General features: G+C 56.1%; 55 protein-coding genes (2 of these 55 only partly in view). 36 read left to right on the top strand and 19 right to left on the bottom strand.

Features of this window, described 5'->3' with window-relative positions; genetic code table 11:
• The 13 genes from rsmG to LH86_RS05080 all read left to right on the top strand — a co-directional run.
• A protein-coding gene (rsmG, locus tag LH86_RS05140; RefSeq protein ID WP_039289099.1) for a 16S rRNA (guanine(527)-N(7))-methyltransferase RsmG crosses the window boundary here: on the top strand, positions 1–64 show its 3' portion. 560 nt of this gene lie to the left of the window's left edge; the window shows 64 of its 624 coding nt (coding positions 561–624); the start codon falls outside the window, past its left edge; it ends in the stop codon at positions 62–64.
• Between the two features lie 619 nt (positions 65–683).
• A complete protein-coding gene (gene atpI / locus LH86_RS05135) occupies positions 684–1,064 on the top strand; it encodes a F0F1 ATP synthase subunit I (protein ID WP_039299013.1) in 381 nt (126 codons plus the stop codon).
• 8 nt (positions 1,065–1,072) lie between these two features.
• Positions 1,073–1,891 carry a F0F1 ATP synthase subunit A gene (gene atpB / locus LH86_RS05130; protein ID WP_039299003.1) on the top strand — a complete coding sequence of 273 codons (819 nt, stop codon included), beginning with the start codon at positions 1,073–1,075 and terminating at the stop codon, positions 1,889–1,891.
• 47 nt (positions 1,892–1,938) lie between these two features.
• A complete protein-coding gene (gene atpE / locus LH86_RS05125) occupies positions 1,939–2,178 on the top strand; it encodes a F0F1 ATP synthase subunit C (protein ID WP_000429386.1) in 240 nt (79 codons plus the stop codon).
• Positions 2,179–2,239: 61 nt separating this feature from the next.
• Positions 2,240–2,710, top strand: a complete 471-nt coding sequence (gene atpF / locus LH86_RS05120) for a F0F1 ATP synthase subunit B (protein ID WP_008457751.1) — start codon at positions 2,240–2,242, stop codon at positions 2,708–2,710.
• A gap of 14 nt (positions 2,711–2,724) precedes the next feature.
• Positions 2,725–3,258 (top strand): F0F1 ATP synthase subunit delta, encoded by a 534-nt coding sequence (gene atpH, locus LH86_RS05115; RefSeq protein ID WP_039299001.1) that lies wholly within the window; start codon positions 2,725–2,727, stop codon positions 3,256–3,258.
• 12 nt (positions 3,259–3,270) lie between these two features.
• Entirely contained in the window at positions 3,271–4,812 is a 1,542-nt protein-coding gene (gene atpA, locus LH86_RS05110; protein WP_008457747.1) for a F0F1 ATP synthase subunit alpha, read from the top strand.
• Positions 4,813–4,862: 50 nt separating this feature from the next.
• Complete coding sequence (atpG, locus tag LH86_RS05105; RefSeq protein ID WP_008457744.1) at positions 4,863–5,726, top strand: F0F1 ATP synthase subunit gamma; 864 nt, start codon at positions 4,863–4,865, stop codon at positions 5,724–5,726.
• 158 nt (positions 5,727–5,884) lie between these two features.
• The gene (gene atpD, locus LH86_RS05100) at positions 5,885–7,267 is read left to right on the top strand and encodes a F0F1 ATP synthase subunit beta (RefSeq protein ID WP_008457741.1); all 1,383 of its coding nucleotides are present in this window, start codon (positions 5,885–5,887) and stop codon (positions 7,265–7,267) included.
• Between the two features lie 19 nt (positions 7,268–7,286).
• The gene (locus tag LH86_RS05095) at positions 7,287–7,706 is read left to right on the top strand and encodes a F0F1 ATP synthase subunit epsilon (RefSeq protein ID WP_008457739.1); all 420 of its coding nucleotides are present in this window, start codon (positions 7,287–7,289) and stop codon (positions 7,704–7,706) included.
• A gap of 296 nt (positions 7,707–8,002) precedes the next feature.
• Positions 8,003–9,373: a bifunctional UDP-N-acetylglucosamine diphosphorylase/glucosamine-1-phosphate N-acetyltransferase GlmU gene (gene glmU, locus LH86_RS05090; RefSeq protein WP_039298998.1), complete on the top strand. Its 1,371-nt coding sequence runs from the start codon at positions 8,003–8,005 to the stop codon at positions 9,371–9,373.
• 280 nt (positions 9,374–9,653) lie between these two features.
• Complete coding sequence (gene glmS, locus LH86_RS05085) at positions 9,654–11,483, top strand: glutamine--fructose-6-phosphate transaminase (isomerizing) (RefSeq protein ID WP_039298995.1); 1,830 nt, start codon at positions 9,654–9,656, stop codon at positions 11,481–11,483.
• Between the two features lie 165 nt (positions 11,484–11,648).
• Complete coding sequence (locus LH86_RS05080) at positions 11,649–12,056, top strand: cupin domain-containing protein (RefSeq protein ID WP_039289087.1); 408 nt, start codon at positions 11,649–11,651, stop codon at positions 12,054–12,056.
• A gap of 66 nt (positions 12,057–12,122) precedes the next feature.
• Here LH86_RS05080 and LH86_RS05075 read toward each other — a convergent pair whose 3' ends face one another.
• On the bottom strand, positions 12,123–12,506 hold the full coding sequence (locus tag LH86_RS05075) for a hypothetical protein (protein WP_039298991.1): 384 nt from the start codon (positions 12,504–12,506) through the stop codon (positions 12,123–12,125).
• A 194-nt stretch (positions 12,507–12,700) separates the two neighbouring features.
• Here LH86_RS05075 and pstS point away from each other — a divergent pair, with 194 nt between their 5' ends.
• From pstS to phoU, 5 genes are all read left to right on the top strand, one after another.
• Positions 12,701–13,741: a phosphate ABC transporter substrate-binding protein PstS gene (gene pstS / locus LH86_RS05070; protein ID WP_008457728.1), complete on the top strand. Its 1,041-nt coding sequence runs from the start codon at positions 12,701–12,703 to the stop codon at positions 13,739–13,741.
• A 64-nt stretch (positions 13,742–13,805) separates the two neighbouring features.
• Positions 13,806–14,768, top strand: coding sequence for a phosphate ABC transporter permease PstC (gene pstC, locus LH86_RS05065; RefSeq protein ID WP_008457726.1), 963 nt, complete (start codon positions 13,806–13,808; stop codon positions 14,766–14,768).
• Complete coding sequence (pstA, locus tag LH86_RS05060) at positions 14,765–15,655, top strand: phosphate ABC transporter permease PstA (RefSeq protein ID WP_008457724.1); 891 nt, start codon at positions 14,765–14,767, stop codon at positions 15,653–15,655. Before pstC ends, pstA begins: the two co-directional genes overlap by 4 nt.
• A gap of 47 nt (positions 15,656–15,702) precedes the next feature.
• Positions 15,703–16,476: a phosphate ABC transporter ATP-binding protein PstB gene (pstB, locus tag LH86_RS05055; RefSeq protein WP_008457722.1), complete on the top strand. Its 774-nt coding sequence runs from the start codon at positions 15,703–15,705 to the stop codon at positions 16,474–16,476.
• A gap of 13 nt (positions 16,477–16,489) precedes the next feature.
• Positions 16,490–17,215, top strand: a complete 726-nt coding sequence (gene phoU / locus LH86_RS05050) for a phosphate signaling complex protein PhoU (protein ID WP_008457720.1) — start codon at positions 16,490–16,492, stop codon at positions 17,213–17,215.
• Between the two features lie 53 nt (positions 17,216–17,268).
• On the opposite strand, the gene yiiM is transcribed toward phoU, so the two are convergent.
• The 10 genes from yiiM to hypA form a co-directional block, all read right to left on the bottom strand.
• Positions 17,269–17,946 (bottom strand): 6-hydroxyaminopurine reductase, encoded by a 678-nt coding sequence (gene yiiM, locus LH86_RS05045; protein WP_039298988.1) that lies wholly within the window; start codon positions 17,944–17,946, stop codon positions 17,269–17,271.
• Positions 17,947–18,019: 73 nt separating this feature from the next.
• Positions 18,020–18,640, bottom strand: a complete 621-nt coding sequence (gene sodA, locus LH86_RS05040) for a superoxide dismutase [Mn] (protein WP_008457716.1) — start codon at positions 18,638–18,640, stop codon at positions 18,020–18,022.
• A gap of 332 nt (positions 18,641–18,972) precedes the next feature.
• The gene (locus LH86_RS05035) at positions 18,973–19,941 is read right to left on the bottom strand and encodes a chemotaxis protein (protein WP_039298985.1); all 969 of its coding nucleotides are present in this window, start codon (positions 19,939–19,941) and stop codon (positions 18,973–18,975) included.
• 148 nt (positions 19,942–20,089) lie between these two features.
• Positions 20,090–20,437: an HNH nuclease YajD gene (gene yajD, locus LH86_RS05030; protein WP_008457693.1), complete on the bottom strand. Its 348-nt coding sequence runs from the start codon at positions 20,435–20,437 to the stop codon at positions 20,090–20,092.
• A gap of 46 nt (positions 20,438–20,483) precedes the next feature.
• Complete coding sequence (gene flhA, locus LH86_RS05025) at positions 20,484–22,568, bottom strand: formate hydrogenlyase transcriptional activator FlhA (protein ID WP_039298982.1); 2,085 nt, start codon at positions 22,566–22,568, stop codon at positions 20,484–20,486.
• Between the two features lie 109 nt (positions 22,569–22,677).
• A complete protein-coding gene (gene hypE, locus LH86_RS05020; protein ID WP_039298979.1) occupies positions 22,678–23,688 on the bottom strand; it encodes a hydrogenase expression/formation protein HypE in 1,011 nt (336 codons plus the stop codon).
• The gene (hypD, locus tag LH86_RS05015) at positions 23,685–24,806 is read right to left on the bottom strand and encodes a hydrogenase formation protein HypD (protein ID WP_039298975.1); all 1,122 of its coding nucleotides are present in this window, start codon (positions 24,804–24,806) and stop codon (positions 23,685–23,687) included. Before hypD ends, hypE begins: the two co-directional genes overlap by 4 nt.
• Positions 24,806–25,066, bottom strand: a complete 261-nt coding sequence (locus LH86_RS05010; RefSeq protein WP_039298972.1) for a HypC/HybG/HupF family hydrogenase formation chaperone — start codon at positions 25,064–25,066, stop codon at positions 24,806–24,808. The genes hypD and LH86_RS05010 overlap by 1 nt, the downstream gene beginning before the upstream one ends.
• A complete protein-coding gene (gene hypB / locus LH86_RS05005; RefSeq protein WP_039298969.1) occupies positions 25,057–25,920 on the bottom strand; it encodes a hydrogenase nickel incorporation protein HypB in 864 nt (287 codons plus the stop codon). The genes LH86_RS05010 and hypB overlap by 10 nt, the downstream gene beginning before the upstream one ends.
• On the bottom strand, positions 25,913–26,275 hold the full coding sequence (gene hypA, locus LH86_RS05000) for a hydrogenase maturation nickel metallochaperone HypA (protein WP_039298966.1): 363 nt from the start codon (positions 26,273–26,275) through the stop codon (positions 25,913–25,915). Before hypA ends, hypB begins: the two co-directional genes overlap by 8 nt.
• Positions 26,276–26,613: 338 nt before the next feature.
• On the opposite strand from hypA, the gene hycA reads away from it, so the two are divergent.
• The 13 genes from hycA to LH86_RS04935 all read left to right on the top strand — a co-directional run bounded on the left by hycA (position 26,614) and on the right by LH86_RS04935 (position 40,966).
• Entirely contained in the window at positions 26,614–27,069 is a 456-nt protein-coding gene (gene hycA / locus LH86_RS04995) for a formate hydrogenlyase regulator HycA (protein WP_039298962.1), read from the top strand.
• A gap of 88 nt (positions 27,070–27,157) precedes the next feature.
• Positions 27,158–27,763, top strand: coding sequence for a 4Fe-4S dicluster domain-containing protein (locus LH86_RS04990; protein ID WP_039298959.1), 606 nt, complete (start codon positions 27,158–27,160; stop codon positions 27,761–27,763).
• Positions 27,760–29,568 carry a formate hydrogenlyase subunit 3 gene (hycC, locus tag LH86_RS04985; RefSeq protein ID WP_039298956.1) on the top strand — a complete coding sequence of 603 codons (1,809 nt, stop codon included), beginning with the start codon at positions 27,760–27,762 and terminating at the stop codon, positions 29,566–29,568. Before LH86_RS04990 ends, hycC begins: the two co-directional genes overlap by 4 nt.
• A gap of 9 nt (positions 29,569–29,577) precedes the next feature.
• Positions 29,578–30,504: a respiratory chain complex I subunit 1 family protein gene (locus tag LH86_RS04980; protein WP_039298953.1), complete on the top strand. Its 927-nt coding sequence runs from the start codon at positions 29,578–29,580 to the stop codon at positions 30,502–30,504.
• A gap of 17 nt (positions 30,505–30,521) precedes the next feature.
• Positions 30,522–32,231, top strand: a complete 1,710-nt coding sequence (locus tag LH86_RS04975; RefSeq protein ID WP_039298950.1) for an NADH-quinone oxidoreductase subunit C — start codon at positions 30,522–30,524, stop codon at positions 32,229–32,231.
• Between the two features lie 192 nt (positions 32,232–32,423).
• Positions 32,424–32,966, top strand: coding sequence for a formate hydrogenlyase complex iron-sulfur subunit (locus LH86_RS04970; RefSeq protein ID WP_039298946.1), 543 nt, complete (start codon positions 32,424–32,426; stop codon positions 32,964–32,966).
• Positions 32,966–33,730, top strand: a complete 765-nt coding sequence (locus LH86_RS04965; RefSeq protein ID WP_008457680.1) for an NADH-quinone oxidoreductase subunit B family protein — start codon at positions 32,966–32,968, stop codon at positions 33,728–33,730. The genes LH86_RS04970 and LH86_RS04965 overlap by 1 nt, the downstream gene beginning before the upstream one ends.
• Entirely contained in the window at positions 33,730–34,140 is a 411-nt protein-coding gene (locus LH86_RS04960) for a formate hydrogenlyase maturation HycH family protein (RefSeq protein ID WP_039298943.1), read from the top strand. The genes LH86_RS04965 and LH86_RS04960 overlap by 1 nt, the downstream gene beginning before the upstream one ends.
• On the top strand, positions 34,133–34,615 hold the full coding sequence (hycI, locus tag LH86_RS04955; protein WP_039298940.1) for a hydrogenase maturation peptidase HycI: 483 nt from the start codon (positions 34,133–34,135) through the stop codon (positions 34,613–34,615). Before LH86_RS04960 ends, hycI begins: the two co-directional genes overlap by 8 nt.
• A 278-nt stretch (positions 34,616–34,893) precedes the next feature.
• On the top strand, positions 34,894–35,439 hold the full coding sequence (gene hydN, locus LH86_RS04950) for an electron transport protein HydN (RefSeq protein ID WP_008457677.1): 546 nt from the start codon (positions 34,894–34,896) through the stop codon (positions 35,437–35,439).
• 37 nt (positions 35,440–35,476) lie between these two features.
• On the top strand, positions 35,477–37,627 hold the full coding sequence (gene fdhF / locus LH86_RS04945) for a formate dehydrogenase subunit alpha (protein ID WP_039298936.1): 2,151 nt from the start codon (positions 35,477–35,479) through the stop codon (positions 37,625–37,627).
• A gap of 80 nt (positions 37,628–37,707) precedes the next feature.
• Positions 37,708–39,966, top strand: coding sequence for a carbamoyltransferase HypF (gene hypF / locus LH86_RS04940; protein WP_039298933.1), 2,259 nt, complete (start codon positions 37,708–37,710; stop codon positions 39,964–39,966).
• A complete protein-coding gene (locus LH86_RS04935; protein ID WP_039298930.1) occupies positions 39,944–40,966 on the top strand; it encodes a HoxN/HupN/NixA family nickel/cobalt transporter in 1,023 nt (340 codons plus the stop codon). The genes hypF and LH86_RS04935 overlap by 23 nt, the downstream gene beginning before the upstream one ends.
• A gap of 32 nt (positions 40,967–40,998) precedes the next feature.
• Here LH86_RS04935 and avtA read toward each other — a convergent pair whose 3' ends face one another.
• The 3 genes from avtA to LH86_RS04920 form a co-directional block, all read right to left on the bottom strand.
• Positions 40,999–42,252: a valine--pyruvate transaminase gene (avtA, locus tag LH86_RS04930; RefSeq protein ID WP_039298928.1), complete on the bottom strand. Its 1,254-nt coding sequence runs from the start codon at positions 42,250–42,252 to the stop codon at positions 40,999–41,001.
• A 278-nt stretch (positions 42,253–42,530) separates the two neighbouring features.
• Positions 42,531–44,561 (bottom strand): alpha-amylase, encoded by a 2,031-nt coding sequence (locus LH86_RS04925; RefSeq protein WP_039305934.1) that lies wholly within the window; start codon positions 44,559–44,561, stop codon positions 42,531–42,533.
• A gap of 118 nt (positions 44,562–44,679) precedes the next feature.
• Positions 44,680–45,435: a hypothetical protein gene (locus tag LH86_RS04920; RefSeq protein WP_039298925.1), complete on the bottom strand. Its 756-nt coding sequence runs from the start codon at positions 45,433–45,435 to the stop codon at positions 44,680–44,682.
• A 347-nt stretch (positions 45,436–45,782) separates the two neighbouring features.
• Here LH86_RS04920 and LH86_RS04915 point away from each other — a divergent pair, with 347 nt between their 5' ends.
• On the top strand, positions 45,783–46,619 hold the full coding sequence (locus LH86_RS04915; protein WP_008457665.1) for a protein bax: 837 nt from the start codon (positions 45,783–45,785) through the stop codon (positions 46,617–46,619).
• A 254-nt stretch (positions 46,620–46,873) separates the two neighbouring features.
• On the opposite strand, the gene xylR is transcribed toward LH86_RS04915, so the two are convergent.
• From xylR to xylF, 4 genes are all read right to left on the bottom strand, one after another.
• Positions 46,874–48,052: a D-xylose utilization transcriptional activator XylR gene (gene xylR / locus LH86_RS04910; RefSeq protein ID WP_039298923.1), complete on the bottom strand. Its 1,179-nt coding sequence runs from the start codon at positions 48,050–48,052 to the stop codon at positions 46,874–46,876.
• A gap of 108 nt (positions 48,053–48,160) precedes the next feature.
• A complete protein-coding gene (gene xylH, locus LH86_RS04905) occupies positions 48,161–49,342 on the bottom strand; it encodes a xylose ABC transporter permease XylH (protein WP_039298919.1) in 1,182 nt (393 codons plus the stop codon).
• A complete protein-coding gene (locus LH86_RS04900) occupies positions 49,320–50,861 on the bottom strand; it encodes a xylose ABC transporter ATP-binding protein (protein ID WP_039298916.1) in 1,542 nt (513 codons plus the stop codon). The genes xylH and LH86_RS04900 overlap by 23 nt, the downstream gene beginning before the upstream one ends.
• A gap of 50 nt (positions 50,862–50,911) precedes the next feature.
• On the bottom strand, positions 50,912–51,904 hold the full coding sequence (xylF, locus tag LH86_RS04895) for a D-xylose ABC transporter substrate-binding protein (RefSeq protein ID WP_039298913.1): 993 nt from the start codon (positions 51,902–51,904) through the stop codon (positions 50,912–50,914).
• 370 nt (positions 51,905–52,274) lie between these two features.
• On the opposite strand from xylF, the gene xylA reads away from it, so the two are divergent.
• The 4 genes from xylA to LH86_RS04875 all read left to right on the top strand — a co-directional run bounded on the left by xylA (position 52,275) and on the right by LH86_RS04875 (position 56,810).
• On the top strand, positions 52,275–53,597 hold the full coding sequence (gene xylA / locus LH86_RS04890) for a xylose isomerase (protein ID WP_039298910.1): 1,323 nt from the start codon (positions 52,275–52,277) through the stop codon (positions 53,595–53,597).
• Between the two features lie 45 nt (positions 53,598–53,642).
• Positions 53,643–55,097, top strand: a complete 1,455-nt coding sequence (gene xylB / locus LH86_RS04885) for a xylulokinase (protein ID WP_039298907.1) — start codon at positions 53,643–53,645, stop codon at positions 55,095–55,097.
• Between the two features lie 250 nt (positions 55,098–55,347).
• On the top strand, positions 55,348–55,890 hold the full coding sequence (locus tag LH86_RS04880; protein WP_039298904.1) for an isochorismatase family protein: 543 nt from the start codon (positions 55,348–55,350) through the stop codon (positions 55,888–55,890).
• On the top strand, positions 55,887–56,810 hold the full coding sequence (locus tag LH86_RS04875; protein ID WP_039298901.1) for a GlxA family transcriptional regulator: 924 nt from the start codon (positions 55,887–55,889) through the stop codon (positions 56,808–56,810). The genes LH86_RS04880 and LH86_RS04875 overlap by 4 nt, the downstream gene beginning before the upstream one ends.
• On the opposite strand, the gene LH86_RS04870 is transcribed toward LH86_RS04875, so the two are convergent.
• On the bottom strand, positions 56,807–57,011 hold the 3' portion of the coding sequence (locus tag LH86_RS04870; RefSeq protein ID WP_039298898.1) for an acyltransferase. 791 nt of this gene lie beyond the right edge of the window; 205 of the gene's 996 nt are visible here — the last part of the coding sequence; its start codon lies beyond the right edge, outside the window — the gene reads right to left on this strand; its stop codon occupies positions 56,807–56,809. The genes LH86_RS04875 and LH86_RS04870 overlap by 4 nt on opposite strands.

Below are 57,011 nucleotides of genomic sequence, written 5' to 3'. Positions count from 1 at the left end.
ACTCAACGTGCCTAGCCTGGAAGGGGAGAGACATTTGGTGCTGATTAAGGCAAACAAAACTTAATCTTTATCAAAAAACGGCGCGATTGAAATGTTTCGCTGAGGTTAAAAAGCGAGGGGGTTACCGATGAAATGCTTGGTTACATTTAACCAATCTTTAACTCGGATTTATCCTGCTTTTAACCTCGGACTGATTGGTTACCAGAGTAATAATTTTATTTGAAAATATCATCCGGCTAAAATTACGCCGAAGAATGGCCGTTTTCGAATGTTAAAAGTTTAACTGGAATGTCAATGAAAGGTTTTTATGGTGTTTCAGGTTGTTTTAAACAGAGTGCGCATTAATCAGCTTAATTATCAATCATATGTAATTAGAGCTTTCTTAGGCTGCAAAATAACACCTGGCGATTAGATGTTTAATTTGTGATCGTGTGCACGCTTTGCTGTCGGGGATTTCGGCTTATTTGCACTTTTTGACGAAGCCGATGCGATTCATCAAAAGTCAGAAAATGGCTCTGCGGAAAATTAATTAAACATTTGTTCACCTTTTCGCTACTTATTGTTTGAAATCACTGGGCCGCACCGTATAATTTGCTCGCTTTTTGAGGCTTGACTCAGCGTCGCAAAGACAGTTTTATACGACACGCGACATACCTCATAGGTAGCAGGAGTTAGGAAACGTCATGTCTGTGTCGCTCTTGAGTAAGAACGTAGCCCGCAAGCTTCTGTTCATCCAACTTCTGGCTGTAGTAGCAATTGGACTGCTGTTTTGCCTTAAAGCGCCTTCTTGGGGCGTTTCCGCTCTCGGCGGAGGCCTGGCGGTTTGGCTGCCAAACGTGCTGTTTATGATTTTTGCCTGGCGCCATCAGGCGCATACACCCTCAAAAGGCCGCGTGGCCTGGACATTCGCCTTCGGCGAAGTACTGAAGGTGATTGCGACCTTCATCATTTTAGTGGTGGCGCTGGCGTACTTTAAGGCGGTGGTATTGCCGCTAATAGTGACGTGGGTTTCGGTGCTGGTTGTGCAGATACTCGCACCAGCTGTAATTAACAACAAAGGGTAAGAGGCATCATGTCTGCAGGAGAAATCTCTACACCGCAGGAGTATATAGGTCACCACCTGAATAACCTTCAGTTGGACCTGCGTACTTTCTCGCTGGTGGATCCGCATAACCCCCCGGCTACCTTCTGGACGCTCAACATCGACTCCATGTTCTTCTCAGTATTTCTGGGGCTGGTGTTCCTGGTGTTGTTCCGTAAAGTGGCAAAAACCGCAACCAGCGGCGTCCCGGGTAAATTCCAGACTTTTGTAGAGCTGATCATCGGCTTTGTGCATGGCAGTGTGAAAGACATGTACCATGGCAAAAGCAAGGTTATCGCTCCACTCGCCCTGACGATTTTCGTCTGGGTCTTCCTGATGAACTTGATGGATCTTCTGCCTATCGATCTGCTGCCATATATTGGTGAGCACATCTTTGGCCTGCCAGCCCTGCGCGTGGTGCCGTCTGCGGACGTGAATATCACCCTGTCTATGGCGCTGGGCGTGTTTATCCTCATTCTGTTCTACAGCATCAAAATGAAAGGCATTGGCGGCTTCACGAAAGAGCTGACGCTGCAGCCGTTCAATCACTGGGCATTTATTCCTGTCAACTTAATCCTTGAAGGGGTAAGCCTGCTGTCCAAACCTGTATCACTGGGTCTGCGACTGTTCGGCAACATGTATGCCGGTGAGCTGATTTTCATTCTGATTGCAGGTCTGTTGCCGTGGTGGTCACAGTGGATTCTGAATGTGCCGTGGGCCATTTTCCACATCCTGATTATTACGCTGCAAGCCTTCATCTTCATGGTTCTGACGATCGTCTATCTGTCGATGGCGTCTGAAGAACATTAATTTACTTACCACTACTGCGTTTAACTGAAACAAACTTGGAGACTGTCATGGAAAACCTGAATATGGATCTGCTGTACATGGCTGCCGCTGTGATGATGGGTCTGGCGGCAATCGGTGCTGCGATCGGTATCGGCATCCTCGGGGGCAAATTCCTGGAAGGCGCTGCACGCCAACCAGATCTGATTCCACTGCTGCGTACTCAGTTCTTTATCGTTATGGGTCTGGTGGATGCAATCCCAATGATCGCTGTTGGTCTGGGTCTGTACGTGATGTTCGCCGTCGCCTAGTGAGCGATGTTTGAGTCATCTAGTAATATCAGAACGTTAACTAACAAAGAGGCATTGTGCTGTGAACATTAACGCAACAATCCTCGGCCAGGCCATCGCGTTTGTCCTGTTTGTTCTGTTCTGCATGAAGTACGTATGGCCGCCGTTAATGGCAGCCATCGAGAAGCGTCAGAAAGAAATTGCTGACGGTCTTGCTTCTGCAGAACGTGCTCAAAAGGACCTTGACCTTGCACAGGCCAACGCGACCGACCAGCTGAAAAAAGCCAAAGCGGAAGCTCAGGTGATCATTGAGCAGGCGAACAAACGCCGTGCCCAGATCCTTGATGAAGCGAAAACTGAGGCAGAGCAGGAACGTAATAAAATCGTTGGACAGGCTCAGGCAGAAATCGACGCTGAGCGTAAACGCGCTCGTGAAGAGCTGCGTAAGCAGGTCGCTCTGCTGGCAATTGCCGGTGCCGAGAAGATAATCGAACGTTCCGTAGATGAAGCTGCTAACAGCGACATCGTCGATAAACTGGTCGCTGAACTGTAAGGAGGGAGGGGCTGATGTCTGAATTTGTTACTGTAGCTCGCCCCTACGCCAAAGCAGCTTTTGACTTTGCCGTCGAACACCAGAGCGTAGACCGCTGGCAGAACATGCTGGCGTTTGCTGCCGAGGTGACGAAAAACGAACAAATGGAAGAGCTTCTTTCCGGTGCACTGGCACCAGAAACGCTCGCAGATTCGTTCATCGCCATTTGCGGCGAGCAGCTGGACGCCAACGGCCAGAACCTGATTAAGGTGATGGCTGATAACGGTCGTTTAAAAGCGCTCCCGGATGTTCTTGAGCAGTTCGCGCATTTACGCGCGCTGAGTGAAGCGATTGCAGAGGTTCAGGTAACCTCCGCGGCTGAACTTAGCCATGAACAGCTTGCAAACATTACGTCCGCAATGGAAAAACGTCTGTCACGCAAAGTTAAGCTGAATTGCAAAATCGATAAGTCTGTTATGGCGGGCGTTATCATCCAGTCGGGTGATATGGTCATTGACGGTAGCGTACGCGGCCGTCTTGAACGCCTTGCAGACGTCTTGCAGTCTTAAGGGGACTGGAGCATGCAACTGAATTCCACCGAAATCAGCGAACTGATCAAGCAGCGCATTGCTCAGTTCAATGTTGTGAGCGAAGCTCATAACGAAGGTACAATTGTTTCTGTAAGTGACGGTATTATCCGCGTTCACGGCCTGGCCGATTGTATGCAGGGTGAGATGATTTCCCTGCCGGGTAACCGTTACGCTATCGCACTGAACCTGGAGCGCGACTCCGTAGGTGCTGTAGTGATGGGTCCATACGCTGACCTTGCCGAAGGCATGAAGGTTAAGTGTACTGGCCGTATTCTGGAAGTACCGGTTGGCCGTGGCCTGCTGGGTCGCGTGGTGAACACCCTGGGTGCACCAATCGACGGTAAAGGTCCGGTTGATAACGATGGCTTCTCGCCAATCGAAGTTATCGCGCCAGGCGTAATCGAGCGTCAGTCCGTCGACCAGCCGGTTCAGACCGGTTATAAATCCGTCGATGCGATGATTCCAATCGGCCGTGGCCAGCGTGAGCTGATCATCGGTGACCGTCAGACCGGTAAAACCGCGATGGCAATCGATGCCATCATCAACCAGCGTGACTCCGGTATTAAATGTGTGTACGTGGCTATCGGCCAGAAAGCGTCCACCATTTCTAACGTGGTTCGTAAACTGGAAGAGCACGGTGCACTGTCCAACACCATCGTTGTTGTGGCAACTGCTTCTGAATCCGCTGCACTGCAATACCTGGCACCATATGCTGGTTGCGCAATGGGCGAATACTTCCGTGACCGCGGTGAAGATGCGCTGATCGTATACGATGACCTGTCTAAACAGGCTGTTGCTTATCGTCAGGTTTCCCTGCTGCTTCGTCGTCCACCAGGTCGTGAAGCGTTCCCGGGCGACGTGTTCTACCTCCACTCCCGTCTGCTGGAGCGCGCATCCCGTGTTAACGCGGAATACGTGGAAGCTTTCACCAAAGGTGAAGTTAAAGGTAAAACCGGCTCCCTGACCGCTCTGCCGATCATCGAAACCCAGGCGGGTGACGTTTCTGCGTTCGTTCCAACCAACGTAATTTCGATTACTGATGGTCAGATCTTCCTGGAGACCAACCTGTTTAACTCCGGTATTCGTCCGGCGGTTAACCCAGGTATTTCGGTATCTCGTGTTGGTGGTGCTGCTCAGACCAAGATCATCAAGAAACTGTCCGGTGGTATCCGTACCGCTCTGGCACAGTATCGTGAACTGGCTGCGTTCTCTCAGTTCGCATCCGATCTGGATGAAGCCACCCGTAAACAGCTGAGCCACGGTCAGAAAGTGACCGAGCTGCTGAAACAGAAACAGTATGCCCCAATGTCTGTTGCACAACAGGGCCTGGTGCTGTTCGCGGCTGAACGCGGTTACCTCGAAGATGTGGAACTGGCGAAAATCGGTAGCTTCGAAGCCGCTCTGCTGGCCTACGCTGACCGTGATCACGCTCCGCTGATGCAAGAAATTAACCAGACCGGTGGCTATAACGACGAGATCGAAGGCAAGCTGAAAGGCATCCTCGACTCCTTTAAAGCAACCCAGTCCTGGTAACGTCTGGCGGCTTGCTCTAGGGCAAGCCGCAAGGCATTGAGGAGAAGCTCATGGCCGGCGCAAAAGAGATACGTAGTAAGATCGCAAGCGTCCAGAACACGCAGAAGATCACCAAAGCGATGGAGATGGTCGCCGCTTCCAAAATGCGTAAATCGCAGGATCGCATGGCGGCCAGCCGTCCTTATGCAGATACCATGCGCAAAGTGATTGGTCACCTTGCTAACGGTAATCTGGAATATAAGCACCCATACCTGGAAGAACGCGACGTTAAGCGCGTGGGCTACCTGGTGGTGTCGACCGATCGTGGTTTGTGCGGCGGTTTGAACATTAACCTGTTCAAAAAAGTGCTGGCGGATATGAAAGAGTGGTCCGATAAGGGCGTTCAGAGCGAACTCGCGATGATCGGCTCCAAAGGCGTTTCTTTCTTCAACTCCGTTGGCGGCAACGTGGTTGCTCAGGTTACCGGCATGGGAGATACCCCTTCCCTGTCTGAACTGATCGGCCCGGTGAAAGTGATGCTGCAGGCCTACGACGAAGGTCGTCTGGACAAGCTGTACGTTGTAAGCAACAAATTTGTTAACACCATGTCTCAGGTTCCGACCATCACTCAGCTGCTGCCGTTACCGGCATCAGAAGATGAGGATCTGAAGCGTAAATCCTGGGACTACCTGTACGAACCGGACCCGAAAGCGCTGCTGGACACCCTGCTGCGTCGTTATGTTGAGTCTCAGGTTTATCAGGGCGTCGTAGAAAACCTGGCCAGCGAGCAGGCCGCACGTATGGTGGCGATGAAAGCCGCAACCGATAACGGCGGCAGCCTGATTAAAGAGCTGCGGTTGGTATACAACAAAGCTCGTCAGGCCAGCATTACTCAGGAACTTACCGAAATCGTCGGTGGTGCGTCCGCGGTTTAAACCAGGTTTATTACCCTAAATAGTTCGGTTTGCAGAAAGGCGGCAACTGAGCAAATCCTCAAGAGCTTACTTCAGTAAGTGACTGAGGTGAGGGAAGGCAGTCAACGCATCTGCAAATTGAAATATGACGGGTAAACGAATTACGTAGAGGATTCAAGATGGCTACTGGAAAGATTGTCCAGGTAATCGGCGCCGTGGTGGACGTCGAGTTCCCTCAGGACGGCGTACCGCGCGTTTATGACGCGCTTGAGGTACAGAACAACAATGAGAAGCTGGTGCTGGAAGTTCAGCAGCAGCTCGGCGGCGGTATCGTGCGTACCATCGCAATGGGTTCCTCCGACGGTCTGCGTCGCGGTCTGCAAGTCAATGACCTCGAGCACCCGATCGAAGTCCCGGTAGGTAAAGCGACCCTGGGCCGTATCATGAACGTGCTGGGTCAGCCAATCGACATGAAAGGCGACATCGGCGAAGAAGACCGTTGGGCAATTCACCGTGCAGCACCTTCCTACGAAGAGCTGTCCAGCTCTCAGGAACTGCTGGAAACCGGCATCAAAGTTATCGACCTGATTTGTCCGTTCGCTAAGGGCGGTAAAGTTGGTCTGTTCGGTGGTGCGGGCGTAGGTAAAACCGTAAACATGATGGAGCTGATCCGTAACATCGCGATCGAGCACTCCGGTTATTCCGTGTTTGCGGGCGTGGGTGAGCGTACTCGTGAGGGTAACGACTTCTACCACGAAATGACCGACTCCAACGTTCTGGATAAAGTAGCACTGGTTTACGGCCAGATGAACGAGCCACCAGGTAACCGTCTGCGCGTAGCGCTGACCGGTCTGACCATCGCGGAAAAATTCCGTGACGAAGGCCGCGACGTTCTGCTGTTCGTAGATAACATCTACCGTTATACCCTGGCCGGTACAGAAGTATCTGCACTGCTGGGTCGTATGCCTTCTGCGGTAGGTTATCAGCCTACGCTGGCAGAAGAGATGGGTGTTCTTCAGGAGCGTATTACCTCCACCAAGACCGGTTCTATCACCTCCGTACAGGCCGTTTACGTTCCTGCGGATGACTTGACTGACCCGTCTCCGGCGACCACCTTTGCGCACCTGGACTCAACCGTTACGCTGAGCCGCCAGATCGCATCTCTGGGTATTTACCCGGCAGTTGACCCGCTGGACTCCACCAGCCGTCAGCTGGATCCACTGGTTGTTGGTCAGGAGCACTACGACACCGCGCGTGGCGTTCAGTCTATCCTGCAGCGTTACCAGGAACTGAAAGACATCATCGCGATTCTGGGTATGGACGAACTGTCCGAAGAAGACAAACTGGTTGTAGCACGTGCGCGTAAGATCCAGCGCTTCCTGTCTCAGCCATTCTTCGTAGCAGAAGTCTTTACCGGTTCTCCAGGCAAATACGTTTCGCTGAAAGATACCATCCGTGGCTTTAAAGGCATCATGGACGGCGAATACGACCATCTGCCAGAGCAGGCGTTCTACATGGTTGGCTCCATCGACGAAGCCGTTGAGAAAGCGAAAAAACTTTAACGCCTAATCGGAGGGTGACATGGCTATGACTTACCACCTGGACGTCGTCAGCGCGGAGCAGCAAATGTTCTCCGGTCTGGTCGAGAAGATCCAGGTAACGGGTAGCGAAGGTGAGCTGGGTATCTACCCTGGTCACGCCCCGCTGCTCACCGCCATTAAGCCTGGTATGATTCGCATCGTTAAACAGCACGGACATGAAGAGTTTATCTACCTGTCCGGTGGTGTTCTGGAAGTTCAGCCGGGTAACGTAACCGTCCTGGCGGACACCGCGATTCGCGGTCAGGATCTCGACGAAGCGCGTGCCCTGGAAGCGAAACGCAAAGCTGAAGAGCACATGCACAGCTCCCATGGTGACGTGGATTACGCTCAGGCTTCTGCTGAACTGGCTAAAGCGATCGCCAAACTGCGCGTTATCGAGTTAACCAAAAAAGCGATGTAACTACCTGCTTGAAAAGACAAATGCCAGTCCGGGAAACCTGACTGGCATTTTTTTATTCCACAGCTTTATTCCATGCTCAAAATAACCATAAAACCAGCTAGATAGCGGTTTTCTCGAGGTGTTTAGCTCCTATTTCGGCCTTAATTCTCATGGATTCTGCCGTGATTACTGCTATAAAAGACGCAGGCAATGTCAAGGTGGTTAAATTAGCAGCAACGTATTTTTTGGTGCAAAATATGTAGAATTTTCAAGGCTAAATCGCTTTACTTCACACACTAAATAAATTCAGGACACGTATGTCAAACAGCGCAATGAGCGTGGTTATCCTTGCCGCCGGCAAAGGAACCCGCATGTACTCAGATCTTCCGAAGGTGCTGCACACGCTGGCTGGAAAGCCAATGGTTCAGCATGTCATTGACGCCGCCAATAAATTAGGCGCCCAGCGGGTGAACCTGGTTTATGGCCACGGCGGCGATCTGTTAAAGCAAACCCTGAATGACGGCTCGCTTAACTGGGTGCTACAGGCGGAGCAACTGGGAACCGGACATGCAATGCAGATGGCGGCCCCGTTTTTTGCCGATGACGAAGACATTTTGATGCTGTACGGCGATGTGCCGCTGATCTCCGTTGAGACGTTACAGCGCCTGCGTGAAGCTAAACCGCAGGGCGGTATTGGTTTACTCACCGTTAAGCTCGATGACCCTACCGGCTATGGCCGCATTGCGCGAGAAAATGGCAAGGTTGTTGGCATCGTTGAGCATAAAGACGCCAGCGAAGAGCAGCGCAAAATCAACGAAATCAACACCGGTATCCTGGTGGCTAACGGCGCAGATCTGAAGCGCTGGCTCGGTAAGCTGGATAACAACAACGCTCAGGGCGAGTTCTACATTACGGACATTATTGCCCTGGCTCATGGTGAAGGCCGCGAAATCGCCGCCGTTCATCCCGATCGCCTGAGTGAAGTCGAAGGCGTGAATAACCGCCTGCAGCTTTCTCGTCTGGAACGCGTATACCAAACTGAGCAGGCCGATAAGCTGCTGCTGGCGGGCGTCATGCTGCGCGATCCGGCCCGGTTCGATCTGCGCGGTGAATTAACGCACGGGCGCGATATTGAAATCGATACTAATGTCATTGTGGAAGGTCGCGTTACGCTGGGCAACCGCGTGAAGATCGGGACCGGCTGTGTGATTAAAAACGCGATTATCGGCGATGACTGCGAAATCAGCCCGTATACGGTGGTTGAAGATGCGACGCTTGAAGCCGCCTGTACCATCGGGCCATTTGCCCGGCTGCGCCCTGGCGCGGAACTGGCGGAAGGCGCTCACGTCGGTAATTTCGTGGAAATGAAAAAAGCGCGTCTGGGCAAAGGTTCTAAAGCCGGACACCTGAGCTATCTGGGTGATGCCGAAATTGGCGACAACGTGAACATTGGTGCGGGCACGATTACCTGTAACTACGATGGCGCGAACAAACATAAAACTATTATTGGTGATGACGTATTTGTTGGCTCTGATTCTCAGCTTGTGGCACCGGTCACCGTGGCCAGCGGTGTCACAATTGGTGCCGGGACGACAGTGACGCGCGACATTGCTGAAAATGAACTGGTGATCAGCCGCGTAAAACAGAAACACATTCAGGGCTGGCAGCGTCCGGTGAAGAAAAAGTAATTTCCCCTCACCCTAACCCTCTCCCCAAAGAGAGAGGGCAGTGGACTGAGATGGCTTTCCCTTCCTCTCAAAGGAGCAGGGAGCTGAACCAAACACAGATTTCCTCCCTCTCCCTTCCAGGGAGAGGGCTGGGGTGAGGGTCGTTCTTGAAAACGCTCCACCCAAAGGCAGTAACCATAAAAATAACCCCACTCTCTACAAGGCTCGGGGCTCCGGAAAAACCGGAATAAACAGGTCAGCGACAACACATGGCTAACGCCATTCTTAGGACTTAAAAATTATGTGTGGAATTGTTGGCGCAGTGGCGCAACGTGATATCGCTGAAATCCTTCTCGAAGGACTACGTCGTCTGGAATACCGTGGGTACGACTCGGCGGGTCTGGCGGTTGTTGACGAGAAAGGTCAGATGACCCGTCTGCGTCGTCTGGGTAAAGTACAGAAGCTCGCAGAAGCGGCAGAAGAAACCGCTCTGCATGGCGGCACCGGGATTGCCCATACCCGTTGGGCAACGCACGGCGAACCTTCAGAAATTAATGCTCACCCACATGTCTCCGACCACATTGTGGTGGTACACAACGGCATTATCGAAAACCACGAGCCGCTGCGTGAAGCACTGCAGTCTCGCGGCTACACGTTTGTTTCCCAGACGGATACCGAAGTTATTGCTCACCTGGTGCACTGGGAGCTGGAGCAGGGCGGAACACTGCGCGAAGCGGTCCTTCGCACCATTCCTCAGCTTCGCGGCGCTTACGGGACAGTAATCATGGATACCCGTAACCCGGAAGTGCTGCTGGCCGCGCGCTCCGGTAGCCCGATGGTTATCGGTCTGGGCATGGGTGAAAACTTTATCGCTTCTGACCAACTGGCATTGCTGCCGGTGACCCGCCGCTTCATCTTCCTTGAAGAGGGCGATATCGCCGAAGTGACGCGCCGCGCGGTGATTGTTTTTGATACCAAAGGCGAACAGGTTCAGCGCCCGGACATCGAATCTAACCTGCAGTATGACGCTGGCGACAAAGGCATTTACCGCCATTACATGCAGAAAGAAATCTACGAGCAGCCGAACGCCATCAAAAACACCCTGGCCGGGCGTATCAGCCACGGTGAAGTGGATTTGACGGAGCTGGGGCCAAAAGCCAACGAAATGCTTTCTCAGGTTGAGCATATTCAAATCGTAGCCTGCGGTACGTCCTATAACTCGGGCATGGTTTCCCGCTACTGGTTCGAAGCGCTGGCCGGCGTGCCTTGTGATGTCGAAATCGCCTCTGAATTCCGCTACCGTAAATCTGCCGTGCGCCGCAACAGCCTGATGATCACCCTTTCCCAGTCTGGCGAAACGGCGGACACCCTGGCGGCGCTGCGCCTTTCCAAAGAGCTGGGCTATCTCGGTTCACTGGCTATTTGTAACGTGGCAGGCTCTTCTCTGGTGCGTGAGTCTGACCTGGCGCTGATGACCAACGCCGGAACGGAAATCGGCGTGGCCTCAACCAAAGCGTTTACCACCCAACTGACCGTTCTGCTGATGCTGGTGGCTAAGCTGAGCCGCCTGAAAGGCGCTGACGCACAGCTTGAGCATGATATCGTGCACGGCCTGCAGGCGCTGCCAAGCCGTATCGAACAGATGCTGTCCCAGGACAAACGCATTGAGCAGCTGGCGGAAGATTTCTCTGACAAACATCATGCGCTGTTCCTTGGCCGTGGCGATCAGTACCCGATCGCCATGGAAGGTGCGCTGAAGCTGAAAGAGATCTCCTATATTCACGCCGAAGCCTATGCGGCCGGTGAGCTGAAGCACGGCCCGCTGGCGCTGATCGACGCCGATATGCCGGTCATCGTTGTGGCACCGAATAACGAGCTGTTGGAAAAACTGAAATCCAACATCGAAGAAGTTCGTGCCCGCGGCGGCCAGTTGTATGTATTCGCCGACCGTGACGCCGGCTTTACCAGCAGCGACAACATGCACATCATCGAGATGCCGCATGTGGAAGAGGTTATTGCGCCTATCTTCTACACCGTGCCGCTGCAGCTGCTGTCCTACCACGTGGCGCTGATCAAAGGCACCGACGTGGACCAGCCGCGTAACCTGGCGAAATCGGTCACTGTTGAGTAATTTTTTGTCACTAATCAGTTGTGATTAGCGTATGGAAAAGCCGCTTCTCGCCAGATCAATAATGCTATAAACGAGGCTAATCCGGTTAACTGGATTAGCCATCGTGTCAGACCCTGCGAATGGCGAGTTTGCAGGGTCTTTTTATTTCTAAGCGGGAAACATCAAATGTCGGCAAACAAACCACACTGTCGGCTGGTCAAGCCGCAGCCAGTCTACGTAGGCAAGCAGGGGCTTTCTTATCAAGTCGGCGTTTCCAGGGAAGCCGTCGATTCGCAGCATATCCATATGCAGCTGGCGACCATTCCCCCGCATTCGCAGGCCAAAGCGCACAAGCATGAGCATCATGAAACGGCGATTTATGCTCTGAGCGGTACCTCATCGGTGCTTTACGGCGACGAATTAGAGCATTTCCTTGAGCTTCCCGCCGGAAGTTTCCTCTACATCCCGATGGACACGCCACACTTACCCTACAACAACACGGATGAACCCGCCGTGGTTGTTATTTCACGTACCGATCCTAATGAACAGGAAAGTGTGGTGATGATGCCCGAGCTGGACAGAGATGTGCTGTAGTCTTTCCGGATAGGCTGTCGTGGCGAAAGAGAGAAGCCCCTCAGCTCGGCTGGAGGGCTTTTTTCGTTATTTGATTTTTTGACTCAGGTCGCTCACTTGCCGCGCAAGTTGTTCGTTATCCCGCTTCAGGCTGTCCATTTTTGACTGTTGCTCGCTGGCTTTTGCTTCCATCTGGGACATTTTGTTTTTCATCTCATCCAGCTTGCGTTCCTGTTCATCCATTTTCCTGACGCTACCGTCGTAATTTGACTGTAGCTTTTCCAGGCGATTCTTCATCTCGATAAGCGTGCTTTCATTGATGGATGTTGGGACGAGGGTACTTGCCCCGGAAAAGGCGGCGAGCGAGGAGGTGAAAGAGTCCGTATTTCTAGCCTCAACGGCACTGGCATGGACGGAAGAGGCTGTCATAATGAGTGATATCGTACATAATACAGACAGATAAACTTTCATTGTTCATATCCTTTTTTAAACAAACCTATTTTAACGATGCTTTTAAAAAACATAGGGTTATATGTTTTTTTATGATCCAAAACGCATTGTCATAAAACCGTCATAATTCGTACATTTAACTGTCACCAAACTGTCCTATTTTCTACCCTGTATTTAATTAAACAACAATTTACGAACATCTGGCAGGAGACATTATGAACGTTATGCGTACCACTGTCGCAACTGTTGTCGCCGCGACCTTATCTCTGAGCGCTTCTACTGCGTTTGCAGCTGCAAGCCTGACTGGTGCTGGTGCAACTTTCCCTGCGCCGGTGTATGCCAAGTGGGCAGATACCTACCAGAAAGAAACTGGTAACAAGGTTAACTATCAGGGTATCGGTTCCTCCGGCGGCGTGAAGCAAATCATTGCTAACACCGTTGACTTCGGCGCTTCTGACGCCCCTCTGGCGGATGACAAATTACAGCAAGAAGGCCTGTTCCAGTTCCCTACCGTAATCGGTGGCGTGGTGCTGGCTGTTAACCTGCCTGGCTTCAAGTCTGGCGAGCTGGTTCTGGACGGCAAAACCCTGGGCGATATCTACCTGGGCACCATCAAAAAATGGAACGACCCGGCGATTGCTAAGCTGAACCCAGGCCACAAACTGCCGGATCAGAACATCGCTGTTGTTCGTCGTGCTGACGGCTCCGGTACTTCCTTCGTGTTCACCAGCTACCTGTCTAAAGTGAACGAAGAGTGGAAATCTAAAATTGGCGCAGGCTCTACCGTTAACTGGCCAACCGGTCTGGGCGGTAAAGGTAACGACGGCATCGCGGCCTTCGTACAGCGTCTGCCTGGCTCTATCGGCTACGTGGAATACGCTTACGCTAAGCAGAACAACCTGACTTACACCAAGCTGCTGTCCGCTGACGGTAAGCCAGTAAGCCCGACCGAAGCAAACTTTGCTAACGCGGCTAAAGGCGCTGACTGGAGCAAATCCTTCGCACAGGATCTGACCAACCAGAAAGGTGACGAAGCATGGCCAATCACCTCCACCACTTTCATCCTGGTTCACAAAGAGCAGAAAAACCCAGAGCAGGGCGCAGAAGTGCTGAAGTTCTTTGACTGGGCATACAAATCTGGCGCGAAAGAAGCTAACGCCCTGGATTACGCAACGCTGCCGGCCTCTGTGGTTGAGCAAGTTCGCGCTGCATGGAAGACCAATGTAAAAGACAGCTCCGGTAAGGCGCTGTACTAAGTGCAAAAATCTGGGGTAACAGGTATGTTACCCCGGTTTATTCAGCAACCACAAAGAGTACGCTATGGCTGTGACTAAGCCGACGTTTAAAGCCCCTGGCAAACAAGGCGATGTAATTTTCAGTGCGCTGGTAAGACTGGCTGCGCTGATTGTGCTATTTCTGCTGGGTGGGATTATCATCTCGCTGTTTATCTCCTCGCTGCCGAGCATTGAGAAGTTTGGCTTCTCTTTCCTCTGGTCCAAAGAGTGGGATGCCCCTAATGAAGTCTTCGGCGCACTGGTGCCGATTTACGGAACCCTCGTAACCTCGTTTATCGCACTGCTGATTGCGGTCCCGGTGAGCTTTGGTATCGCTCTGTTCCTGACAGAACTTGCGCCTGGCTGGCTGAAGCGCCCGCTGGGTATCGCCATTGAACTGCTGGCGGCCATTCCAAGTATCGTGTACGGCATGTGGGGCCTGTTTATCTTTGCTCCCCTGTTCGCGACTTACTTCCAGGAACCTGTAGGCAACGTGCTTTCTGCCGTGCCTATCGTTGGCGCGCTGTTCTCTGGCCCTGCGTTTGGGATCGGTATTCTTGCCGCTGGTGTGATCCTTGCCATCATGATCATCCCGTACATCGCCTCCGTGATGCGCGATGTTTTCGAACAAACGCCGGTAATGATGAAAGAATCCGCCTACGGCATCGGCTGCACCACCTGGGAAGTGATCTGGCGCATCGTGCTGCCGTTCACCAAAAATGGCGTGATTGGCGGCGTGATGCTTGGCCTCGGGCGTGCGCTGGGTGAAACCATGGCGGTGACCTTTATCATCGGTAACACCTACCAGCTCGACAGCGCTTCGCTGTATATGCCGGGCAACAGTATTACCTCTGCGCTGGCGAACGAATTTGCCGAAGCAGAATCTGGCCTGCATACCGCCGCGCTGATGGAGCTTGGCTTAATTCTGTTTGTGATTACCTTTATCGTACTGGCTATCTCTAAGTTCATGATTATGCGCCTGGCGAAAAACGAAGGGGCTCGCTCATGACCACGATGGAAATGCAAAGCAGCGCGGCGCTGGCCGAATCACGCCGCAAAATGCAGGCGCGTCGCCGCATGAAAAACCGCATCGCCCTGACGCTCTCTATGGCGACCATGGTGTTCGGTCTGTTCTGGCTGGTGTGGATCCTGTTTTCCACGGTGACCCGCGGCATCGACGGCATGTCGCTGGCGCTGTTTACCGAAATGACACCTCCGCCAAATACCGCGGGCGGCGGTCTGGCGAACGCCCTGGCGGGCAGCGGCCTGCTGATCCTGTGGGCGACTGTTATCGGTACGCCGCTGGGCATCATGGCCGGGATTTATCTGGCCGAATATGGCCGTAAATCCGCCCTGGCCGAAGTGATTCGTTTTATTAACGACATTCTTCTGTCCGCGCCGTCGATTGTGGTTGGCCTGTTCGTTTACACCATTGTGGTAGCGAAAATGGAACACTTCTCCGGCTGGGCGGGCGTGATTGCGCTGGCGCTGCTGCAGGTGCCTATCGTTATTCGTACCACCGAAAACATGCTGAAACTGGTGCCGGACAGCCTGCGCGAAGCGGCTTACGCACTGGGAACACCAAAATGGAAGATGATCTCCGCGATTACGCTGAAAGCGTCCGTCTCCGGGATTATCACCGGCGTGCTGCTGGCGATTGCCCGTATCGCTGGCGAAACCGCACCGCTGCTCTTCACCTCCCTCTCCAACCAGTTCTGGAGCACGGACATGATGCAGCCTATCGCCAACCTGCCGGTGACCATTTTCAAATTTGCTATGAGCCCGTTTGCCGAATGGCAACAGCTGGCCTGGGCAGGGGTGCTGATCATTACCCTCTGCGTGCTGCTGTTGAACATTCTGGCGCGCGTGATTTTCTCGAAGAGTAAACACGGTTAAATTTTACGGCGCGGCCCTCGCGGCGCCGGACGGAGATTAAGACACAGATGAGTAAGGTTGATTTAGCCCCAGGCAAAATCCAGGTTCGCGATCTGAACTTCTACTACGGTAAGTTCCACGCGCTGAAGAACATCAATCTGGATATTGCGAAAAACCAGGTTACCGCCTTCATTGGGCCGTCAGGCTGTGGTAAATCCACCCTGCTGCGTACCTTTAACAAAATGTACTCGCTCTACCCTGAGCAGCGTGCAGAAGGTGAAATCCTGCTGGATGGGGAAAATATTCTCACCCAGAGCCAGGACATCGCCCTGCTGCGTGCCAAAGTTGGCATGGTTTTCCAGAAGCCGACGCCGTTCCCGATGTCCATCTACGACAACATCGCTTTTGGCGTGCGTCTGTTTGAAAAGCTGTCCCGCAGCGACATGGATGAACGCGTGCAGTGGGCATTGACCAAAGCCGCGCTGTGGAACGAAACTAAAGATAAACTGCACCAGAGTGGCTACAGCCTCTCCGGTGGTCAGCAGCAGCGTCTGTGCATCGCTCGCGGCATCGCGATCCGCCCGGAAGTTCTGCTGCTGGATGAGCCGTGTTCCGCGCTTGACCCGATCTCCACCGGGCGTATCGAAGAGCTGATCACCGAGCTGAAAGAAGACTATACCGTAGTGATCGTGACCCACAACATGCAGCAGGCGGCGCGTTGTTCTGACCACACGGCGTTTATGTACCTCGGCGAGCTGATCGAATTCAGCGAAACCGATACGCTGTTTACTACGCCAGCGAAGAAACAAACCGAAGATTACATTACTGGCCGCTACGGTTGATTTGGAGAGCGCGATGGACAACCTCAACTTAAACAAACACATTTCTGGCCAGTTCAACGCCGAGCTGGAGTACATCCGTACTCAGGTGATGACGATGGGCGGGCTGGTGGAACAGCAGCTCTCCGACGCGATCACCGCGATGCACAACCAGGACAGCGAGCTGGCGAAGCGCGTCATCGCCGGTGACCAGAAGGTCAACATGATGGAAGTGGCGATCGATGAAGCCTGCGTGCGCATCATTGCCAAACGCCAGCCGACCGCCAGCGACCTGCGTCTGGTGATGGCGATCATCAAAACCATTGCTGAGCTGGAACGTATTGGTGACGTAGCGGATAAAATCTGCCGTACTGCGCTGGAAAAATTCTCCCAGCAGCACCAGCCGCTGCTGGTCAGCCTGGAATCGCTGGGGCGCCACACCGTGCAGATGCTGCACGACGTGCTGGACGCTTTCGCGCGTATGGATCTGGACGAAGCGGTGCGTATCTACCGCGAAGACAAGAAAGTTGACCAGGAATATGAAGGTATCGTGCGCCAGCTGATGACCTACATGATGGAAGACTCCCGTACCATTCCAAGCGTGCTGACCGCGCTGTTCTGCGCCCGCTCTATCGAGCGTATCGGTGACCGCTGCCAGAACATCTGCGAATACATCTTCTACTTCGTGAAGGGGCAGGATTTCCGTCACGTGGGCGGCGATGAACTGGACAAGCTGCTGGCGGGTAAAGATCCGAAAGAGTAAATGATCTCTTTCCCCCCTCTCCCCTTTGGGGAGAGGGCCGGGGTGAGGGGCCGTTACTTCCCGAACAAACGCCGCGAATTATCCTCGATCTTCCCTGAAATCCGCCGTTTCTGCATCGTTCTACTCCAGCTTACCGACAGTCCTGCTGCAGACAAAAGCCGATGATATTGCGAATCATCAAACGGCATATGCCAGGCAATGGCGATAGCTTCTGCCACCGTCACGTCGCTAACGCGGGAGACCAGTTCCAGCGGTGCATCGGCGGAAACATTCCCCGCCAGAATCACGCGATAAAGCCAGCCGCAGTAGCCCGCTTCCTGCATCCGCGTGGCCATATCCTCTACGCCAAAATGGTAGTTCAGCTTAAAGCAGGGCGATCGAGGCTGAGTCACCTGAATCAGCGCTTCACCCCAACGGTAAATATCGCCCATACAGACGTTCTTTTCCGTCATCCCTTCCGTGGACAGGTTTTCGCCGAAGGCCGGGGCGTTAAACAGCTCCGCTTTCTCCGGGAAGAGTTGCGCCCAGTGCTGATAATGCTCACGTGGATAGTGGCACAGCGCCCTGTCCGGCCCGCCGTGAATCACCTTCTCCGCCTGCTCGTCGCCCTCCAGCCCAAGCTCAGTCAGGCGAAGTTCACCGTCCACCTGAACCTTGGCGATGGCGCTGGGCCGACTCCCTTCGTAATCACGGGTCTGGCCAACGTAAACCTGAAGCGGATAGCGATGCATAAGCGACTCCCTGCGAAATAGACATAAAAAAAGCGAGCCATCAGGCTCGCTTCTCTAAGGTCGTATTGCAACCTTATTTTTTAGCGGCGAAACGTGCTGCTGCTTCGTCCCAGTTAACCACGTTCCAGAACTCTTTCGCGTAGTCCGGGCGACGGTTCTGGAATTTCAGGTAGTAAGCGTGTTCCCAAACGTCCAGGCCCACAATCGGGAAGCCGGAAGCGCCGGAGATAGCTTCGCCCATCAGCGGGCTGTCCTGGTTTGCAGTAGAGACTACAGCCAGTTTGTCGCCTTTCAGTACCAGCCACGCCCAGCCGGAGCCGAAACGAGTAGCAGCTGCTTTTTCGAACTCAGCTTTGAACGCGTCAACGCTGCCGAAATCGCGCTCGATAGCGGCTTTCAGGTCACCTTTCAGCTCGGTGCCTTTTTTCAGGCCTTTCCAGAAGAAGCTGTGGTTAGCGTGGCCGCCGGCGTTGTTACGCAGCACGGTTTTCTTATCCGCAGGCAGCTGATCCAGTTTAGCGATCAGTTCTTCAGCAGACAGGCTGGCAAACTCAGGCAGGGATTCCAGCGCGGCGTTCGCGTTGTTGACATAAGCCTGGTGGTGTTTGCTGTGGTGGATTTCCATGGTTTCTTTGTCGAAATGCGGTTCCAGCGCGTCGTAAGCGTAAGGCAGGGATGGCAGTGTATAGCTCATATTCATCGTCTCCATTAACGTAGAGCGGCTGTAATGCTGTTAACGCCGCGTAATCAGTCGGTTCATTATAGTTAATTAAATGATATTGAAAATGTTTATCAATGCCGTACTTAGCGTGTGGTTATAACTTTTCTTCATGAAACCACGGCTTACGGCTATAACGCAGCGGGTAAAAAGCCTTTTTTCAGAGTAACGGCGAATTGTTACCCGGTCGTGACGCGAAGATACGAAGAGGGGATAACTGGCGGTGATGGCTATCGTGAGTATTAGCTTAAAGAAGCGTTCTGGCTCAAATAGAAAACAAGGCCCGGCTTCGGGCCTTTTCTAATCTCTTAGCGCGTAGCGGCGTCTTCCAGTGCTTTGTGGATAACGGAGGAAAGTTCGGCGACGTCAAACTTGGCGACATAACCGTTGGCACCGACTTTACGGACGTGATCTTCGTTGGCGCTGCCGGACAGCGAGGAGTGGATCACCACCGGAATGTGCTTCAGCGAAGGCTCGGTCTTAATGTTGCGGGTCAGGGTAAAACCGTCCATCTCCGGCATCTCGATGTCGGTCAGCACCAGGCCGATTTTGTCGGTGATCGGCGTGCCGGACGCTTTGGCATCGGCGGCGATAAGCTTGATTTTTTCCCAGGCTTCCAGGCCGGTCGCGTGCATGATGGCCGGAATGCCCATCCCCTTCAGGCCCTGCTCCAGCATTGAGCGCGCAACTTTGGAGTCCTCGGCGACGATAGCCACCGCGCCCGGCTTCAGGGTATAGGTCTTCTCTTCGATCGCCGCAATATTCACATCTCTCCCGGACGGGATAATGTCATAGAGGATCTGCTCCACGTCCAGCACCAGCGCCAGGTCTTTGCCGGTTAGCGGGTCGTCAATATTGGCGATGCTGGTGATATTGCGGCTGCTGACCCCGGCTTCGGCGGCGTGCACCTGGCTCCAGTCGAGGCGAATAATGTTCTCCACGGACTCCACGGCAAACGCCTGGGTGCTGCGGGCATATTCGGTGATCAGTAATAAATTCAGGCCGGTGGTCGGCGTGCAGCCGGTGACTGCAGGCAGATCGATAACGGGGATAATCTGGTCGCGAATGTTAGCCATGCCCAGCAGCGGCGATTCCATGCCTGCGGCACGGTTAATCTTCGGCATTGGCACAATTTCACGCAGTTTAAAAACGTTGATGCCGTACAGCTCGGACTTGCTGTCGTGCTGGCTGGTCCCTAAGCGAAACAGCAGCAGCTCGAACTTGTTGGATAACGCCAGGTTGGCCCTTTCATCGATATCTTTCTGAAAACTATCCATTTTAACCTCAAGTGATAACCCGGCCTGAGAATCCAACCGTACGGAGTGAATGCTTGTCTAAGTTATCGGCAGCGTCTGGAAAAAATGAAGGGGAAAGGCGAAATGATTTCGCTTAGAGGGACGTGATATCCCTCTAAGCGGATGACGCTTACTTTTTCTTGTTCAGCATCGCTTTGAGGTCGGCAAACGGATTGTAGGTGGCTTCACCCACGTCCTTTTGCGCGTCTTCCCCGGCAATCACCGTGGAGCCGTACTGGTCGGCCTCGGTGTATTTCGAATGCTCATGATCGTGGCAATAAAGGCATAAAAGCTCCCAGTTGCTGCCATCTTCCGGGTTATTGGTGTGATCGTGGTCCATATGGTGAACGGTCAGTTCACGCAGGTTGGAATAGACAAACTCGCGGGAGCAGCGCCCGCACACCCACGGGAAAAGCTTCAGCGCCTTTTCGCGGTAGCCGCTTTCCAGCCGCGTATAGTTCTTGGGGATAATCGCCATGATTCAGGTTCCAGACAAAAAATGTAGGGTTATGCCCAGTTTCCGGCTAAAGCGCGTCTTTATCAATCCCCAGGCGCTTCATCCGCGAAAGTAACGTGGTGCGCTTCAGCCCCAGGCGCTGGGCAGCGCCTCGAGGCCCTGCCACCACGCCGTTAGCCTCTTTCAGCACGCGCAGGATGCGCTGGTACTCGTCCTCATCTTCACGCCTCTCCTCTTCCACAGCCGGAGAAAGATGGCGTTCCAGGGGAGGGCGGTGATCCATTTCCGGCAGGGAAAGATGCAGCACGCTGCCCCGGGTGAGTAACACCGCCCGCTCAATCACGTTTTCCAGCTCGCGCACGTTGCCCGGCCACTCCATGCGGCTTAGCGCGCGCAGTGTTTCTGCCGGAATACTGTCGATGTTGCGGTTCAGGTGGCGGGCGATTTTAAAGGTGAAGGATTTCACCAGCAGCGGGATATCCTCCGGGCGTTCGCGCAGCGGCGGCAGCGTGATAGGAAACACGTTCAGCCGGTAATACAGATCGCTGCGGAATTCCCGGTCGGCGACCATCTCTTTCAGGTTGCGGTTAGTGGCGGCGATCAGGCGCACGTCCACTTCCTGAACCTTATTGCTGCCGAGGCGCTCGAACTCTTGCTCCTGCAGCACGCGCAGCAGCTTGGGCTGCAGCTCAAGCGGCATATCGCCCACTTCGTCGAGGAACAGCGAGCTTTTATCCGCCAGCTCAAAGCGGCCGATGCGCTGATTGTTCGCCCCGGTAAACGCCCCGCGCTCGTGGCCGAACAGGTCGCTCTCCAGCAGCCCGGCAGGCATCGCAGCACAGTTGATCTTCACCATCCGGCGGCTGTTGCGCTCGCTCAGGTTATGGATCGCCCGGGCAATCAGCTCTTTACCGGTGCCGGTCTCGCCGAGGATCAGCACGGTGCTGTCGCTGCTGGCCACCATCTCCACCTGCTTAAGCACAATTGACATCGCTTCGCCGCGCCCGATAATTTCGCCAAAATCGCTGTCGACGTTATTAATCTGCTCGGTGAGGTAGAGGTTTTCATCCACCAGATTCTCTTTCAGGCGGTTGATTTCCTGATAGGCGAGGGCGTTATCCACCGCGATGGCAATACGTTCGGCAATCTGGCGCAGCAGCTTGAGGTTGGCTGGCGTAAAGCCCTGCTCGCTGCATTTGGCGAGCTTCAGGACGCCCAGCATATTGGGGCCGAACTTCAGCGGCAGCAGGCAAAGCGTCTGCGGTTTGTTGTCCCACATCTCCAGCAACATCCGCTCATACGGTGCCAGTTTGTCGCCAGGGCAAAGGTTGAGCAGCAGCATTTCGCCGCTTTTAAAGACGCGTTCTGACAGGGTGCCTTCTTCAAGCACATCGCTTTGATCGTGAATCGGCGAGGCTTCATCGACAAAATGAGTGGAGTAGAGCGTGAGTCGCGACTTGCGGCTGCTTTTCAGCACGATGCTGATGGAATCAATGGCGAAGTGATAGTGAATTTCCCGGGCAATCTCGCTTATCAGTTCGTCCAGGTCCAGCTTCGACAATACCGCGTTGGTGACGGCCACCAGAATGCGAAAATCGTCGCGTTCCCGGCACAATAACTGGTGATCGTGGCTCGAATTGAGCCGGGTCTGGATTTGCTCGGTCACCAGGCCGACAATTTGCGCCAGGGTATAAAGCCGGTTCAGCTCTTTTTCCGTCCAGGCATCCGCCTGATTGCGGATAAATTCGCAGCCGCCAAAGATTTTTCCTTCGGAGGCCAGCGGTAAAAGGCAGTAGCGACCAAAAGGGGCGTACAGGTCGAGGTCCGCCATTTGCGGCCAGGTTTCATCGAACTCTTGCTGGCTGCAAATCAGCGCCTCCGGGCGCGACAATATGCGGCGCACCGGGCCGTTGGCGAGCGCCATTTCATCTTCGTAGTGCAGTTCCTTGCCGTGTTTATCCTTGCCATAAAAGCTCACCCGCTGATGCAGGGGATGGTAAAGCAGAATGTTAACGCGATCGGCCAGCGCGCCCTGTTTCACCAGCTGCGTCAGGCTGCTGGCGAGTTCGTTGAGATCGGGCTGCTGGAGCAGCGTGCGGGTGATATCAAACACCCCCTGCTGCCCGAGATCGCTCATCGGCGTGTATGACATTTTTGCTTTCCATTGAAATGCCCTGCGGCGGGCGCAGGGCTAAAAAATATAATTAATATAAATATTGTTTAAGTTTAGTCAGCGTTGCGTGAATGCATACTGGTGCAGGTCAACAAATGCGCGGTAAGGGTTCAAAATGCGGCAGATCGAGCGTGCGTTTTACGCCATAAAGCCCCGTTACGCGCACCCCTTTTCGCTCCACCACCTCGCCTATGATTGCGGACTGTTTGCCGCATGGATGCTGCTGTAACGCCTGAATAACGGCCGGGGCGGACTCGGGAGATGCGGCGATAACCAGCTTGCCTTCATTAGCAAAATTTAACGCATCCAGCCCAAGCAGCTCGCAGACGCCGCGCACCGCCGGGTTCAGGGGCAATTTATTTTCGCTGATTTCCATCCCGCAGCCGCTGGTGTCGGCAAACTCATGCAGAACGGCGTTTACCCCGCCACGCGTGGCGTCCCGCAGCGCTTTTACGCCGGGGATTTGCAGCAGCGGGGCGATCATCGGTGCCAGCACCGCGCAATCGCTTTGCAGATCGCCGTCCAGACCCAGCTTCTCGCGCAGGTTGAGGATGGTTGCGCCGTGATCGCCGAGCGTACCGCTCACAATCAGCAGATCCCCTGTTTTGATCTGAGCTGAGCCCCAGTTAACGCCCGCTGGAATAGCGCCTATCCCGGCGGTATTGATAAACAGCTTGTCTGCCGCGCCGCGCGGCACGACTTTGGTGTCGCCGGTCACAATGGCGATATTGGCCGAGCGCGCGGCATTCGCCATGCTGGTGACCACGCGCTCCAGCGTTTCAAACGGCAGGCCTTCTTCAAGGATAAAACCGCACGACAGCCAGCGCGGTGTAGCCCCGCTTACCGCGACGTCGTTCGCCGTGCCGCACACGGCCAGCTTGCCGATGTCTCCGCCGGGGAAAAACAGCGGATCGATAACGTAGCTGTCGGTGGAAAACGCCAGGCGGTCGCCGCTGGCGGTAAGTTCTGCCAGCGAAAGCCGCGCCTGATCTTCCTGCTCGGCCAGCCACGGATTATCAAAAGCCCGCATAAACAGGCTGGCGATCAGCTGTTGCATCGCCTGGCCGCCGCTGCCGTGGGCCAGCTCAACGGTTTTCATACTTCACACTCCTGAGAACGGTACTGATACCACGCCGCGCAGGCTCCTTCGGAGGAGACCATCAGCGCGCCGAAGGCGTTTTGCGGATTACAGTCGCGGCCGAACAGTGGGCATTGCTGCGGCTTGCAGCGCCCGGTCAGCACGTCGCCGCAGCGGGCTTTCGGGTCGTCGTAAACCTGCTGAGGTTTGGGCTGGAAATGATCTTCGGCATCAAACTGGCGGTAGGCTTCGGTGAGCTGAACGCCGGAATCGCCGATCACGCCCAGGCCGCGCCATTCCGCTTCGCCGCGCACGGTAAACACGTCGCCTATCGCGTTTTGCGCTAGCAGGTTGCCTTCTTCCGGCACGACGCGTCGGTACTGGTTTTCGACCAGGCTGCGCTGCCGAATTTTTTGCTCGACCAGCATCAGCACGCCCTGCAGTAGATCGAGTGGCTCAAAACCGGCGACCACCAGCGGGCGCTGGTGCTCAGTGGCAATAAAGTCATAGGCTTCGGTCCCAATCACCATGCTGACGTGCCCCGGAGCGAGGAAAGCGCCGATGCCGTTATCGGGCTGGGAAAGCAGGCTGCGCAGCGTTGGGATCAGCGTGATGTGCTGGCAGAAGAAATAGAAGTTATCGATGCCCTGCGCTTTCGCTTGTTGAAGCGTGATTGCGGTGGCGGGCATGGTGGTTTCAAAGCCGAGGCCAAAGAACACCACTTTTCGCTCCGGATTTTGGCGCGCCAGCGTTAACGCGTCGATTGGCGAGTAAATCACCCTGACGTCCGCGCCTCGCGCTTTCGCCTGCATCAGCGAGCCGTTTTTACCCGGCACGCGCATCGCATCCCCAAAAGTGCAGAAAATCACTTCCGGATGGCTGGCTATCTCAATGCAGCTGTCGATTCTCCCCATTGGCAACACGCAAACCGGGCAGCCTGGACCGTGAATAAACTCGATATTTTCCGGCAGCAGCTGATCGAGACCGAATTTAAAAATGGCGTGGGTATGGCCGCCGCAAACTTCCATGATGCGCAGCGGGTGGCTGGCCGTGTAGTTCAGCAGCGGGGCGCGGGATTTCAGCGTTTCAATCAGCTGCATCACGCGGTCGGGATCGCGGTATTCATCGACGTAGCGCATCAGCGACTCTCCTCGCCGTAAAGCAGCGCGCCGACGTCCGGCTCGACCTCAAACATGTTTTGCAGGGCATCCAGCGTGTCCCGCGCCTCGGCTTGGTCAATAATGCTCATGGCAAACCCGACGTGAACCAAAACCCATTGCCCCACGGCGGCGTCACCTACCAGCGTTAAATTCACGTCACGCTGCACGCCGCAGACGTCCACTTTCGCGCTGCCATCGGCCAGGCGCTCAACAATTTGCCCCGGAATGCCTATGCACATCGCTCCGCCTCCAGCCAGCTAAGCCACTCGTCCATCCCTTCGCCGCTGGTCGCGGAAACCAGAATAATTTTGATGTCCGGATTGACCTCGCGGGCAAAAGCCAGGCACTTGCTGACGTCGAACTGCAGGTACGGCAGCAGGTCGATTTTGTTCAGCAGCATCAGCGACGCTGCGGCGAACATATGCGGGTATTTCAGCGGCTTATCTTCGCCTTCCGTTACCGACAGCACTGCGACCTTATGGCGTTCGCCTAAATCAAAGCTTGCCGGGCAAACCAGGTTGCCGACGTTTTCGATAAACAGTACGCCGTCGCGCTCAAGCGGCAGGCGCAGCATGGCATCGCGAATCATCCGGGCATCAAGATGGCAGCCTTTCCCGGTATTCACCTGAATGGCCGGTGTGCCGGTTTCGCGGATGCGCGCGGCGTCGTTCACCGTTTGCTGATCGCCTTCGATAACCGCGCACGGCACTTTGGCATTCAGGCGCTTCAGCGTTTCGGTGAGCAGGGTGGTTTTGCCGGAACCGGGGCTGGAGACGAGATTCAGCACCAGTTGATTCTGGCTGGCGAAACGGTCGCGGTTATGGGCGGCGAGCTGGTTATTTTTGTCGAGTACGTTCAGCTCGATCTCCAGCATCTTACGCTGGGTCATTCCCGGTGCGTGGGTGCCTGCCGCGCCGTGGCCGTAATGCAGGTCGCCCTGTTCGTCGGCCGTTGGGGCAAACTTGACGCCGGTTATCTGCTGCAGCGGGCGTGCCGCCGGGGCAAACGGGGCGCTGCGAAAGCCTGAGTGGGGATTGCGCTCGTCCCCTTCAATGTACAGGTTGCCTTCACCGCAACCGCAAGTGCTACACATGAGCTATCTCCTGATCGATTTCCAGACGCTTAATTTGCATGCCGTCATTCGCCACGATGCGCAGGTTGCTGCCGCTACAGTTGGGGCAGCACTTCACGCGCTGGGTCAGTAAGGTGACGAACTGCTGGCAGTCATGGCACCAGCATTCGGCTTCCTGCTGGTGGATATGCAGTTCGCAGCCTTCCGCCAGGGTGCCGCGGCAAACCAGATCAAAGCAAAACTCCAGGGCGCTGGTTTCCACGCACGAGAAGGCGCCGACCTCCAGCCAGACGCCGGTCACGCGACGGGCATTGTTCTGGCGGGCATGGTTTTCGATAAGTTCGACTGCGCGCTGGCAAAGGGTGATTTCGTGCATGGGGCCTCCGGGGTTAACTGGGACTGGTAATGCAAGGACGGTGCCAGACTTTTTCTTTGCCCCTCACCCCGGCCCTCTCCCCAGAGGGGCGAGGGGGAATTCTTTAAAAAATATAAGGGTTAGCCAGCCCTGTTGTTTTTATCCCCTCTCCCTTCCGGGGAGAGGGTTAGGGTGAGGGTAAAAAGTGCCGTCGCCCAAAGTCAAAGATGACGAAATGACATGTCACTCGGCTCACTCAAGACACTTTTATCGTTTAAATTCATTTAAAAACAATTAATTAAAAACATGGCACGAAACGTGCCTTACGGAGGGACAAGCACTAACAGAGTGAACAAAACATGAACATTTGGGAACTGAGCGAAAAAGCCGAGTACATCGCCGACAGGCACCAGCGGCTGCTTTCGCAGTGGCATCTTTACGGCAACACCCTGATTCAGGGGATCACCTTATCCAAAGCGAAGCTGCATCACGCCGTGGGCTGCAACCCGGACGAAAGCCTGCGCTTCTTCTTATTTGACCACTTCGTCATTCAAATCAACCTCGCCGAAGGCTTTAACAGCCACACCATCGAGTACAGCATCGAACTGCGCGACGGCAGCGATAACGTGCTGATTGCCAAGGCGACTATCGACGATGACGGGCTGATTGATAACACCGTCAGCAACCGCGATCGCGAGAAAGTGCTGGAACACTACCTTGAGCTTATCCGCCCGGTGTACGACAGCCTTTATCTGGCCGTGCAGCAAAACACCCCGCTATCCATGGCGCTGCTGCAAAAGTCCGCCGTGGCATGAAGAGATCTGGGGTGTCGAGAACTGTCGAACCGGCAGCTTTTCGGCATGTTTTCGTCAAAAATGACGATTGTCACCTGAGGAAGAACTGGTGAACCGTTTTGTAATCGCTGACTCAAAATTGTGTATGGGCTGCCATACCTGTGAAGCGGCCTGCGCCGAGACGCACCGCCTGCACGGCCTGCAGTCCATGCCGCGCCTGAAAGTCATGCGCAACCTGAATGAATCTGCGCCGCAGATGTGCCACCACTGTGAAGACGCCCCCTGCGCCGGGGTTTGCCCGGTCAATGCGATAACCCGCGTGGACGGCGCCGTGCAGCTGAATGAAAGCCTGTGCGTAAGCTGCAAACTTTGCGGCATCGCCTGCCCGTTCGGCGCCATTGAATTTTCCGGTAGCCGCCCGCTGCATATTCCCGCCAACGTGAACAGCCCGAAAGCGCCACCTGCGCCTCCGGCTCCGGCTCGCGTCAGCCCGCTGCTGGACTGGGTTCCCGGCGTTCGCGCCATCGCCGTGAAATGCGACCTGTGCAGCTTCGACGAAAGCGGCCCGGCCTGCGTTCGCACCTGCCCGACCAAGGCGCTGCGGCTGATCGACACCAAAGACATCGCCCAGGCCAGCAAGCGCAAACGTGAACTGACGCTTGGCGCGACGCTCGGCGACCTGACCCTGTTTACCCAGCCAGAGGCGAGAAAATGAATGCATTTTTACTGATTCACTGGGCGCTTTTGGGATTTGTCATCAGCGCGGTGTTAGCCGGCGTTCTGGCATTTTCAAAGCCCGTTAGCGGCTTTATCGGCGGCATTGGCGGCGCAATTAGCGCCGTGATCTTGTTGATTGCGGGCGTGCAGGCGCTGCTGGGCTTCAGCGGCGATGCGCAAATCTGGCACTGGCACCTGCAGCTCAACGCCTTTAACGGTGTCTGGCTGGTGACGGTGGCGTTAAGCGGCCTGTTTATCTCAGTTTATAACTGCGCCTGGCATCGCCATCCGGCGGTAAAAGCCAACGGCCTGCTGATTAACTTAATCCTGGCGGCAAGCGTTGCGGCGCTGGTGGCCGACAACTTTGTCACGCTGGTGGCGATGGCAGAAATTATCTCCCTGGCGGGTTATTTCCTCACCGGCTGTCAGAAGTCCGGGCAGCTGTGGTTTGCCCTTGGTCGTCTGGGCACAGTGCTTTTAGCGATTGCCTGCTGGCTGCTGTGGCAGCGCTACGGCACGCTGGGCTATGGCGATCTGCGTCATCTCCTCGACGGTGCGCCGCTGCCAGCCCCGGTACTGATCCTTGCGCTACTCGGCTTTGGATTGCTGGCCGGGATTATCCCGCTGCACGGCTGGGTGCCGCAGGCGCATGCGAATGCCTCCGCACCAGCCGCCGCCTTGTTCTCCGCCGTGGTGTTGAAGATTGGCCTCTACGGCATCATGAGCTTCTCGCTCATCAGTAATACGCTGCCGCTGTGGTGGGGCGTGCTGGTGGTGGTGGTCGGCATGATCACCGCGTTTATCGGCGGGCTTTACGCGCTGATGGAGCACAACATCAACCGGCTGCTGGCTTATCACTCCCTTGAGAACATCGGTATTATTTTGCTGGGCCTGGGCTGCGGCCTGCTCGGTATCGCACTGCATGAGCCGGTGCTGGTGGCGCTGGGCATGACCGGCGGCCTTTATCACCTGTTCAACCACAGCCTGTTTAAAACCACGCTGTTCCTCGGCGCAGGTGCGGTGTGGTTCCGCACCGGTCATCGGGATATCGAGAAGCTGGGCGGGATCGGCAAACGCATGCCGGTTATCTCGCTGGCGATGCTGGTCGGGCTGATGGCGATGGCCGCGCTGCCGCCGCTGAACGGCTTTGCCGGGGAGTGGGTCATCTATCAGTCCTTCTTCCGCCTCGGCAGCCTGCCGCTGTTTGTGGGCCGCTTTATTGGGCCGCTGCTGGCCGTGGGGCTGGCAATCACCGGTGCGCTGGCGGTGATGTGCATGGCGAAAGTCTATGGCGTCACTTTCCTGGGTGCTCCACGTACTCAGGAAGCGGAAAACGCGACCCCTGCGCCGTGGCTAATGAATGCCTCAGTCGCTCTGCTTGCTGCGTGCTGTGTGGCGGCGGGTGTGGCTGCCCCGTGGCTTCTGCCTTTGCTTCAGCACGCCGTGCCGTTGCCTCTGCAACCGGCGCATACCGCTGTGTCTCAGCCGATGATCACGCTGCTGCTGATCGCCTCTCCGCTGCTGCCGTTAATTTTGATGATCGTTTTCCGCGGCGACCGTTTACCAAACCGCTCTCGCGGCTCGGCCTGGGTCTGCGGCTACGACCACGAACAGGCGATGGTGATCACCGCCACGGGCTTTGCCCAGCCGGTCAAAGCGGCGTTTGCGCCTTTGCTTAAGCTGCGCCAAACCCTGAACCCGGTGAAGTGGATCCCAGGCTGGCAGTGCGAGTGCCTGTCCGGCACGTTCCGCCGTCTGGCGATGGTTGAGCTGGCGGTCTTACTGGTGGCGATGGTTGCCTGAGGAACTCATATGACTACGTTTTTATTTGCTCTTATCCAGGCGCTGGCGCTGTTTTTTGCCGCGCCGCTGCTGGCCGGGATTACCCGCGTGACGCGCGCCCGACTGCATAACCGCCGTGGCCCCGGCGTGCTGCAGGAATACCGGGATTTGTTCAAGTTGCTGGGTCGCCAGAGCGTGGCCCCCGCCGCCTCTGGCTGGGTTTTCCGCCTGATGCCGTTCGTGATGGTGGGCGTGATGCTCACCATCGCCACCGCGCTGCCGGTGGTGACGATTGCCTCGCCGCTGCCGTCATTAGGCGACCTGATCACCTTAATTTACCTGTTCGCCATCGCCCGCTTCTTCTTTGCCATCGCCGGGCTGGACACCGGCAGCCCGTTCACCGGGATTGGTGCCAGCCGTGAAGCGATGTTGGGTGTGCTGGTTGAGCCGATTCTACTGCTTGGCCTGTGGGTGGCCGCACAGGTGGCCGGCAGCACGCACATCAGCAATATCGCCGGGGCTATTCACGCCTGGCCGACGGCGGAAAGCCTGACGCTGATCCTGGCCTTCGCGGCCTGCGCTTTTGCGACCTTCATCGAAATGGGCAAGCTGCCGTTTGACCTCGCCGAAGCCGAGCAAGAGCTGCAGGAAGGGCCGTTGTCCGAATACAGCGGCGCGGGCTTTGCGGTACTGAAGTGGGGCATTTCCCTTAAGCAACTGGTTGTGCTGCAAATGTTTGTTGGTGTGTTCCTGCCCTGGGGGCAAATGAGCGCCTTTAGCTGGGGCGGGCTTGTTCTCGCCCTGGTGCTGGCCGTTGTGAAGCTGGTGGCGGGCGTGCTGATTATCGCGCTGTTCGAAAACAGCATGGCACGCCTGCGGATGCTGGAAACCTCGCGCATTACCTGGGCCGGTTTTGGCTTTGCCTTTTTAGCCTTCGTCTCCTTGCTGGCGGCGTGATTTAAGAGAACCTATCGATGTCTGAAGAAAAAATTGGTCAACACTATCTCGCCGCGCTGCATCAGCAATTCCCGAATGCGGTGATCGACGAAGCCTGGCAGACCAAAGACCAAATCACCGTCACCGTGAAGCTCAATATGCTGCCGGAGGTGGTGGAGTGGCTTTACTACCAGCAGGGCGGCTGGCTTTCGGTGCTGTTTGGTAACGATGAGCGCCAGCTGTGCGGCAGCTACGCGGTGTATTACGTCCTGTCGATGGAAAGCGGGGTGAAGTGCTGGATCACCGTGCGTGTGGAAGTGGACGCCGACAAGCCGGAGTTCCCGTCCGTCACGCCTCGCGTACCTGCCGCCGTTTGGGGCGAACGTGAAGTTCGCGATATGTACGGCCTGCAGCCGGTTGGCCTGCCCGATGAGCGCCGTCTGGTGCTGCCGGATGACTGGCCGGACGATCTCTATCCGCTGCGTAAAGACAGCATGGATTACCGCCAGCGTCCGGCACCGACCACCGACAAAGAGACCTACGAGTTCATCAATGAACTGGGGACGAAAAAGAACAACGTGGTGCCGATTGGCCCGCTGCACGTCACTTCTGATGAACCCGGCCACTTCCGCCTGTTCGTCGATGGCGAAAACATTATCGACGCCGACTACCGACTGTTCTACGTCCATCGCGGCATGGAAAAGCTGGCGGAAACCCGCATGGGCTACAACGAAGTTACCTTCCTGTCCGATCGCGTGTGCGGCATCTGCGGCTTTGCCCACAGCACCGCCTATACAACCTCGGTGGAAAACGCGATGGGAATTGTGGTGCCGGAGCGCGCGCAGATGATTCGCGCCATTCTGCTGGAGGTTGAGCGTCTGCATAGCCACCTGCTGAACCTCGGCCTGGCCTGCCACTTTGTCGGCTTCGACTCCGGTTTTATGCAGTTCTTCCGCGTGCGTGAAATGTCGATGAAGATGGCGGAGATCCTGACCGGGGCGCGGAAAACCTACGGCCTGAACCTGATCGGCGGCATCCGCCGCGACCTGCTGAAAGACGACATGATCCAGACCCGCCAGCTTGCCCAGCAGATGCGCCGGGAAGTGCAAGATCTGGTGGATATTCTGCTGAGCACGCCGAACATCGAACAGCGTACCGTCGGCATTGGCCGCCTCGACCCGCAAATCGCCCGTGATTTTAGCAACGTCGGCCCAATGGTTCGCGCCAGCGGCCATGCCCGCGATACCCGCGCCGATCACCCGTTTGTCGGTTACGGCCTGCTGCCGATGGAAGTACATAGCCTCGACGGCTGCGACGTGCTTTCCCGCCTGAAAGTGCGCATCAATGAAGTCTTTACCGCACTGAACATGATTGATTTCGGTCTGGATAACCTGCCGGGCGGCTCGCTCGCCGTGGAAGGTTTTACCTACATTCCAAACCGCTTTGCCCTGGGCTTCTCAGAGGCTCCGCGCGGGGACGACATTCACTGGAGCATGACCGGGGACAACCAGAAGCTGTACCGCTGGCGCTGCCGTGCGGCGACGTACGCCAACTGGCCAACCCTGCGCTATATGCTGCGCGGCAACACGGTATCTGACGCGCCGCTGATTATCGGCAGCCTTGATCCTTGCTATTCCTGCACCGACCGCATGACGGTGGTGGACGTGCGCAAGAAGAAAAGCCAGGTGGTGCCGTACAAAGAGCTGGAGCGCTATAGCATTGAGCGCACGAATTCGCCGCTGAAATGATTTTGATGCCTGGTCGGTGACTGACCCTCACCCCGGCCCTCTCCCTGGAAGGGAGAGGGGGAAAACCGGCTTCGATCTGTCTCTTGCCTCTTATGGGCGTAGATGGAATCGCACTCGAACTGTCCCCTCGCCTCTCAGGGGAGAGGGTTAGGGTGAGGGGTTGTTTTCAGGCCAGGCAAACAAGGAAAACACATGTTTAACTTCATCAAAAAAGCCATCAAGGGCGGCGTGGCAACCGAGTCTTACCCGCTCCAGCCCATTGCCGTCGACCCTAATTTTCGCGGCAAGCCCGAGCACAACCCGCAGCAATGCATCGGCTGTGCGGCCTGCGTGAACGCCTGCCCGTCCAATGCCCTGAGCGTTGAGACCGATCTTGCCGCCGGGCAACTGCAGTGGAGCTTTAACCTCGGGCGCTGCATCTTCTGTGGGCGCTGCGAAGAGGTTTGCCCGACGGCCGCCATCAAACTCTCACAGCAGTACGAGCTGGCGGTGTGGAATAAAGCCGACTTCCTGCAGCAGGCCAGCTTCCCGTTGTGCAACTGCCGCGAATGTGGCCGCCCGTTCGCCGTGCAAAAAGAGATCGACTACGCCATTGCGCTGCTTGAGCACAACGGCGATTCCCGCGCGGAAAGGCGCCGTACAGCATTTGAAACCTGCCCGGACTGCAAGCGCCAGCAAAGCCTGGTGTCGTCCGACCGGATCGACTTTAGCCGTCAGATGAGAGAGGCCAGCTAATGAGTAACCTACTGGGGCCGCGCGACCACAACGGCATTCCGGTGCCGATGACGGTGGACGAATCTATCGCCAGCATGAAGGCATCGCTGCTGAAAAACATCAAACGCTCTGCCTACGTTTACCGTGTGGATTGCGGCGGCTGTAACGGCTGCGAAATCGAGATTTTTGCTACGCTTTCGCCACTTTTCGACGCAGAACGCTTTGGGATCAAAGTGGTTCCTTCTCCTCGCCATGCCGATATTCTGCTTTTTACCGGAGCGGTAACCCGCGCGATGCGTTCCCCGGCGCTGCGCGCCTGGGAGTCTGCTCCCGATCCTAAAATCTGTATCTCCTACGGGGCCTGCGGCAACAGCGGCGGGATCTTCCACGACCTTTACTGCGTCTGGGGCGGGACCGACAAAATCGTGCCGGTCGATGTGTACATCCCCGGTTGTCCACCCACGCCTGCCGCCACGCTGTACGGCTTCGCGATGGCGCTTGGCCTGCTGGAACAAAAAATCCACGCCCGCCCGGCAAGTGAGCTGGACGTTGAGCCTGCAAAAATCCTCCATCCGGATATGGTTCAGCCGCTGCGCGTGCGCATTGACCGCGCTGCTCGCCGCCTCGCCGGTTACCGCTATGGCCGCCAGATTGCCGACAGCTACATGACTAACCTGACGACCGGGGGCGACGCTGTTCAGCAGTGGCTGAGCGCGGAAAACGACCCACGCCTGACGGAAATCGTCACTAACCTTGAGCAACTGGTTCATCAGGAGCGCGTGTAATGAGCGAGTCGGTGGTGTTCTGTCAGCTCAGCCGCAAGTTTGTCGATGAGAACGACAACACCCCGGCTGAAGCTCAGCAGGTGGTCTACTACAGCCTGGCGATTGGCCACCATTTGGGGGTAATCGACTGCCTGAAAGAGAGCCTGGTTTGCCCGCTGGAAGCCTATCAGGCGTGGATCGCCACGCTTGAGGCTGACGGCGAGGCCCGGCACAAAATGAACGGCGTGCCGCGCTACGGCGAAATCGTGATCGACCAGAATCATGTGGTGATGCTGGCGCGGGCGCTGGATGCCGCTAAGCCGACGCAGACGCCGGAACAGCAGGCCTGGAGCCAGGCGCTGCTCGACATGCTGCAGGCTATTCAACAAGAACCCGCCATCTACCTGATGGTAAGGAGACGCTATGACTAAGGTACTGCTTTGCGTAGGCAACAGCATGATGGGCGACGACGGGGCTGGCCCGCTGCTGGCCGAGAAGTGTCAGGCTTCTCCGCAGGGTGACTGGGTGGTGATCGACGGCGGCAGCGCGCCGGAAAACGACGTGGTTGCTATCCGCGAACTCCGCCCGGAGCTGCTGCTGATCGTGGATGCCACCGACATGATGCTCAACCCCGGTGAGATCCGCGTCATTGACCCGGATGACATCGCCGAGATGTTTATGATGACTACCCACAACATGCCGCTTAATTATCTGGTCGATCAGCTAAAAGAGGACGTGGGCGAAGTGGTATTCCTCGGCATTCAGCCGGATATCGTTGGCTTTTACTACCCGATGACGGAGGCGGTGAAAGCGGCGGTGGAGCAGGTTTATCAGCGGCTGGCGACGTGGACGGGTTTTGGCGGGTATGAGCCCCTCATGATTTCAGAGAGCGAAACGTCTTTTTAGTCTTTCCCCTCACCCTAACCCTCTCCCCGTGGGGGAGAGGGGATCAGAACGGCTCCCCCACTTACATGGGAGAAAGAGCCCAATTCTTTTCCCCCTCTCCCTTCCAGGGAGAGGGTTGGGGTGAGGGTCATTAATGACTACTGTTACCAAAATGACATCGTCAAAAGTGTCGAATATCCCTCTTACCTCTCGTCAAACCCGCTAACCACGCGGCCTGAAAACCTGGCACGCTTTATGAATAACCCCTCGCAATAACACACTTATTGCAGGAGTTCATGATGAACCGCTTCATCATTGCCGATTCGAGCAAATGCATCGGTTGCCGCACTTGTGAGGTGGCGTGCGTGGTCTCTCACCAGGAGAACCAGGACTGTTCGGCGCTGACCCCACAAACCTTCTTGCCGCGTATTCACGTCATCAAAGGCGTGAATGTTTCGACCGCTACCATGTGCCGCCAGTGCGAGGACGCGCCCTGCGCGAACGTCTGCCCTAACGGCGCCATCAGCCGGGACCAGGGCTTTGTTCACGTCATGCAGGAACGCTGCATCGGCTGCAAAACCTGCGTCGTTGCCTGCCCTTATGGCGCGATGGAGGTCGTCGTGCGGCCGGTGATCCGCAATAGCGGGGCCGGGCTGAACGTGATGGCGGAAAAAGCCGAGGCCAACAAATGTGACCTTTGCTACCACCGTGAGGCTGGCCCCGCCTGCCTGGAAGCCTGCCCGACCAACGCCATCCTGTGCGTGGACCGTAACCGGCTGGAACAAATGAGCGCGGAAAAACGTCGCCGCGCCGCGTTAGATGCCCCTGCGGCGCTGACTTTCTAATCCCTTTGCATTTCAACTTTTAACAGGTCTGTTACTGATGAAAAAAATTACCAGCGTCTGCCCTTACTGCGGGGCCGGCTGCAAACTGAAACTGGTCGTTGAGAACAACAAAATTATTCGCGCCGAAGCGGCCGGGGGCGTGACTAACCAAAACGAACTCTGCCTGAAAGGCTACTACGGCTGGGATTTTCTTAACGACACCAAACTGCTGACCCCTCGCCTGACGCAGCCGATGATCCGCTACGAGAAGGGCGGCAAGCTGCAGCCGGTAAGCTGGGAAGAGGCGATTAGCTATACCGCTGCGCGCCTGAAGGCGATTAAAGAGCAGTTCGGACCCCGCGCCATTATGACCACCGGTTCCTCGCGCGGAACGGGGAACGAAACCAACTTTGTGATGCAGAAATTCGCCCGTGCGGTGCTGAACACCAACAACGTCGACTGTTGCGCCCGCGTGTGCCACGGCCCTTCAGTTGCAGGGCTGCAGGCAACGCTGGGTAACGGGGCGATGAGCAACTCCATCGGCGATATCGAAAACTCAAAATGCCTGCTGGTGGTGGGCTACAACTGCGCCGATTCGCACCCTATCGTGGCTCGCCGGGTGATTAAAGCCAAAAGCAACGGCGCGAAAATTATCGTCTGCGACCCGCGCCGTATTGAAACCGCCCGCATTGCCGACCAGCATCTGCAAATCAAAAACGGTTGCAACATGGCGCTGGTGAATGCCTTTGGCTATGTCCTGCTGGAAGAGCAGCTGTACGACAAAGAGTACGTCGCCAAATATGCCGAAGGGCTTGAGGCCTACCGCGAAACCGTGAAGGGCTACGCGCCGGAGGATGTCGAGCATTTAACCGGCGTTCCGGCTCAGCAGGTTCGCCAGGCAATGCGTACCTTCGCTGCAGCGCCTTCCGCCACCATCATGTGGGGCATGGGCGTGACTCAGTTCGGCCAGGCGGTGGACGTGGTCAAAGGGCTGTCCAGCCTGGCGCTGCTCACCGGTAACCTGGGCCGTGAAAACGTCGGCGTTGGCCCGGTGCGCGGGCAGAACAACGTGCAGGGGGCCTGCGATATGGGCGTGCTGCCTAACCAGTTCCCCGGCTACCAGGATGTGGTTGATCCTGAAGTACGCGCGAAGTTTGCTAAAGCCTGGGGCATCGACCCGGCGGTGATGGATGACAAAGTTGGCGTGCGTATTACCGAAGTACCGCACCTGGCGATAGAGGGCAAAGTTAAAGCCTACTACATCATGGGGGAAGATCCGCTCCAGACCGAAGCGGACCTGGGCCTGGTGCGTAAAGGATTTGAAGCGCTCGACTTGGTGGTGGTGCAGGACATCTTCATGACCAAAACCGCCGAAGTCGCTGATGTGTTGCTGCCCGCCACGTCCTGGGGTGAGCACGGCGGTGTCTTTACCTGCGCCGACCGGGGCTTCCAGCGTTTCGAGAAAGCCATCGAGCCGAAATACAACGTGAAGCGCGACTGGGAAATCATCAGCCTGCTCTCGACGGCGATGGGCTACCCGATGCACTACGAAAACAACCAGCAAATCTGGGATGAGCTGCGCGAGCTGTGCCCGCTGTTTTACGGCGTCACCTACGAAAAAATGGGCGATATGGGGCACGTGCAGTGGCCTTGCCCGACGCTGGATCACCCCGGCACGCCATATCTCTACAAAGACAGCAAATTCGACACGCCAAGCGGCAAAGGCCAGCTGTTTGCCGCCGCCTGGCGCGCGCCCGCCGAAGTGCCTGACGACAGCTATCCGCTGGTGCTTTGCACCGTCCGCGAAGTCGGGCACTACTCTTGCCGCTCAATGACCGGCAACTGCGCGGCGCTGCAAACCCTCGCCGATGAACCCGGCTTTGTGCAAATCAACCCGCTGGATGCGGACGCGCTAGGCATTAAAGATCGGCAACTGGTTTGGGTAAGTTCGCGTCGCGGCAAGGTTATCAGCCGCGCGGACGTGAACGAGCGCATCAACAAAGGCTCCGTCTACATGACTTATCAATGGTGGATTGGCGCCTGTAACGAGCTGACGCAGGACAATCTCGACCCGATCTCCAAAACGCCGGAAACCAAATATTGCGCGGTGAAAGTAGGGGCGATTGAGGATCAGGCGTGGGCGGAGAATTATGCGCAAACGACCTATAACAGCATGAAAGCGCGGCTGCGCGAGGCGGTGGAAGCGTGATTTTTACCCTTACCCCGGATGGAGGAATCGTGGAGTCTGAACTCGATTTGTCCCCTCTCCCCTCTGGGGAGAGGGCTAGGGTGAGGGGCACCGAACTCCGCATTCGTGGTAAAGTCCAGGGCGTCGGCTTCCGCCCCTTTGTCTGGCAAATCGCGCAGCGGCTGAAGCTGGTGGGCGATGTCTGCAACGATGGCGAAGGCGTTGTTGTTCGCCTGGCGGCCAGCCCGGAAGCATTCCTGAGCGAGCTATACGAACATTGCCCGCCGCTGGCGCGGATCGATAGCGTGGCGCAAGAGTCCATAGTCTGGGACGTTTTGCCCCAGGACTTTAGCATTCGCCACAGCGGCCATGGCGCGATGGACACCCAAATCGTGCCGGATGCCGCCACCTGCCCGGAATGCCTGCGCGAGCTTAACGATCCGACCGACCGCCGCTACCGCTACCCGTTTATCAACTGCACCCACTGTGGGCCGCGCTTCACCATCATCCGGGCGATGCCTTATGACCGCCCGTCCACGGTGATGGCGGCGTTTCAGCTCTGTGCCACCTGCGATGAAGAGTATCGCAACCCGATGGACAGGCGTTTTCACGCTCAGCCGGTCGCCTGCCCGGACTGCGGGCCGCAGATCTACTGGCAGCGGGGCGCGCAGCGACTGGACGGCGAGCAGGCGATCGTCCAGGCCGTGGCCGCGCTGCGTGAGGGAAAAATCGTGGCGGTTAAAGGTCTGGGTGGTTTTCACCTTGCCGTAGATGCCCGTAACAATACCGCCGTTGAACGCCTCCGGGCGCGTAAACAGCGACCCGCCAAACCGCTGGCGGTGATGATTGCTATGACCGAAGGGTTGCCCGAGCAAGCCGTGGCGCTGCTTTCAACGCCTGCAGCACCGGTGGTGCTGGTGGCGAGTGATTTTCTGCCTGAGCTGAGCGCTGCCGTGGCGCCGGGGCGAAATGAAACCGGCGTAATGTTGCCCGCTAACCCGCTCCAGCATTTGCTGGCTCAGGACTTCGGCGGCCCGCTGGTGATGACCTCCGGAAATCTCAACGGTAGGCCACCGGCCATCGACAATGCTCAGGCGCTTCAGGATTTGAACGGCATTGCCGACGGTTTTCTGCTGCATAACCGCGACATTCTTCAGCGCATGGACGACTCGGTGATGCGAGCCAGCGGCGAGATGTTGCGCCGTGCGCGAGGCTTTGTGCCGGATGCGTTTCCTTTGCCCGCTGGCTTTAAAGACCTGCCGCCGATTCTGGCGCTGGGAGGCGATCTCAAAAATACCTTCTGCCTGGTTCGCGGCGGGCAGGCGGTGCTCAGTCAGCATTTGGGCGATCTGGCCCAGGAGGGCGTGGAGGCCCAATGGCAAAGCTCGCTGGCGCTGATGAGCGAGATCTACGGCTTTAAAGCAGAGCATGTCGCGCTCGACGCACATCCTTGCTACCGCAGCGCGCAGGTGGGGCGTGACATGACGCTGCCGGTTACCGAAGTGCTGCATCACCACGCCCACGCGGCGGCCTGCCTGGCCGAACATGGCTGGCCGCTGAACGGCGGCAATGTGATTGCTCTTGCGCTGGACGGCATTGGCTATGGTGAAGCCGGCAAGCTTTGGGGCGGCGAATGCCTGCTGGTGAATTACCGGTGCTGTGTCTCTCTCGGCGGGCTACCCGCCGTGGCGTTGCCGGGGGGAGACCTGGCCGCCGTGCAACCGTGGCGTAACCTGCTCGCCCAGTGCGAGGCTTTTGTGCCCGGCTGGCAGAGTTATCCCGAAACAGAAGCTGTGCGGGCGCAGGCATGGCGACCTCTGGCGAAAGCGATAGCTCGCGGAGTTAATGCTCCATTAGCCTCATCCTGCGGGCGGCTGTTTGATGCCGTTGCCGCCGCGCTCAACTGCGCGCCTTACCAACAAAGCTATGAAGGCGAAGCCGCCTGTCGCCTTGAAGCCCTGGCGCTGGACGCAGGCCCTTGCTCGCACCCTGTCACTCTGCCGTTGGTGAACGGTCATCTCGACCTGGCGGCCTTCTGGCGGCAATGGTTTGGCTGGCAGGGGGATGTCGGAGCGCGGGCCTGGGCGTTTCACGATGCGCTGGCGAAAGGCCTTTCAGCGCTGGTTCGCCATCATGCCTTGCTTACCGGTGTGACCACCGTGGCCTGCTGCGGCGGCGTGCTGCACAACCGCCTGCTGCGCGAACGCCTGGCGTTCTACCTCTCCGATTTTACAACTCTCTTCCCGACGCGGCTTCCGGCCGGTGATGGAGCGCTTTCCCTGGGGCAGGCAGTGGTTGCCGCTGCCCGCTATTTGAATCACCACAAGGATAAAAAAGATGTTAATGCGTGTTCTTCGTGACAACCCGCGCGCTGGCCTGCTGCTGGCGGTTTTAGTGGCGGCTAACTTTGCCGCCTGGGCCTGGGCGCTGGCGGTGTTTAACCACAGCTCGGCGCTGATGGCGGCCAGCCTGCTGGCCTGGTGCTACGGCCTGCGCCACGCGGTAGACGCCGACCATATCGCCGCGATTGATAACGTTACCCGCAAAATGATGCAGCAGGGTAAACGCCCGTTTGGCGTCGGGGCCTGGTTCTCGCTGGGTCACTCCAGCATTGTGATTCTGGCTTCAGTCGCCATTGCCGCTACTGCTGCGGCTTTCCAGCAAAAAATGGACTGGTTCCATGACGTTGGCGGCGTGATCGGCACCGCCGTTTCGGCCTGCTTCCTGCTGGCGATGGCGCTGGTCAACCTGGTTATCCTGCGTGGCGTGTGGCGCAACTTCCGCCAGCTTAAACGCGGTGAACCGCTGGCTGCAGACGTGACGGAACTGACCGGCGGCGGCATGATGAGCTGGCTGTTTAACTCTGTTTTCCGCCTGATCGGCAAAAGCTGGCACATGTACCTGGTCGGCTTCCTGTTCGGCCTCGGCTTTGATACCGCCACCGAGATTGGCGTGCTGGGCATTTCTGCCGCCAGCGCCTCCAGCGGCATGTCCATCTGGTCGATTCTGGTGTTCCCGGCGCTGTTTGCCAGCGGCATGGCGCTGGTGGATACCCTCGACAACGTGATTATGGTGGGCGCTTATGGCTGGGCGTTTAACAAACCGCAGCGCAAGCTTTACTACAACATGACGATTACCGGCACTTCTGTGGTGGTGGCGCTGTTTATCGGCGGGCTTGAAGCGCTGGGCCTGCTGGCAGACAAATTCCAGCTTGAGGGCGGGATTTGGCAGTGGGTTGGCGCGCTCAACGATAACCTCGGCAATGCCGGATTTGTTGTGGTCGGGCTGTTTATCGCCTGTTGGGGGATTTCGATGCTGAACTACCGCTGGAAAGGCTACGACGCTTTAGTGGTTAGATAAAAAAACGGGGCATTAAGCCCCGTTTTCTATTGTTACTCGGCTTCCGCCCAGGCTCGTTCAATCTCTTCGGCCAGGATTTTCACCCCCGCTTCGATCTTTTCCGGCTCCGGGACATAGTTCATACGCATGCACTGGTGCGTGTGCGGCCACGGCTTGTCCAGCCCCGGGAAGAAGTAATCGCCCGGCACCATCAGTACGCCGCGCTTTTTCAGGCGCTGGTACAGCAGCTCGGTGGTGATCGGCAGGTCTTTAAACCACAGCCACAGGAAGATAGCGCCTTCAGGCTTGTGGATCAGGCAGCGTTCCGGCGACAGATAACGGCGGATCACGGCGATAGTCTCATGCACGCGCTGGTAGTAGAACGGCTTGATAACCGTTTCAGACAGGCGCAGCAGATCGTTCCGCTTAATCATTTCGCAGGCCATGGCCGGGCCAATGCCGCCCGGAGCCAGGCTGATAATGCCGTTCATGTTGCTGATAGCGGAGATGATTTTCTCGTTAGCGATAATGATCCCACAGCGGCTGCCCGGCAGGCCGAGTTTGGACAGGCTCATGCACAGGATGATGTTCGGGTTCCACAGCGGGCGGGCTTCGCTAAAGATGATGCCAGGGAACGGCACGCCGTAGGCGTTATCGATCACCAGCGGAATGCCGTGCTGGTTCGCCAGCGCGTCCAGCTTCATCAGCTCTTCGTCGGTGATTACGTTGCCGGTCGGGTTCGTCGGGCGCGAGACGCAGATCATGCCGGTATCTTCGCCGATATGCAGGTGCTCGAAGTCAACGTGGTACTTAAACTGGCCTTCCGGCAGCAGTTCGATGTTCGGACGGGTAGAGACAAACAGATCTTCTTCCAGCCCGGCATCCGCGTAGCCAATGTACTCCGGCGCCAGCGGGAAAAGCACCTTTTTGGTGCGGCCATCCGCATGACGTCCGGCGAAAAGGTTAAACAAGTAGAAAAACGCGCTCTGACTGCCGTTTGTCAGTGCAATATTCTGTGGTTCGATGTCCCAACCCAGTTCATCGCGCAGCATACCGGCAAGCAATTTTAGCAGTTCACTTTTCCCCTGCGGACCGTCGTAGTTGCATAGCGTGTCGGTCAGTTTACCGCTGGCCAGCATCTCGGAAAGCAGCTGCTGGAAATAGTCGTTCATCGCCGGGATCTGCGCAGGGTTGCCGCCGCCAAGCATGATGGCGCCTGGTGTGCGCAGGCCGTCGTTGAGATCCTCCATCAGGCGGGTGATGCCTGCATGGCGGGTGAATTTATCGCCGAAAAGTGAAAACGTCATAACGTGGGTCTGCTGAATACTTTTGAAAAGAGGCTAACCATAGCGCTACAAATAACGCCGTGCAAACCCGGTAAGCATAGTCACTGTTGGCGAATATGCTGTGTGATTTGTGCTGTGCAGCAGGATGTGTTGAAGCCAGGAGCTCTTTTCATGGATGTGGCGCTATTCCCCTCACCCTAACCCTCACCCTCAAGGGAGAGGGAATAAATCCAGCCTCCCGCAGCTTGTTTTCTCCCTCGCCCCTCTGGGGAGAGGGCCGGGGTGAGGGGCTTTAACGCCTACGGATTGCCCGCCCACACCACCATCACCTTGTCATCTCCGCTAACCCGGCTAAAGGCATAGCCCTGCTTCATGCTCAAGGTGGTTTGTTTTCCTGCGCCGATGGCCTGGTGGCGGGCGCGGAACTGGCTCAGCTTCTGCCAGTGGACAAGCGTTGCGGCCTGTTTACCGGTGGCATCCTGCCAGTTCATGTCCGAGCGAGTTCCCTGTAGCGGGTCAGAGCCCGTGGGGCCAAACGGCCTTTGGGTTTCATCCCCGTAGAAGATTTGCACCGCGCCTGGCGTGAGCAGCAACAGCTCCGCCGCTTTTTGTCCGCCTTCCCGGAACAGGCGGGTATCGTGGGAGGAGATATAGCTCAGCACGTTGAATTGCTGAAGTTTGTCAGACATTTGCTGCCAGGTCGGGTCAATCGTTGCCAGGCAGTCCACCGCTTTGGCCGCCTGCTCTTGATAGTCGAAGTTGATCATCGCGTCGAAGCCGCTGGCGTAGTAATCGCTTTTCATCACGCCGTGTCCCCAGGCTTCGCCCGTCATCCAGAACGGCGCATCGTCGATTTTTTTGTCCGGATTGGCCTGCTTCCATTCGGCCAATGCCGCGCTGGACTGCGTTTTTAATTGCTGCCATGCCGTTTTTTCGACGTGTTTTGCCGTATCGACCCTGAAGCCATCAATGCCGTAGTCACGCACCCACTGACTTAGCCAGTGAGTCAGGTAATCGCGAACCGTGTAGCCCGGTATCGCCTTTGCGGCGGTATCCGGCTTGTGGCTGTAAAACACCGGTAATTCTGCTGGAGTGGTCGCTTCGGTTTTCAAATCAGGCAGGAAGGCGAGGGACATGGTTAAGTCGTCAAAGCCAGGGTTGTCGTAATCGCCAATATCCGTTCTGATCCAGGCTTTGCCCCACCACTTATCCCACGCGGCCTTGTCGCTGAAATTGATGTAATCGTTAAAGCTGTGCCAGCTTTGGCCCGGCGCTGGCTTCCAGTCAGTCCAGCGTTCGCCGAGGGTTTTTTTAAGTTCATCACCTTTGAGATAAAGAGCGCCAAACTGGTACTCCTGCATGTCGGCGAGCGTCGCGTATCCGGTGTGATTCATCACGACGTCAAACAGAATGCGGATCCCGCGCTTGTGGGCTTCGTCCACCAGTCGACGGAGATCGGCTTCGTTGCCCATGTTGGCATCAAGTTTCGTCCAGTCCTGGGTGTAATAGCCGTGGTAGGCGTAGTGCGGGAAATCGCCTTTGGTGCCGCCGCCCACCCAGCCGTGAATTTGCTCCAATGGGGAGCTTATCCAGAGTGCGTTAACGCCAAGCTGCTGCAGGTAATCCAGTTTACTGGTCAGCCCGGCGAGATCGCCGCCGTGGAAGGTGCCAATCTCCTGCATGCCGTCGTTGTGGCGGCCATAGCTGTGGTCGTTCGCCGGGTTGCCGTTTTCAAAACGGTCGGTGAGAACGAAATAGACGGTCGCATTCTGCCAGCTAAACGGGGCTGGTTTCTCCACGGCGGCGGACTCCAACAGCAATAAACCGCCGCTTCCGGCCACGGGCATCAGCGTGATGTGGCCTTGTTGAACCTGTACCGTATTCCCGCTGTAGAAATCCCGCACCATCGACCCTTCAGCAAAAGTGCTGCTGACATCGACTCTGAGCGGCTTTCCATCCCATTTCGGGCACTGCGCCACCGCTTGTGGGGGCTGACTGCTGGCCTCCGGCTGAAGGCTCAGCATCAGCGTGGGCGTTCCGCTGCGGGTATCTATTTGTGCCAGGTACTCTCCGGCGCGGAAAACCCGCCACGTCGGGGTATCTCCGGCGCAAGGCGTCAGGGACAGGACCTGATTAAGCTTGATGGCCTCTGAGGGCTGCCAGCATTGATTATCCTGCGTCAGCCTGAGGGGACGGGTGCTTTTATCAAGGTGTGTTGCGCTGGTAAACAGGCCTGGATTTGTGGCCTGAAAAGGAGAAAGCCCAGGCGCGTTCCAGCCCGCGTAGGCAAGGCAGGGCGTGAACAACAGGCAGAGAGAAAGTCGTTTCATACGCATCATCCCGTGAGGATTTATTGCGCAGTTTGCCATTCCCCAGGGAATATTCGCTCATCCTGCCCGTGCGTTTTGCAGGGTGTAGCCGCCGGGGTGAGTGACGGCGTTAACGTTTTTATTTGTTCGTTAACCAGTGGCCGAAGTGGGCGCTCAGCGTGTTGCGGGTGGCGAGCAGCTCATCGATTGTTTTGGTGAGCCTGGCGTTCAGGGTTTCACACTGCTCAAAGCTGTAATGGTTATCGGCGCGCAGATTCTCGAGTTTTTCATTCAGGAGTGCCACTTCCGCCTCTGCTTTGTGGCGCGCTTCCTGCTGGGTTTTGATCAGTTCGTCGGCGGCTTCCAGGCGCTGATGCAGCTCGGTTTTTTCCCGCTGATGGGTCTCCAACAGCCCGGAGCCGGACTCTTTCTGGCGGTTCAGCAGGCTTTTCAGCTCGTCGATTTCCCGCTGCATCACGCTGCGCACCAGGGCGGATTCTTTCAGGTGCATTTCCTGGCTGATATTCAGCGCTTTCTGGAGCTCTGTGACCTGTTTTTCATATCGTTGCAGGCGTGAGGTCGTTTCTACGGTGTCGCCCTGAGCGGAGCGCTGCTGGGCTTCTCGTAGCTGGGCAAGCAGGCTACTGGAGAGTGACTCAGCCTCTTTCAGGCGACGGAGGGTTTCTGGCGAGTCCTGGTAAACCGTTTTGGTTTGCGGCGGTTTTTCACTGATGCGAACAAGATTAACGTTAACTAATGCCGCGCTAACCTCGGCCTGAATTTGCTCTTTGTTATGCGCTTTCATGCGGTTGCATGCGCTGGCAAGGAAGCTTGCGGCTTCGTTGGCGTTCGCCGTCGCAAAGGCTTTTTTTATCAGGTTCTGCACCAGGCTCATGTTGCCAGTTTTCCTGTATCAAATGTTATTTGAGCGCCTTAACCCCGGTCGTTTCGCCGCCAGGCTATTGCCGCCGCCACCTTAAAAATATAACCAATAATCTCACTCTCTAAACGCGGGAATCATCCTCCGCAGTGCATTTTTTTGCTGTGCCGCGAAGTGTGATTAAGCCCCGAATTTTACAATACTTTTTATCACCATAAGAAGTTCATAGGTGACATTGTTTCGGAATAGTACTATTTCTAAACGTGCTCTGAGCGGTTAATTTTGATATAATTCGCCTCTATTTTTCTAAAACCTTTTTAAAAATAAGGCACTGGAAACGATCGATCCGACCAGGAGAGCTAATGATATCACCCCCATTCCGACGATTCGGGGCCGCGATACTCATGTTGCTGACCGTGGGCTTTTCAAGTCACGCGCTCGCCAGTAAACATGAGCCTAAATCGCACAGCAAGGCCCATATAACGAAAGTAAGCAGCAAGAAAGCGGTAAGCAGTAAACTGGCAAGTAGTAAAAAAGAGTATTCTCGCAATAGTGAAAATGGTTCGCTTCCTGATTTGCGAAAATACCCTTCCGGGACACCAAGGAAAAAAGCGTTTCTCCGGACGGTCATGCCATATATTACCCGCCAAAATGCAGCGATAACTGCCGACCGTAACTGGTTGATTTCAAAGCAGTACGAAAAGCGCTGGTCGCCGACTGAGCGTGCACGTCTGAAAGAAATCACCCAGCGCTACAAGGTGGCGTGGCGCGGCAATACCAACCGCGTGCCGTGGAACAGCCTGCTGGAAAAAGTCGATATCATCCCTACCAATATGGTGGCGACAATGGCCGCGGCGGAAAGCGGCTGGGGCACATCTAAACTTGCCCGCAGCAACAACAACCTGTTTGGCATGAAGTGCACCAAGCGCCATTGCAACAGCGAGCCGGGTAAAGTGAAAGGCTACCTGCATTATGGCTCTGTGAATGAAGGCGTGAATGCTTACGTAGCAAACTTGAATACCCATCCGGCCTATTCTTCGTTCCGTAAAGAGCGCGCCAAGCTGCGCAAAGCGGATCAGGAAGTGACGGCTAATAATATGATTCACAAGCTGAAAGGGTATTCAGCGAAAGGCTCAAGCTATAATAACTTCCTGTTCGCGATGTATCAGAGCAACCAGCGTTTAATGTTGCCTAATTAATTTTCATTGTCTGAATGAAATAAACAATGCCCTCTTCGGAGGGCATTGTTATTTATATACTCGTCATACTTCAAGCCGCAGATGCGTTAGCTGCACCCGCTCACCTCAGTCACATAGTTAGCTATGCTCCTGAGGATTCACGGCCTTGCCGCGTTACTCAGCGGAGCCTCGCCCCTACGGGGTCAGCGTAAACGCCGTTCAAAAAGACCTGAAAGCCTTTTTGTCCTGCAACTCGAATTATCTAGAGTAGAGCTTTAAACTAAAATTTCGCTAAAGCGATCGCGGTGCTCTTTAGGCGTGGCGTCATACTCTTTTTTAAATACCGAATAGAAATATTGCAAAGATGGGTAGCCGCACACCTGTGATATTTCATTGATAGATAAGGATGTTGAAATAAGCAGGCTGCGCGCTTTTTCCAGTTTTTCGGCGTGGATCACCGCGTGAATCGTCTCGCCGACCTCCTCTTTAAAACGCTTCTCCAGGTTCGAACGCGAGATGCCGACCGCATCCAGCACTTGCTCGACTTTAATTCCCTTGCAGGCGTGATTGCGGATGTAGTGCATCGCCTGAATTACCGCCGGGTCGTGCAGCGAGCGATAATCCGTAGAGCGGCGTTCCACAACCCTCACCGGCGGCACAAGCACGCGCTGCAGAGGCAGGATTTCTCTGTCCAGCAGGCGATGCAGCAATTTGGCGGCCTGATAGCCCATCTGACGCGTACCCTGTGCCACTGACGAGAGCGCAACCCGCGATAAATAGCGGGTCAGCTCCTCGTTATCGATGCCGATCACGCAAAGCTTTTCCGGGACGGGGATATGCAGGTGCTCGCAAACCTGCAGCAGGTGGCGGGCGCGGGCGTCTGTGACCGCAATAATGCCGGTTTGCGGCGGCAGCGTTTGTACCCAGTCCGCAAGGCGGTTCTGGGCGTGCTGCCAGTTTTCTGGTGCCGTTTCTATGCCCTGGTAAACCACGCCCCGGTACTTTTCCTTCGCAACCAGTTGACGAAAAGCGTGCTCTCGCTCGGCGGCCCAGCGTTTGCCGCTCGAGCCGGGCAAGCCATAAAACGCAAAACGCTGAACGCCTTTCTCTTTCAGGTGCAGGAAGGCGCTTTCCACCAGCGCGTGGTTGTCGGTCGCGATGTAATGCACTGCGGGATAGTGCTCCGGCGTGTGGTAGGAGCCACCGACGCCGACAATCGGGACTTCGGCGCCTTCCAGTAAGTGTTCAATCTCCCGATCGTCAAAATCGGCAATCACGCCGTCGCCCAGCCACTCTTTGATATTATCGATACGGGCGCGGAAATCCTCTTCGATAAAAATATCCCATTCTGACTGAGAGGCCTGCAAATATTCCCCCACGCCTTCGACCACCTGACGGTCATAGACTTTATTGGCGTTGAATAACAGCGTGATGCGATGACGTTTCTCAAACATGCCGATAGTTTCCCGTAGCTAACCTGATGTCTGAATACCACAGCCGCGAGCGAGCCGGGGAACGCCACCCCGGCATTGTGATCGTTTGCACGTTTTGCCTCAGGCCTATTACGCCCGTCGTTTTGTCGCAGAATCCATCCACACCGCGAGCAGCAAAATGGCGCCTTTCACGATGTACTGCCAGAAGGTCGGGACGTCCATCATGCTCATGCCGTTGTCGAGCGAAGCCATAATGAATGCCCCCATCACCGCACCGGCAACGCTACCGATACCGCCCGCCAGGCTGGTTCCACCGATGACGCAGGCGGCAATGGCATCCAGTTCGGCGATATTCCCTGCGGAAGGTGAGCCGGCCCCGAGGCGCGAGCTAAGAATCAACCCGGCAATCGCCACCATCAGGCCGTTAATCGCAAACACGGCGAGTTTGGTACGTTCGACGTTGATTCCCGAAAGGCGTGCAGCATCGATATTGCCGCCGATGGCGTAAATTCGGCGGCCAAACGCGGTTCGGGTGGCCATAAACATCCCGGCGAGCAGCAGCAGAGCGAGGATAAGTACCGGCGTAGGGACGCCACGATAGTCGTTCAGCAGCCAGATGGCGCCGAGCACGATCACCGCGGTGATTGCCTGGCGGCCAACAACGCCACCTGACGCGGGCGCGGTAAGGCCCAAAGCCTGACGGCGCATGCGCAGCCGCCATTGCCAGGCAATAAAGCCCATCAAACCGATAACGCCAACGGTAAAGCCAATGCCGTCTGACAGGTAGCTTTGCCCGATTTGCGACATGGCTCCGCTGGTAGGCGATACGGTGGTGCCGTTGGTGATGCCTATCAGGATGCCGCGGAACGCCAGCATGCCCGCCAGCGTGACGATAAACGACGGCACTTTGCGATAGGCAACCCACCATCCGTTCCATGCCCCGAGAACCAGACCCAGGGCCAGCGTGACGACAATGGTGAGTGGCAGAGGCCAGCCGAGCCAGACGTCAAAAATGGCCGCTACGCCGCCCAGAAGACCCATCATTGAGCCAACCGAGAGGTCGATTTCAGCCGAAATAATGACGAACACCATGCCTACCGCGAGGATGCCGGTAATGGCCGTTTGCCGAAGCAGGTTGGAGACGTTGCGGGCGCTCAGGTAAGCGCCGTCCGTTTGCCACGTAAAGAACAGCATGATCACCAGGATGGCGGCAATCATGACAAAAACCTGCAAATTCAGAGATTTTAATGCCTCAACGGAGGCGCGGCCTGGTGCCGTCAGTTTCATTTCAGACAAATTGCTTTTCGACATGGGGGTCACTCCTCAGGGCGGCTTCCATGACCTTTTCCTGGGTCAGATTATGGTTAATCAAATCGGCTTTAATGCGGCCTTCGTGCATCACCAGTACGCGATCGCTCAGGCCGAGCACTTCGGGGAGTTCAGAGGATATGACAATGACGGCGATCCCCTGCTGCACCAGTTGATTGATAAGTTTGTAGATCTCGTATTTCGCGCCAATATCGATGCCTCGCGTGGGTTCATCGAGTATCAGGATGCGCGGGTTGAGCAACAGGCAGCGGGCAAGAATTGCTTTTTGCTGGTTCCCGCCGCTCAGGCGGCCAATCGCCAGGCTGGATGATGACGTTTTGACTTTCAGGCGTGTCAGCGACTGCAGCATGCAGTGCTGTTCTTGTGCTTCATCCAGGCTGCTTAAGGCCCCCGAAAACTGACTTAATGCGGCAAGCGTGATGTTTTGCCCCACGGCCATGACCGGCACGATACCGTCCTTCTTACGGTCTTCTGGCACCATGGCGATGCCGTGAGCGATAGCCTGCTGACAGTTATTGATACGAACCTGCTGCCCATCGATGTAGATATTTCCTTCCCAGCGCCCCTGCCAGACGCCAAACAGACACTGAACAGCCTCAGTTCTTCCGGCCCCGACCAAACCGGCAATGCCCAGGATTTCCCCTTTTCGCAGAGAAAAAGAGGCATCGTTGACCCGCTTGATGTGCCGGTTGACCGGATGCCATGCGGTAAGGTGTTCGACGCGCAGGATCTCATCGCCGGTTTGGTGCGGTTCACTGGGATACAGCGCGGTCAGTTCCCGGCCAACCATCATGGTGATGATATCGTCCTCGCTCATTTGCTTAGCTTCGCGGGTGCCGATGGGCTGCCCGTCGCGAATCACGCAGATGGTGTCGGAAATGGCTTTTACCTCATTGAGCTTGTGGGAGATATAAATACAGGCGATGCCGTGCGACTGGAGATCGCGAATAATCCCGAGCAGCACGGCGGTTTCCTGCTCGGTGAGCGAGGCGGTGGGTTCGTCCAGAATCAGCAACCGCACCTGCTTGTTCAGCGCCTTCGCGATCTCAACCAATTGCTGCTGCCCTAGTCCCAAATCCCCTACGCGTGTTTCCGGGGAGAGGGTCAGGTTTACCTGAGCAAGCAGCTTCTGGCAGCGTAACGTCATGGCATCGAAGTCGAGCAAGCCGTGGCGCGTAATCTCTACGCCGAGGAAGATGTTTTCCAGCACAGTAAGGTGCTTCACCAGCGCCAGTTCCTGATGAATGATGGCGATACCTTTACGCTCAGTGTCACGAATATGACTCGCCTGCAGCGGTTCACCGGCAAACCAGATTTCACCTTCATAGCTGCCGTGAGGGTAAATACCGCACAGCACTTTCATCAGCGTGGATTTGCCCGAGCCATTTTCACCGCACAGCGACATCACTTCTCCAGCGTCCAGGGCCAGACTCACGTTATCCACGGCTTTTACTGGCCCAAAGGATTTGGTGATGTTTTTCATTTCCAACAAATGAGGCATAAGGCTCCTCCTGGTGAAAGAGAAGGCCCGCGTATAGGCAGGCCCGGTGGCTACAGATCGCTCTTTTTGTGGAAACCATCGGCAATAACGGTGCTGTCGATATTGGTTTTTTCCACCTCAATAGGCGTCAGGAGGCGGGAGGGAACATCTTTCAAGCCATTATTTAATGTGGCATCTGCGGCGGGTTGTTTGCCTTCACCCAGCTCGACGGCAATTTCAGCGGCGGTATCTGCCAGTTTGGTAATAGGTTTATAGACGGTCATTGTTTGAGTGCCGGCAATAATGCGCTTAATGCCCGCGAGATCGGCATCCTGGCCTGAAATAGCCACTTTCCCCGCCAGCCCTTGCGCGCTAAGCGCCTGGATTGCGCCGCCCGCAGTGGCGTCGTTGGATGCGACAACGGCATCAATCTTGTTATTGTTTGCCGTCAGGGCGTTTTCCATTATTTTCAGCGCGTTTTCCGGCAGCCAGCCGTCAACCCACTGATCCCCGACGACTTTAATTTTCCCATCATCGATATAAGGCTTTAATACTTTCATCTGGCCGGCGCGGAATAATTTCGCATTATTATCCACCGGTGAGCCACCCATTAAGAAATAATTCCCTTGTGGCACTTTACTCACGATGCTTTTTGCTTGTAATTCACCGACTTTTTCATTGTCGAAAGAAATATAAAAATCAATGTCAGCATTATTAATCATGCGGTCGTAAGCGAGCACTTTAATGCCTTCACGTTTAGCCTCTGCAACCACGTTACTTAATACCTGGCCGTTGTAGGGGATAATCACTAATACATCAACGCCGCGGTTAATCATATTTTCAATTTGCGACATCTGGGTTTCTTCGTTGCCATTGGCGGACTGGACAAAAACTTTCGCCCCCAATGATTCCGCTTTTTTTACAAAAATATCGCGATCTTTTTGCCAGCGCTCCAGGCGAAGGTCGTCAATCGCCATACCGATTTTCACTTCTTTTGCGATGCCGCTTACGCTGGTCAGGATAAGTGAGGCGCATAGCGTGACTAAGAGGTTCTTTATCTTCATGTTATTTACCTGTAGGGGAAGGTGGCTTATCGGAATAAAGAGTGATTCATATCAGCAGACAGTTTGAATTGTTATCGTTCATGGAGAAAGCATCAATTACTGATTTTTATCTTCGCGTTATGTTTTTTTGTTTAATCGCAAAATTATGATGGCGATCTGATTTCATATTGAATGGTTAGTCTGTTGCACTAATTTATGGAAGCAGTTACGCGAGGTTTATTTATTATTTTATTCATTTTTTGCGAGGTGACGCACATTTGAGTATTCTCTCAATCCCAGAGTGAAATAACGTAATTGAGCAACCGCCAGGGAAAATTCAGGATGAGCTGACCAGCTATCCTGCCGCATTTTTCTGATGACGGAGTTAACTATGCAAGCTTATTTCGACCAACTCGATCACGTGCGTTTTGAAGGCCCTAAAACCACCAACCCACTGGCGTTTCGTCACTACAATCCGGATGCATTAATTCTTGGAAAACGCATGGAAGAGCATCTGCGTTTTGCTGCCTGCTACTGGCACACATTCTGCTGGACGGGCGCGGATATGTTCGGCGTGGGTGCTTTCGAACGCCCGTGGCAGCAGGCCGGAGACGCGATGACGCTTGCGAAGCGTAAGGCCGACGTGGCGTTTGAGTTTTTCCAGAAACTGGGCGTGCCGTATTACTGCTTTCATGATGTTGACGTGTCTCCGGAAGGCTCGTCGCTTAAGGAATACCTGAACAATTTTGCACAGATGACGGAAGTTCTGGCGCAAAAACAGCAGGACAGCGGCGTGAAGCTGTTGTGGGGCACGGCTAACTGCTTTACCCACCCTCGCTACGGCGCTGGGGCAGCAACGAATCCCGACCCCGAAGTGTTTACCTGGGCGGCGACGCAAGTCGTGACGGCAATGAACGCCACGCATCAACTGGGCGGGGAAAACTATGTGCTATGGGGTGGGCGTGAGGGGTATGAAACCCTGCTGAATACCGACCTGCGGCAGGAGCGTGAGCAAATTGGACGCTTTATGCAAATGGTCGTTGAGCACAAGCATAAAATCGGCTTCCGCGGCACGTTGCTTATCGAACCGAAGCCGCAGGAACCGACCAAGCATCAGTACGATTACGACGTGGCGACGGTCTACGGCTTCCTGAAGCAGTTTGGTCTCGAAAAAGAGATAAAGGTAAACATTGAGGCTAACCACGCGACGCTCGCCGGTCACTCATTCCACCACGAAATCGCCAGCGCGATTGCACTGGGTATTTTTGGCTCGGTGGATGCGAACCGGGGCGATCCGCAGCTGGGCTGGGATACCGATCAGTTCCCGAACAGCGTCGAGGAAAATGCACTGGTGATGTACGAGATCCTGAAAGCTGGCGGGTTCACGACAGGTGGCCTGAACTTCGACGCCAAAGTACGCCGCCAGAGTACCGACAAATATGACCTGTTCTATGGTCATATCGGCGCCATGGATACGATGGCGCTGGCGCTGAAAGTGGCTGCCCGCATGGTTGAAGACGGCGAGCTTGATAAACGTGTCGCCAAACGCTACGCCGGGTGGAATAGTGAGCTGGGCCAGCAAATTCTTAAAGGGCAGATATCGCTCACGCAGCTGGCGCAGTACGCTGAGCAGCACAAGCTGGCCCCGCAGCATCAAAGCGGGCATCAGGAGCGGCTGGAAAACCTGATTAACCACTATTTGTTCGATAACTAAACTTGCCTGCGCCGCTGAAAAGCGGCGCGATATTAAGGAGCTACCATGTATATCGGCATCGATCTTGGCACCTCAGGCGTGAAGGCGATCCTGCTCAATGAAGCGGGCGAGGTGATGGCTACATGCAGCGAGCCGCTGACCGTATCCAGGCCTCATTCCTTGTGGTCCGAGCAAGATCCCGAACACTGGTGGCAGGCAACGGACCGTGCGATGCGGGCGCTGGGCGTGAAGCATTCGCTCAGCGGTGTAAAGGCGATTGGGCTTGCAGGTCAGATGCATGGGGCAACGTTGCTGGACAGCAAACAGCGCGTACTCCGCCCGGCTATCCTTTGGAACGATGGCCGCAGCGGCGAGGAATGTGCGCTGCTGGAGAGCAACGTGGAAGAGGCAAGAGCGATAACCGGCAACCTGATGATGCCCGGCTTTACCGCGCCTAAGCTTTTGTGGGTCGAGCGTCATGAGCCGGAGATCTTTGCGCAAATCAATACAGTGCTGCTGCCGAAGGATTATCTGCGTCTGAGAATGACCGGAGAATTCGCCAGCGACATGTCCGATTCGGCAGGCACGATGTGGCTGGATGTGGCGAAGCGCGACTGGAGCGACACGATGCTCGACGCCTGCCGTCTATCCCGGCGGCACATGCCTGAATTGTTTGAGGGCAGTGAAATAACCGGTGTACTAACGCGAGAAGTCGCAGAGGCCTGGAAAATGCCTGCTGTGCCCGTTGTGGCGGGCGGGGGAGACAATGCCGCTGGAGCTATCGGCGTCGGCATGGTTGATGCCGGACAGGCAATGCTTTCGCTCGGGACATCCGGGGTTTACTTTGCCGTCAGCGACGGCTTCCGCAGCAGGCCAGAAAGTGCAGTACACAGTTTTTGCCATGCGTTACCCAACCGCTGGCATTTGATGTCGGTGATGCTCAGTGCGGCCTCCTGCCTTGACTGGGCGGCTAAACTCACTGGTCTCGGCAGCGTACCGGCTCTACTGGCGGCGGCGGAACAGGCAAATCAGGACGCCGGTGTGGTTTGGTTCCTGCCTTATCTTTCCGGGGAGCGTACTCCGCATAATAACCCGCAGGCTAAAGGCACCTTTTTTGGTCTAACCCATCAGCACGGCCCCGCCGAGCTTGCCCGTGCGGTGCTGGAAGGCGTGGGCTACGCGCTGGCGGACGGGATGGACGTTGTGCACGAATGCGGCATTACGCCAGCCAGTATTACGCTGATTGGCGGCGGTGCGCGCAGCCCGTACTGGCGGCAAATGCTGGCGGATATCAGCGGACAGGTGCTGGATTACCGCACCGGTGGCGACGTTGGGCCCGCGCTTGGGGCGGCACGTCTGGCGCAACTTGCGCTCTCACCTGGCCAGTCTTTGCAAGCTCTGCTGCCCCAGCCGCCGCTGGAGCAAAGGCATCAGCCTGATTTGGCTCGCCACCAGCGCTATGCCGGGCGCCGCCAGGTATTTAACCAGATTTATCAGCAGCTGCTGCCGCTGATGTCCTGAGTGTCGCGATCACTTTCCCCTCACCTCGCTCCTCCCCTCAATGGGGCGAGGGGGATCACAAGCTAAGGTTGGCATGATTTATTCCCTCTCCCTTCCAGGGAGAGGGAATAAACTGTGGCTGAAGAAGATGCCGGACGTACAGCGAGCCATTCATCGTCTCAAACCAACACTATCCTGTCCGTTTTTGGTATTAGCATATGTGACATCCCTTGTCAGAATGGTTTTAAGCCCATCAACAAGGAGTCCGAAAATGTCACGTGCAGCGCTGATCAATATTGATACCCAGCAGTCTTTCTTTCACCGGGATTACTGGCGGGAGGATGATGTCCCGGCGTTCCAGCAGGCGATGCTGGCGCTCATTGCGGGCTGCCAGCAGAAAGACGTGCCGGTGGTGGATATCTTCCATGTGGATGAAGACGATGTCTTTTCGCTGGCCTCCGGGTTTGTTACGCCGATGCCATTTTTACGCCACCAGCCTGCAGTCAGTTTTCAGAAACACGTCCACAACGCGTTTACCGATACCGGGCTGGATCATTGGCTCCGTACCCGAGACATCAACCACCTGATCATCTGTGGGATCCGCACCGAGCAATGCTGCGAAACCACTACGCGGGTGGCTTCCGATCTGGGCTACCGGGTTTCTTTTGTTAGCGAGGCCATGCTGACCTTCCCGATGACCTGGAAAGGGGTTACGCTGGACGCCGCCACCCTGCGGCACCGCACAGAAACCGTGCTGGCAGGGCGGTTCGCCGAAATTCAAACCGTAGCCGAGTGCCTGGAGTCGCTGGAATGAGTATAGGGGTCTGGTTTGTGGTGCTGCCGGGAGTGTTGTCCCTCGATCTGAGCGGCCCGGCGGAAACGCTGGTGCTGGCAAAGAACGCGTTTGATCTGCACTACATTGGCCCGGACCCTGAGGTCGAAACCTCTATTGGCCTGACGTTCAGCGGCATTCAGCCGTTACCTGAAAACCTTCCCGCCGGGAGTCTGCTGGTGCTGCCCGGCGTATGCGATTCAAACCGCTTTTTTGCCACGCCGCAGGCGGAAGAAGTCCGGCGCTGGTTAACCCGGATGCAGCCGCAAATCCACAGCCAGCAGCTTAATCTGATGTGCGTTTGTTCCGGGGCGCTGCTGGCAGCCCGTGCGGGTTTGATGCACGGCATTCAGTGCACAACGCACCATGACGTGCTTGAAAGACTGAAAGCCGCTGCGCCAGGCGCGCAGGTGAAAGACAACCGCATTTTTGTGGAAGATCGCGGGATATGGACCAGCGCAGGGATTACGTCGGGGATCGATCTCGCTTTGCATTTGATTAACCGCTACTGCGGCCCACGGATGGCGCTCGATGTTGCCAGAGAGATGGTGGTCTGGTTCCGCCGCTCGGGCGACGACCCGCAGCTTTCGCCCTGGCTTCGCTACCGGAATCATATTCACCCGGCGGTTCATCGCGCTCAGGATCTGCTTTCGGCTGCGCCTGAGGCAGCCTGGCCGATCCCGGAAATTGCTGACCGGGTTCACGTCAGCCCCCGACATTTATCCCGCCTTTTTCAGCATCACCTGGGTATTTCCGTTCGCGACTATCTGGAACAGCTCCGGCTGGCGGTGGCGGAACAGCGGCTGCAGCAGGGGCAGCGCATGGAACAGGCGGCCAGCGCCGCCGGGTTCTCCTCTCCGCGCCAGCTTCATCGGGCGCGGAACAGAGTTCGTGGCGCTTAACTCACCAGTTTTTTGCGGTCGAGTTTTCCCACCCCAACGGCCAGCAGCAGGCTTCCCGCCAGCGCCGCGCCGAAGATCCACAGAATATCCAGCACCGGCCAGTGGGGCAGCTCGATATTATGGGTACGCAGGTAATGGATAATCAGCGCATGAAACCCGTAAATGCCCAGCGAGTAGCGCGAGATAAACGTCAGGCCGGGC

This window comes from Cedecea neteri, assembly GCF_000758325.1.
Classification (GTDB): Bacteria; Pseudomonadota; Gammaproteobacteria; order Enterobacterales; family Enterobacteriaceae; genus Cedecea; species Cedecea neteri_B.
The sequence above is the reverse complement of the archived record's forward strand: the minus strand, read 5'-3'. Positions and strand labels throughout refer to the sequence as shown.

Excerpts from the sequence above, each read along its gene's own strand:
- LH86_RS05010 (WP_039298972.1), bottom strand. The coding sequence starts at position 25,066 with ATGTGCATAGGCATTCCGGGGCAAATTGTTGAGCGCCTGGCCGATGGC.
- LH86_RS04915 (WP_008457665.1), top strand. The coding sequence starts at position 45,783 with ATGATATCACCCCCATTCCGACGATTCGGGGCCGCGATACTCATGTTG.
- LH86_RS05075 (WP_039298991.1), bottom strand. The coding sequence starts at position 12,506 with ATGAAAGTTTATCTGTCTGTATTATGTACGATATCACTCATTATGACA.
- LH86_RS05035 (WP_039298985.1), bottom strand. The coding sequence starts at position 19,941 with ATGGATAGTTTTCAGAAAGATATCGATGAAAGGGCCAACCTGGCGTTA.
- LH86_RS04920 (WP_039298925.1), bottom strand. The coding sequence starts at position 45,435 with ATGAGCCTGGTGCAGAACCTGATAAAAAAAGCCTTTGCGACGGCGAAC.
- hypD (WP_039298975.1), bottom strand. The coding sequence starts at position 24,806 with ATGCGCTACGTCGATGAATACCGCGATCCCGACCGCGTGATGCAGCTG.
- LH86_RS04960 (WP_039298943.1), top strand. The coding sequence starts at position 33,730 with ATGAGCGAGTCGGTGGTGTTCTGTCAGCTCAGCCGCAAGTTTGTCGAT.
- LH86_RS04925 (WP_039305934.1), bottom strand. The coding sequence starts at position 44,561 with ATGAAACGACTTTCTCTCTGCCTGTTGTTCACGCCCTGCCTTGCCTAC.
- LH86_RS04970 (WP_039298946.1), top strand. The coding sequence starts at position 32,424 with ATGTTTAACTTCATCAAAAAAGCCATCAAGGGCGGCGTGGCAACCGAG.
- glmS (WP_039298995.1), top strand. The coding sequence starts at position 9,654 with ATGTGTGGAATTGTTGGCGCAGTGGCGCAACGTGATATCGCTGAAATC.
- pstS (WP_008457728.1), top strand. The coding sequence starts at position 12,701 with ATGAACGTTATGCGTACCACTGTCGCAACTGTTGTCGCCGCGACCTTA.
- hycA (WP_039298962.1), top strand. The coding sequence starts at position 26,614 with ATGAACATTTGGGAACTGAGCGAAAAAGCCGAGTACATCGCCGACAGG.
- atpI (WP_039299013.1), top strand. The coding sequence starts at position 684 with ATGTCTGTGTCGCTCTTGAGTAAGAACGTAGCCCGCAAGCTTCTGTTC.
- yiiM (WP_039298988.1), bottom strand. The coding sequence starts at position 17,946 with ATGCATCGCTATCCGCTTCAGGTTTACGTTGGCCAGACCCGTGATTAC.
- pstA (WP_008457724.1), top strand. The coding sequence starts at position 14,765 with ATGACCACGATGGAAATGCAAAGCAGCGCGGCGCTGGCCGAATCACGC.
- xylF (WP_039298913.1), bottom strand. The coding sequence starts at position 51,904 with ATGAAGATAAAGAACCTCTTAGTCACGCTATGCGCCTCACTTATCCTG.
- xylR (WP_039298923.1), bottom strand. The coding sequence starts at position 48,052 with ATGTTTGAGAAACGTCATCGCATCACGCTGTTATTCAACGCCAATAAA.
- hypE (WP_039298979.1), bottom strand. The coding sequence starts at position 23,688 with ATGAAAACCGTTGAGCTGGCCCACGGCAGCGGCGGCCAGGCGATGCAA.
- LH86_RS05095 (WP_008457739.1), top strand. The coding sequence starts at position 7,287 with ATGGCTATGACTTACCACCTGGACGTCGTCAGCGCGGAGCAGCAAATG.
- LH86_RS04880 (WP_039298904.1), top strand. The coding sequence starts at position 55,348 with ATGTCACGTGCAGCGCTGATCAATATTGATACCCAGCAGTCTTTCTTT.
- atpH (WP_039299001.1), top strand. The coding sequence starts at position 2,725 with ATGTCTGAATTTGTTACTGTAGCTCGCCCCTACGCCAAAGCAGCTTTT.
- atpA (WP_008457747.1), top strand. The coding sequence starts at position 3,271 with ATGCAACTGAATTCCACCGAAATCAGCGAACTGATCAAGCAGCGCATT.
- hypA (WP_039298966.1), bottom strand. The coding sequence starts at position 26,275 with ATGCACGAAATCACCCTTTGCCAGCGCGCAGTCGAACTTATCGAAAAC.
- hycI (WP_039298940.1), top strand. The coding sequence starts at position 34,133 with ATGACTAAGGTACTGCTTTGCGTAGGCAACAGCATGATGGGCGACGAC.
- pstB (WP_008457722.1), top strand. The coding sequence starts at position 15,703 with ATGAGTAAGGTTGATTTAGCCCCAGGCAAAATCCAGGTTCGCGATCTG.
- sodA (WP_008457716.1), bottom strand. The coding sequence starts at position 18,640 with ATGAGCTATACACTGCCATCCCTGCCTTACGCTTACGACGCGCTGGAA.
- LH86_RS04980 (WP_039298953.1), top strand. The coding sequence starts at position 29,578 with ATGACTACGTTTTTATTTGCTCTTATCCAGGCGCTGGCGCTGTTTTTT.
- hycC (WP_039298956.1), top strand. The coding sequence starts at position 27,760 with ATGAATGCATTTTTACTGATTCACTGGGCGCTTTTGGGATTTGTCATC.
- phoU (WP_008457720.1), top strand. The coding sequence starts at position 16,490 with ATGGACAACCTCAACTTAAACAAACACATTTCTGGCCAGTTCAACGCC.
- pstC (WP_008457726.1), top strand. The coding sequence starts at position 13,806 with ATGGCTGTGACTAAGCCGACGTTTAAAGCCCCTGGCAAACAAGGCGAT.
- avtA (WP_039298928.1), bottom strand. The coding sequence starts at position 42,252 with ATGACGTTTTCACTTTTCGGCGATAAATTCACCCGCCATGCAGGCATC.
- atpG (WP_008457744.1), top strand. The coding sequence starts at position 4,863 with ATGGCCGGCGCAAAAGAGATACGTAGTAAGATCGCAAGCGTCCAGAAC.
- LH86_RS04875 (WP_039298901.1), top strand. The coding sequence starts at position 55,887 with ATGAGTATAGGGGTCTGGTTTGTGGTGCTGCCGGGAGTGTTGTCCCTC.
- LH86_RS04900 (WP_039298916.1), bottom strand. The coding sequence starts at position 50,861 with ATGCCTCATTTGTTGGAAATGAAAAACATCACCAAATCCTTTGGGCCA.
- xylH (WP_039298919.1), bottom strand. The coding sequence starts at position 49,342 with ATGTCGAAAAGCAATTTGTCTGAAATGAAACTGACGGCACCAGGCCGC.
- LH86_RS04965 (WP_008457680.1), top strand. The coding sequence starts at position 32,966 with ATGAGTAACCTACTGGGGCCGCGCGACCACAACGGCATTCCGGTGCCG.
- yajD (WP_008457693.1), bottom strand. The coding sequence starts at position 20,437 with ATGGCGATTATCCCCAAGAACTATACGCGGCTGGAAAGCGGCTACCGC.
- atpB (WP_039299003.1), top strand. The coding sequence starts at position 1,073 with ATGTCTGCAGGAGAAATCTCTACACCGCAGGAGTATATAGGTCACCAC.
- LH86_RS05080 (WP_039289087.1), top strand. The coding sequence starts at position 11,649 with ATGTCGGCAAACAAACCACACTGTCGGCTGGTCAAGCCGCAGCCAGTC.
- LH86_RS04935 (WP_039298930.1), top strand. The coding sequence starts at position 39,944 with ATGTTAATGCGTGTTCTTCGTGACAACCCGCGCGCTGGCCTGCTGCTG.
- flhA (WP_039298982.1), bottom strand. The coding sequence starts at position 22,568 with ATGTCATACACGCCGATGAGCGATCTCGGGCAGCAGGGGGTGTTTGAT.
- hydN (WP_008457677.1), top strand. The coding sequence starts at position 34,894 with ATGAACCGCTTCATCATTGCCGATTCGAGCAAATGCATCGGTTGCCGC.
- hypB (WP_039298969.1), bottom strand. The coding sequence starts at position 25,920 with ATGTGTAGCACTTGCGGTTGCGGTGAAGGCAACCTGTACATTGAAGGG.
- atpD (WP_008457741.1), top strand. The coding sequence starts at position 5,885 with ATGGCTACTGGAAAGATTGTCCAGGTAATCGGCGCCGTGGTGGACGTC.
- fdhF (WP_039298936.1), top strand. The coding sequence starts at position 35,477 with ATGAAAAAAATTACCAGCGTCTGCCCTTACTGCGGGGCCGGCTGCAAA.
- xylA (WP_039298910.1), top strand. The coding sequence starts at position 52,275 with ATGCAAGCTTATTTCGACCAACTCGATCACGTGCGTTTTGAAGGCCCT.
- LH86_RS04975 (WP_039298950.1), top strand. The coding sequence starts at position 30,522 with ATGTCTGAAGAAAAAATTGGTCAACACTATCTCGCCGCGCTGCATCAG.
- xylB (WP_039298907.1), top strand. The coding sequence starts at position 53,643 with ATGTATATCGGCATCGATCTTGGCACCTCAGGCGTGAAGGCGATCCTG.
- atpE (WP_000429386.1), top strand. The coding sequence starts at position 1,939 with ATGGAAAACCTGAATATGGATCTGCTGTACATGGCTGCCGCTGTGATG.
- glmU (WP_039298998.1), top strand. The coding sequence starts at position 8,003 with ATGTCAAACAGCGCAATGAGCGTGGTTATCCTTGCCGCCGGCAAAGGA.